The sequence below is a fragment of the Roseateles sp. DB2 genome (genome assembly GCF_051857535.1).
Classification (GTDB): domain Bacteria; phylum Pseudomonadota; class Gammaproteobacteria; order Burkholderiales; family Burkholderiaceae_C; genus Roseateles_B.
In genome coordinates this window covers 516,723-572,562 of record NZ_JBPZGY010000001.1, presented here as the reverse complement: position 1 = coordinate 572,562, position 55,840 = coordinate 516,723, and the positions used below count along the sequence as shown (strand labels likewise).

The window sequence follows — 55,840 nt, the reverse complement described above, 5'->3', positions numbered from 1 at the left end:
CCGCCAAGCGCATGCTGGCGGGTTTTTTTTCATTGGGGTTGCCGAGTAGCAACCGCCAGGCCGGTTCAGCGCGCGGCCTTGCCGAATTCGGCATCGAACCACTTGTCTATCATGGGCTTCTCATAGCGCAGCGGATCGCCATCGGTATAGCGAACCGTGCTGCCATGCAGGTAGTTCATGTCGGAGAGGCTGGCCTTGCCGCTCTTGATCTCCTTGCCCCCCTCCAGCAGCGCGTAGCTGAAGTCCATCTGCGGCCAGGTGACCTCGCGCATCACGCGGATCTGATCCGGGAGGCGCTGGCGGAAATCCATTTCGCCCGCCCTATTGATCTCCAGCAGGTCAATCTTGAGCGTCTGCCCCGCCGGCAGGCGCTCGGCCAGGCGCTGGAAATGCGCGCTGAGTGCCTTCTGGATGTCCTCCCGCTCAGAGACGCTGCGACCCAGATCACGGTACTTGTCCAGGGGCTGGAAATGCATATCGAGTTCGGCAGCCTGCGCGACACCTGCCATGCCCACTCCCGCGATCAGGGCAGCCAGCCCGATCTTCCACTTCTTCATGGTCTTCTCCTTGTTCATGGTTTGCGACTGAGGCCTCTGCGCCCGGCTCCGATTCCCGCGGGCAGCTGCCTCGCCTTCAACGTTCGTCACACAATCCCGATGACGAATAAGGGAAAACCAGTATAAGAGCCGACCATGAAAAAAGCGCCCTTGACGGGGCGCTTTTACAGGACGCTGACACCGGGATACCCCGGAGCAACCTTGGGAAACAATCAGGCGCGCGCGGCGCGCAGATTCATGGAGAAGCTGCGCAGCTCGGCGATGCCGCTTTCCTCGGCCTTCTGGCACCAGGCCTGGAGGTCACGCACCAGTTGCTCGGCCGAGACGTTGGTCCGGGTCCAGAGCTGACGCAGCTCCTCGCGCATGGTCAGCAGCTTGTCCAGGGCCGGCGACGCGGCGCGAGCACCTTCGATATCGCCGTGGACGGCCTGCGGAATGCGATCGACATCACGGTGCAACCAACGCTTGGCCTGCTTGAACTGCTGCCACTTGGCACTGTGCTGCTCGCCTTGCGCCTTCAGGCGGGCCAGCTCGACGGCGCAGGTGGCCTTCAGGTTGCGGCCGTAGCTGGCCATGATCTCGTAACGGTTGGCGATGATGGCTTCCAGCGTGGCCTTGTCGGCCTCCGCCTTGAGCTCGCCCAGCTTCAGCTGCGGCGCCGTCTTGCGGACCTTGGCCCAGCCGATGATCTCCATGGCGCGAATGTAGCCCCAGCCGATGTCGAACTCGAAGGGCTTGACCGAGAACTTGGCCGACGTCGGGTAGGTGTGATGGTTGTTGTGCAGCTCTTCGCCACCGATGAGCAGACCCCAGGGGGAAATATTGGTCGAAGCGTCCTGGGCTTCGAAATTGCGGTAGCCCCAGTAGTGGCCCAGCCCGTTGATCACGCCGGCAGCCCAGATGGGGATCCAAACCATCTGGATCGCCCAGACGGTGGCGCCCAGGGCGCCGAACAGGGCCAGATTGATGATCATCATCACCGCGACGCCCTGCCAGCTGTAGCGGCTGTAGAGATTGCGCTCGATCCAGTCATTGGGCACGCCATGGCTGTACTTCTCCAGGGTTTCCTGGTTCTTGGCCTCAGCGCGATACAACTCGGAGCCGCGCAGCAGCACGGTGTCGATGCCGCGCGTGACCGGGCTGTGGGGGTCGTCCTCGGTCTCGCACTTGGCGTGGTGCTTGCGGTGAATGGCCACCCATTCCTTGGTCACCATGCCCGTGGTCAGCCAGAGCCAGAAGCGGAAGAAGTGCGAGGGGATGGGCCCCAGGTCCAGTGCGCGGTGGGCCTGCGCACGGTGCAGGAAGATGGTCACGGCTGCAATGGTGATGTGGGTCACCACCAGCGTGTAGACCACGATCTGCCACAGGCTTGCACCCGTCAGGCCGTCACTCAGCCAGCTCACGAGCGCATCGCGCACAACAATCAGTTCATTCATTCAGTCCGACCTCTGCCTCTTTGAGAAGCGTCATGGAGATGTCAAAAAGCGTGCCCATTGTAGGTGAGACGCCCTAAATCGCCTCTTGATCTAGATCTAGCGGGCAGGCGTCAACGCGGCATAGTGGCGCTTTGGGCCGGCGCGGCAGGAGTCGGGCCGCAGCCCGATGTCCCTCAGGCCTTGCGTTCCCAGATGGCGGCGAAGAAGCCGTCCACGTGGTGGCGGTGCGGCCACAGACGGATGAAGCCCTGCTCGCACAGGCCGGCGGCCTGCGAGACATGCGCCTTCTCCAGCACGGCAGCGGCATCCAGCGGCACGAAGTCCGGGTGGGACTCGCTGAACGCCTGGGCGATGACCTCGTTCTCAGCCTCCAGCAGGCTGCAGGTGGCATAGACCAGGCGGCCGCCCGGCTTGAGCAGGCGGGCGGCGCTGTCCAGGATGGCCTTCTGCTTGGCCTGCAGTTCCACCACCGCCTGGGGTGACTGACGCCACTTCAGGTCGGGATTGCGGCGCAATGTGCCTAGCCCCGAGCAGGGCGCATCCACCAGCACGCGGTCGATCTTGCCGGCCAGTCGCTTGATGCGGTCGTCACGCTCATGGGCGATCTGGGCCGGATAGACATTGGACAGGCCGCTGCGCGCCAGGCGCGGCTTCAGCGACTCCAGCCGGTGGCCAGAGACGTCGAAGGCATAGAGGCGGCCGGTGTTGCGCATGGCCGCGCCCAGGGCGAGCGTCTTGCCACCGGCGCCGGCGCAGAAGTCCACCACCATCTCTCCACGCTTGGCATCGAGGGCCAGGGCCAGCAGCTGGCTGCCTTCGTCCTGCACCTCCAGCGCGCCGCTGGTGAAGGCCTCCAGCTTGTTCAGCGCCGGCTTGCCTTGCACGCGCAGCCCCCAGGGCGAGTAAGGCATGGGCTCGGCTTCAATGCCGGCCGCCTTCAGCTGGGCCTGCACCTCCTCGCGCTTGGCCTTGAGTGTGTTGACGCGCAGATCCAGCGCGGCGCCCTCGTTCATCGCGGCGGCCAGGGCCCAGAACTCGCTCTCGCCCAGGCGTGCGAGCAAAGGCTCGGCCAGCCACTCGGGCATGTTGTGACGGAGCTTGGGAGCCAGGCTGGAGAGGTCCACCTGGCGGACCTGCTGGAGCCACTCCTGCTCCTGCGGCTTCAATGCGCCCTTGAGCCCCGCCTCGCCGCCCGCCCAGGCCAGGATGGCCAGCCGGCGTTCCAGGGGGCCGGCGCCGGATTGCGCCAGGCTCTGCAACTGGGGCTTCTGGCGCAGCACGGCATAGGTGGTTTCGGCCAGGGCATGGCGTTCGCGCTGGCCCAGGGCCTTGTGCTTGCGGAAGAAAGCGGAGACGACGCCATCAGCGGGCGCGTCGAACTTGAGGACCGAACGCAGCAGTTCGGCGCAGAGATCGAGAAGGGCATTAGGATGCATCGCCGGATTATCCCAGGCCCGAAGACAGCCGCCGCGCCGCTTGAGCACCGCCTCTACAGGATCCCGCCATGAGCACCAAACCCGAGCCCGCTCCCCTGCCCCCCACGCCACCGGGCCGCTACCGGCACTACAAGGGCCAGGACTACGAGGTCCTGGGCGCCGTGCGCCACAGCGAGACCGAAGAAGTCCTGGTGCTGTACCGCCCGCTGTACAACAACACCGGCCTGTGGGTACGCCCCCACGCCATGTTCTTCGAGCACCTGGAAATCGACGGGCAGATGAAGCCCCGCTTCGCGCTGGTCGGCGAATGAGCAGCCATCGCCCGATGGTGCCCTGGCGCCCGCGCGTTCTGATCGCGCTGGCCCTGGGCGCGATGCTGGCCGCGCTGTGGCCCACGCCCCTGCCCCTGGTCACCCGGCTGCTGCTGGGCTGGAATGTGGGCGTCTGGACCTATGTGTTGCTGGTGCTGGGGATGATGAGCCGGGCGGACGCCCGCCAGCTGCAGCGCCGGGCCCTGGGCATGGGCGATGGCATGCCGGTGGTGCTGATGCTGGCTGCGGTCGGAGCCCTGGCCATCCTGGCGGCCCTGGTCACAGAGATGAGCCAGGTTCGCCACGGTGCCAATGTGGTGGCCGGCTGGCCCTACCTGCTGCTTGCCCTGGCCACAGTGGCAGGCACCTGGCTGCTGCTGCCCATCGAGTTCGCCCTGGCCTACTCGCGGCTCTACCACCGCGGCGGCATGGCCCCGCACGGCCTTGAGTTCCCAGGCGAGGACAAGGACCTGGACTACGGCGACTTCCTGTACTTCTCCATCACCCTGGCCGCTACTTCGCAGACCTCGGATGTGGTGATCAGCTCCCGCCCCATGCGCCGCCTGGTGACCATCCAGGCCCTGCTGTCCTTCGTGTTCAACACGGGGGTGCTAGCCCTGTCCATCAACCTGCTGGCCAGCCTGGTGGGCTGAGCCGGAAAGCCGGCTTCAGCTGAAGGACTGGCTCTCGCCGGCCAACTGGCGCACACGCGAGCCCTCCACGGCGATCTGGCCGCAGACAAACCAGCGCACGGCCGCCGGGTACATGCGGTGCTCCAGCTTGAGCACGCGCGCAGCGAGGGCAGCGGCATCGTCACCATCCAGCACGGGCACCACGGCCTGGGCCACCATGGGCCCGTGGTCCAGCTCGGCCGTCACGAAGTGCACGGTGGCCCCCGCGAAACGGCAACCCGCCTCGATGGCGCGCTCATGCGTGTGCAGGCCCGGGAAGGCCGGTAGCAGCGAGGGGTGAATGTTGAGCATGCGCCCCTCGTAGTGGCGAGTGAAGCCCGGCGTGAGGATGCGCATGAAGCCGGCCAGCACGACCAGGTCCGGCTCAAAGCCGTCGATCATCCGGGCCAGTTCGGCATCGAAGGACTCGCGGTCCGGGAAGGCCTTGTGATCCACCACCGCGGTGGCCACGCCGTGCGAAGCGGCGAACTGCAGGCCGCCAGCATCCGGGCGGTTGCTGATCACGGCGGCAATACGCGCCGGCCAGCCCTCGGCCGCGCAGGCCTTGACGATGGCCTCCATGTTCGAGCCGCGGCCACTGATCAGGATCACGATGTTCTTCATGGGGCGCAAGTGTAGCCAGCGCCCGGCGCACCGTCGCCTTGACTCCCGTCATGGCGCGGGCCGACTCCCTACAATCACGGGCTTCCTCCAGGCGCCCGCATCCCGGCGAAGCGCCCACCACCGGCCGACCACTTCCATGAGCGACACCCCCACCCTGCCTCGCCAGCGCGTGCTCTCCGGCATGCGCCCCACCGGTGCCCTGCACCTGGGCCACTACCACGGCGCGCTCAAGAACTGGGTGCGGCTGCAGCAGGCCTACGACTGCTTCTTCTTCGTCGCCGACTGGCATGCCCTGACCACGCACTACCAGGACAAGTCCATCGTCGAACGCAATGTCTACGACATGGTGGTGGACTGGCTGGCCGCCGGCCTGGACCCCGAGCAGTGCACGCTCTTCATCCAGAGCCGCATGCCCGAGCATGCCGAGCTCTTCACCCTGCTGGCCATGAGCACGCCGCACAGCTGGCTGGAGCGCATGCCCAGCTACAAGGATCAGGTCGAGAAAAACCGTGAGCTGGCCACCTACGGCTTCCTCGGTTACCCGCTGCTGCAGGCGGCCGACATCCTCATCTACAAGGCCGCCTTCGTGCCCGTGGGTGAAGACCAGGCAGCCCACGTGGAGGTCACCCGCGAGGTGGCCCGCCGCTTCAACCATCTCTACTGCACCGAGGCGCCCATCCTGCCCGAGCCCCAGGCCCTTCTGACCGAGACCTCACGCCTGACCGGCCTGGACGGCCAGAAGATGAGCAAGAGCTACGGCAACGCCATCGCCATGCGCGAGGCGCCCGAGGTGGTCGAGGACAAGATCCGCAAGATGCCCACCGACCCACAGCGCGTGCGCCGCGGCGACCCGGGCGAGCCCACGCGCTGCCCGGTGTGGGAGTTCCACAAGCTCTACTCCGACAGCGACACGCGGGCCTGGGCCGAGCAGGGCTGCCGCAGCGCCGGCATCGGCTGCCTGGACTGCAAGCAGCCGGTGATCGAGGCCATCCAGCAGGAGCAGGCGCCCTGGCGCGAACGCGCCGACGAGTACCTCGCCAATCCCAAGCAGGTGCACTGGATCGTGGAGGTCGGCACCGAGCGGGCCCGCGCCGTGGCCCGCAAGACGCTCAAGGAAGTGCGGCAGGCCATGGGCCTGGCGTACTGAAGTCCACCTTAAGAAGCAAGGCCCGCTGCAGTCCATGGCTGGCATCCACATCACCGACATCGAGGCCGCCATCAACTGGTGGCGCCAGCGCGAGCCCGGGGACGGGCTCAGCGCCTGTCCGCCCGTCCAGGCCCTGGCCGAGGTCTACGCCTTGCTCGTCTACCACCGCGACAGCGAATGTGACGAGGACACCATGCCCGCCGCCGCCCGCGAGGCCTGGCTGCGCTGGTACGACAGCACGCCTGACGCCCCCTGCATTGCCATCTGCTCCACCAGCCAGGGTGACGAACTCTGCAAGGGCTGCGGGCGCACCTTCGACGAAGTCCAGAACTGGCCGGTGATGACGCCCGCCGAGAAACGCGTCACCTGGCGGCGCATCAGCCTGGAAGGCACGGCCTGGCGATTCAACCGCTACGCCGAGCGCGCCCTGGAACGCAAGGCCGGCACAGGCGAGGCCCCGTGAAGGCGGCCCTGGGCCGGCGCCGCCACGGCAGCCTCAGCCGCATCCTGCCCCTGGCCTGGCCGGTCTTCATCGGCCAACTGGCGGTGCTGGCCTACTCCACCATCGACACTCTGCTCGTGGCCCGCTACGCCGCCCTGGACCTGGCCGCCCTGGCCGTGGGCAATGCCATGTACACCAGCGTGTTCGTGGGACTGATGGGCGTGGTCCTGGCCGTCTCGCCGGTCGCGGCGCAACGCTTCGGCGCGCAGGACCATGAAGGCGTGGGCGACTGCCTGCATCAGGCCGCCTGGCTGGCCCTGGCGCTGACGCTGGGGGGCGAGCTGATCCTGCTCTTCCCCGATCCGCTGCTGGCGCTGGCGCGCCCCGAGCCGGCCGTCGAGGCCATCGTGCGGCGCCATCTGCATTTCCTCGGGCTGGCGCTGCCCGCGGCCCTGCTTTTCACTGCCTATCGCGGCTTCAACACCGCGGTGTCCCGCCCGAAGGCCGTCATGGCCCTGCAGGTGGGGGGCCTGGCGCTGAAGCTGCCGCTGAGCGCCTCGCTCATCCATGGCCTGCCCGCCCTGGGCCTTGCGCCCATGGGGGCTCCGGGCGGCGCGATGGCCACGGCCCTGGTGGTGTGGTCCCAGCTGCTGCTGGGCCTGTGGGTGCTGCGGCACGACCCGCACTACGCGCCTTTCGGCCTACAGCGGGGCGGCCTGCATCCGCCGCGCCCGGCCCTCATCGGCCGGCTGCTGCGCCTGGGACTGCCCATGGGGGCGTCCATCCTGATCGAGGTGACCGGATTCACCTTCATGGCCCTCTTCATCTCGCGCCTGGGCGCCACCTCGGTGGCCGGGCACCAGCTGGCGGCCAATCTGGTGGCCATGATGTTCATGCTGCCCATGGCCCTGGGCAACGCCACCGGCGCCCTGGTGGGCCAGCGCATCGGCGCGCGCGACTTCGCCGACGCGCGCCGACTGGGCTGGCACGGCCTGGAGATCGCCCTCGCCTTCTCGCTGCTGATGGGCGGGCTGGTCTTCCTGCTGCGCCGCCAGGTGCTGTCGCTGTACACGCCCGACCCGCTGATCCTGGCCGCCGCCCTGCCCTTGCTGCTGTGGGTCTGGCTCTTCCATGTCGGCGACGCCTGCCAGGCCATCGCGGCCTCGGTGCTGCGGGCTCACCATGTGGCCTTGGCACCGATGCTGGTCTATGCCGTCGCCATCTGGGGCCTGGGTCTGGGTGGCGGCTACTGGCTGGCCTTTGCGCCACCGCGCTGGTTGCCGGACTTCTGCCGCGGGGCCAGCGGCTTCTGGCTGGCGGCGAGCCTGGGCTTGCTGATGTGCTCCGCCGGCCTGGTCGCGCTGATGGCCTGGGTGCATGGCCGTGAGCGGGAAGAGGCGGGCGCGCCTGTCAGCGCCCTGTCCTGAGCGAGGGGCCGAAAGGGAGCCTCGGTCAGATCCGGCACCGCGGCCGAGAGGTTCCGAGAGGTTCCGAGAGGTCCCGAGAGGCCATCACAGACTTCGGGAAGGGTCAGGTCTTGCGCAGCAGACCCCGGCTCCTGCCAGGGTCAGGTCTTGAGGGGCAGGCTCAGCACGAAGACGCTGCCGCCGCCCTCCCGAGCCTCGCAGCGCACCGAACCGCCATGCCGTTGGGCGATCTGCTTGACCAGGCTCAGGCCCAGCCCCACACCACCGGCCTGCTCGGCATGGCCGGGCAGGCGGTAGAAGGGCTCGAAGATGCGTTCGCGAAGGCCTTCGGGCACGCCCGGACCGCGGTCCGCCACACGCAGCTCCAGCAGGGTGCCGGCGCGCCTCATGCTCAGCTCTGTACTGGCGCCGCCGTAGCGACGCGCGTTTTCCAGCAGATTGCGCAGCGCACGGCGGATCAGGCGTTCCTCACCCAGCAACTGCAGGCGGAAGTCCTGTTCGCCGCTCAGCAGCTCGGCGCCGCTGCGCGAGCACTCCTCGGCAGCCAAGGCCAGCACGTCGACCAGGTCCTGGTGGATCTGCTGGCTGCCGCTGTCCAGGCGGCTGGCCAGCAGCACCTCCTCGACCAGAGCGTCCAGCTCGGCGATATTGGTCTGGATCTCGAGCTTGAGCTTCCTGCGCTGGGCCTCGCCCGCGTCCTCGAACATCGCGAAGGCCATCTTCAGGCGCGCCAGTGGCGAGCGCAGCTCATGGCTGGCATTGGCCAGCAGGCTTTGGTGGGAGCGCAGCAGGGTCTCGACGCGCCCCGCCGCCTCGTTGAAGCTGCGGGCCACGGCGGCCACCTCGTCATTGCCGCCGTCATCGACGCGATGGCTCAGTTGGCCATCGCCAAAGGTCTGCACGCCGGCCTTGAGGGCCTCCAGCCGGCGCGTCAGGCGCCGCACCACAGGGAAGGCGCCGGCCGCAATGCCCACGAAGAGCAGCACCAGCACGATCAGCAAGCCCTGTCCGTGCATGAGACGAGGCCCCAACAGCACCGGGCCCCCCCAGGGCGCGTCCTCACGCCGCATCAAGGCGCCCGAAGGCGCGCGATCCGGACCTTCACCGGCCATGCGGCGTGCGTCTGGCCGGATGTCAGGACCGGGCGCAGGGCGGCCCTCGCGGCGCCCCTCCCCCTCAGCGCGCAGGCCAGGCGGGCGCGCGAGGCGAATGAAGGCAATGTGGCGGCCGTCATCCAGGGTGATCTCGACCTGGCGCTGGCCAGGCACTTCCTCGCGGCGCTCGAAGAGTTCGGAGGCGCCGATGCGCTTGCCCTGAGCATCCTGCAAGGCCAGGGCCATGCGCAGGCGCTGGCCCCACTCCTCAATGGCGCGGGCCTGGAGCTCGCGGGGGGCATCAGCGGGCGGCAGGGCGCGCTGCAGCAGCACGGCCATGGCCTGCCAACGCTCACCGGCAGCCACCTCAGCATTGCCGCGCTCCTGCTCGATCTGGCGCTGGAACAGCCAGCCGGCCCCCAGGGCGAATGCCGCCAGCACCACGATGACCGTGAGGTAGATGCGCCAGTAGAGCGACTTCACGCCTGTCCTTCGGCGTCCTGCTTGCGCGCGAACACGTAGCCGGCGCCACGGACCGTCAGCACGCGGCGCGGCGTCTTGGGATCGTCCTCGATCACGGCACGGATGCGGGAGATATGCACGTCGATGGAGCGGTCGAAGGCCTCCAGGGGATGGCCCTTGAGCGAATCCATGATCTGGTCGCGCGACAGCACGCGGCCCGGGCTTTGGGCCAGCACGACCAGCAGGTCGAACTGGTGGCTGGTGAGGTCGCAGGGCTTGCCGTCCAGTCGGGCCATGCGGGCTGCAAGGTCGATCTCCAGGCGACCGAAGCGCAGCACCTCCACGCCCTGCATGTCGGGCTCGGCCCTGCGCAACAAGGCCTTGACCCGCGCCTGCAGCTCGCGCGGTTCGAAGGGCTTGGGCAGGTAGTCGTCAGCGCCCAGCTCCAGCCCCAGAATGCGGTCCATAGGCTCGCCCCGCGCCGACAGCATCAGCAACGGCAGGCGCTTCAGGCGGGCATCGCGGCGCAGCTCGCGGCAGAAGTCCAGGCCGTCGCCATCGGGCAGCATGATGTCCAGCACAGCGAGGTCGTAGACGCCCTGCTCCAGCTTCTGCCGCGCAGCTCCCAGGTTCGGGGCCACATCGATCTCGAAGCCAGCCGCCTGGAGGTAATCGCCCACCATGTCGGTGAGGCGGGCATCGTCGTCGATCAGCAGCAGTCGGGCATTCATGGAGGGCAGATGACTGGCACAGAGGGCCCGGGCCGCCGCCCGGCTGCCCTGCGCCGCGTTAGGGGTGTAAGCCTGAAGCATAAGCGCAGTCCCGGCAGGCCTTGCTTACTGCCCACTGCGGGATTTCATGCGCTCGGCCATGCGCGCCTGGCGCTGCTTGAGCTTGGCGGCCAGCTTGCTGCGCTGCTCAGGCGTCAGCACCCGGGCGACATCGATCATGGCCTGGCTCATGCGCTTGGACACCTGCTCATGCGCTGCACTGCCCCTCTGGCGCAGGGCTTCGATGGCGGCTGCGTCCACATTCGTGGCGGAGAACAGCGTGAGGCCCTGCTCATGCAGGCTTCGCAGCGTCTCGTGCTGCGTCTTGAGCTCGTTGCGGGCAGCGTCCATGATGGACTTGATCTGGGCCCGTTGGGCTTCGGTGGCGTCCACCATGTCCAGCATGTGCTCGACATGGCCGCCCATCATCGGGCCCATGCCGGGACCACCCATGCCAGGATGGCGCTGGGCTTGCGCAGCACCAGTGGCCAGGACCAGGGCCATGGCGACGGCAGGAATCAGACGGTTCAACTTGAGGCTTCGCATACAGACACTCCGTGCTTGGGTTGGTATCTGCAGTGTCGGCAGGGCCGGTAAGCCCCCCATGCCAAGGGCGTGAAGAAGCGTAAAGAAAGCGGGCGCAGGATGTCTGCAGGCCCGGGCCCGGCAACGAAAAGAGGTCCGCGCTGAACTGCACCCCAGAAGTTGGACATCCGTCCAGCCACTGGGGGTCAGTTCACTCGGGACCTCTTCTCTCTTCGAGGCGGCCAGGCGCGAGCGCCCGGCCCGGTGCTCAGCGGATGGGCTTGAAGCGCACGCGCTTCGGGCGGGCACCCTCTTCACCCAGGCGCTTCTTCTTGTCGGCTTCGTACTCGTGGAAGTTGCCGTCGAAGAAGAACCACTGCGAGTCGCCTTCGCAGGCCAGGATGTGGGTGCAGATGCGGTCCAGGAACCAGCGATCGTGCGAGATCACCATGGCCGAGCCACCGAACTCCAGCAGGGCCTCCTCCAGCGCACGCAGGGTTTCGACGTCCAGATCATTGGAGGGCTCGTCAAGCATCAGCACGTTGCCGCCCTGGGCCAGGGTCTTGGCCAGGTGCAGGCGGCCGCGTTCACCGCCGGAGAGCTGGCCGACCATCTTCTGCTGGTCATTGCCCTTGAAGTTGAAGCGGCCGATGTAGGCGCGGCTGGGCATCACGAACTTGCCGACCACGATGTTGTCCAGGCCGCCGGAGACGTCTTCCCAGACGGTCTTGTTGGCGTCCAGGCTCTGGCGGCTCTGGTCGACGAAGGCCAGCTTGGCCGTCTTGCCGATCTTGACCGTGCCCGAATCCGGCTGCTCCACACCCTGGATCATGCGGAACAGCGTGGACTTGCCGGCGCCGTTGGGGCCGATGATGCCGACGATGGCGCCGGGCGGGACCTTGAAGCTGAGGTTGTCGATCAGCACGCGGTCGCCGAAGGACTTGGTGACGTTCTCGAACTCGATCACCTCATTGCCCAGGCGCTCGGCCACGGGGATGAAGATCTCGTTGGTCTCGTTGCGCTTCTGGTATTCGACGTCGCTCAGCTCCTCGAAGCGGGCCAGACGCGCCTTGCTCTTGGCCTGACGGCCCTTGGCATTGGAGCGCACCCACTTCAGCTCTTCCTTCATGGCCTTGGCGCGTGCGTCTTCCGACTTCTGCTCCTGCTCCAGTCGGCGTTCCTTCTGGTCCAGCCAGTCGGAATAGTTGCCCTTCCAGGGGATGCCGTGGCCGCGGTCCAGTTCCAGGATCCACTCGGCGGCGTTGTCCAGGAAGTAGCGATCGTGGGTGATGGCCACCACGGTGCCGGGGAAGCGCTGCAGGAACTGCTCCAGCCACTCGACGGATTCGGCATCCAGGTGGTTGGTAGGTTCGTCGAGCAGCAGCATGTCGGGCTTGGACAGCAGCAGGCGGCACAGGGCCACGCGGCGCTTCTCACCGCCGGACAGCACGCCGATGTTGGCATCCCAGGGCGGGAGGTTCAGGGCGTCGGCAGCCAGTTCCAGCTGCAGGTCGGTGTTCTCGGAACCGGCAGCGGCGATGATGGCTTCCAGCTCGCCCTGCTCGGCTGCCAGGGCGTCGAAGTCGGCGTCCGGCTCGGCATAGGCGGCATAGACCTCGTCCAGGCGCTTCTTGGCGGCCAGCACGCCGCCGATACCCTCCTCGACCGCCTCACGGACGGTCTGGTCCGGGTTCAGCTTGGGCTCCTGCTCCAGGTAGCCGATCTTGATGCCGGGCATGGGGACGGCGTCGCCCTCGATCTCCTTGTCGACGCCAGCCATGATCTTCAGCAGCGTGGACTTGCCCGAGCCATTCAGGCCCAGCACGCCGATCTTGGCACCGGGAAAGAAGGACAGGGAGATGTCCTTCAGGATGTGGCGCTTGGGGGGAACCGTCTTGTTGACACGGTTCATCGAGAAAACATATTGGGCCATGGCTTACTCAGGGTTGAGTGCAGGTGGAAGATGCGGAATTCGAGCTGCAGCGGCGTCGCCCGGAGGCAAGCGGCCGCGGCAGCAGGGTGGGGGCTGGCGAACCAGTGCAGTGGCCGCTCGCGGCGACCCGGGCCCCGGCGGCCTCGCGGCACGCCTCGCCCGGCCCGCGGCTCACCCGGACCAAACGGCTATTGTCGCAGCTTCCTGAGCCACTGAGGCCTGTGCCGCCGCAGCGGGCGCAGGCGGTGGCTGCACAGGCAGCCGAATCCGTCACGCGCCCATCTCGGCAATATAGGCCCCTGCGAAGCCGGCCGAGACCTATAATGCGAGTCGACGCTACGGCTCACAGTCTTGCCGTGGCGTCATTTTTTTTGAGCTCAAGCACCCGCCCCCGCCCGGCCCGAAGACTGGCGTCGCACACAATGCGGCGCGGCCTGGCACATAGCGGCTGGCGTGCGAATCCCGCAGTCGATGAGTTTTGATTCCCTGGGCCTGGCCGAGCCCCTCCTGAAGGCCATTGCCGACGCCGGCTACTCCACCCCCACCCCCATCCAGAGCCAAGCCATCCCGGCCGTTCTGAAGGGCGGCGACCTGATGGCAGGGGCGCAGACCGGCACCGGCAAGACCGCAGGCTTCACCCTGCCCTTGCTGCACCGTCTTGCTGCCCAGAAGCCCGTCAAGGACGCCAGGGGCCGCATCGTCATCCGAGCCCTGGTCCTGACGCCCACGCGAGAGCTGGCGGCGCAGGTCGAGGAAAGCGTGCGCCTCTACGGCAAGTACCTCCCGCTGACGTCCATGGTGATGTTCGGCGGCGTGGGCATGCAGCCCCAGATCGACCGCCTGAGGAAGGGCGTGGACATCCTGGTGGCCACGCCAGGGCGCCTGCTGGACCACGCACAGCAAGGCACGCTGGACCTGTCCCATGTGCAGATCCTGGTGCTGGACGAAGCCGACCGCATGCTTGACATGGGCTTCATCCACGACATCAAGAAGGTGCTCGCCCTGTTGCCCCAGAAGAAGCAGAGCCTGCTCTTCTCGGCCACCTTCAGCGATGACATCAAGGCCCTGGCCGACCGCCTGCTGAACCAGCCGGCGCTGATCGAGGTGGCGCGCCGCAACCAGACCAACGAGTCCATCGCCCAGAAGATCCATCCGGTCGACCGCGACAAGAAGAAGGAACTGCTCGCCCACCTGATCCGTCAGGGCGACTGGCATCAGGTCCTGGTCTTCACCCGCATGAAGCATGGTGCCAACCGCCTGGCCGAGTACCTGAACAAGGAAGAGATCTCGGCCATGGCCATCCATGGCAACAAGAGCCAGGGCGCGCGCACCAAGGCGCTGTCTGAGTTCAAGGCCGGCACCCTGCAGGTGCTGGTGGCGACGGACATCGCGGCCCGTGGCATCGACATCGACCAGCTCCCTCACGTCGTCAACTACGAGCTGCCCAATGTTCCCGAGGACTATGTGCATCGCATCGGCCGCACCGGCCGAGCCGGCGCCAAGGGCGAGGCCGTGAGCCTGGTCTGCGTGGACGAGAACGGCTTCCTGCGTGACATCGAGAAGCTGATCAAGCGTGAGATCCCGCGCGAGGTCGTCCCCGGCTTCGAGCCCGATCCCAATGCCAAGGCCGAGCCCATCGTGCTAGGCCGCATGGTGCTCAACGGCGGTGCCGGTGGCGGCGCCGGCCGGGGTGGACGAGGCGGCGGCGGCGGCCGCGGTGGCCGTCCCGCCCAGGGGCCGCGGGGCGACGCACCGCGTGCCGAAGGCCGTGGCGGCGATCGCCCGCGCCAGGAAGCCGGCCGTGGCCAGGCGCCGGCACGCCGTGAGGCTGCGCCTTCGCAGGGCCGCAATCCCGGCGGCCGCACCGAAGCGCCCCGCCAGGGCCAGCGCTCCTCGGGAAGCGGTTCCTCGCGCAGTGGTGGCGGCGCTCGCCTGACCAGCCCCAAGCGCTGAGACCTCCGCGCGAGTTCGCACAAGCCCGGCACTGCCGGGCTTTTTTTATGGTTCAGTCGGCAGGGCACCCTGCCCTCGCCTGCCACCAGACGGCCATCGCTTGACCTTCCTCAAGCCACTCGCGCAGGCCTCGCCGACCGGCTCGGTCACAATGAGCCCGCCATACGCTGCCCGCGGAGAGACGAATGAAAGTCAGCTTCCTGGGTGCCGCCGACGCCGTGACCGGCTCGCGCCACCTCATCGACACCGGCGACCGCCGCCTGCTGCTGGACTGTGGACTGTTCCAGGGCTACAAGGCCCTGCGTGAACGAAACTGGGGACCGCTGGGCGTCCCCCCGGCGAGCATAGACGCGGTGCTGCTGTCCCATGCCCACCTGGACCACAGCGGCTACATCCCGGCCCTGGTCCGCCAGGGCTTCAAGGGCCAGATCTTCTCGACCCCGGCCACACGCAAGCTCTGCGAAGTGCTGCTGGCGGACAGTGCCCACCTGATGGAGGAAGATGCCCGACGCGCCAACCGCACCGGCAGCACACGCCACGAAAAGGCCCTGCCGCTCTACACGCTCAGGGACGCGCAGCACGCCCTCTCTCATTTCGTCGGCCTGCCGCGCGACGGGCGGCTGAAGCTGGGCGGCGACGAGATCCGCTTCACGCCGGCCGGGCACCTGCTGGGCGCTTCCTGCATCACGGTACAGAGCGCGGGCCGGCGCCTGGTCTTCTCGGGCGACCTGGGCCGCGCCAAGGACCTCATGCTGCCGCCACCCCAGCCGCTGGCTGAGGCCGACGTGCTGCTGATCGAGTCCACCTACGGCGACCGGCGTCATCCCCCCGAGGACGTGCAGGAGCGCCTGGGCCGCATCATCCGCAGCGCCATAGACCGAGGCGGCAGCGTGCTGCTGCCCAGCTTTGCCGTGGGCCGCGCACAGGCCCTGCTGCTGGTGCTGCAGCGGCTGCGGGCAGCCAGCGAGATCCCCGGGGACCTGCCCATCTTCCTGGACAGCCCCATGGCCCGTGAGGCCACCGAGATCACGCTGGAATACGGGCGCCTGCTGAAGGTCTCGCCGGGCGAACTCTCGCGCCTGTGCGAGGGCGTGCGCATCGTCAGCAAGCCGCAGGAATCGCTCAAGACAGCGCAGACCGTGGCGCGCCGACCGGGTGTGGTCATCTCGGCCAGCGGCATGGCCACCGGCGGCCGGGTGCTCAACTACCTGCAGGTGATGGCGCCGCAATCCCGCCACCACATCTGCTTCGCCGGCTTCCAGGTAGGCGGCACACGCGGCGCCAAGATGATCAACGGTGCGCGGGACATCAAGATTCGCGGCGAATACGTGCCGGTCAATGCCGAGGTGAGCCACCTGGAAGGTTTCTCTGGCCACGCCGACAGCGAGGAGCTGATGGCCTGGCTGCGCCAGTTCCGCAAGCCGCCTGAACAGACCTTTGTGGTCCACGGCGAGCCGCAGGCGGCCGATGCGCTGCGCAGCCGCATCCAGGACGAACTGGGCTGGACCGTGCGCGTGCCCCAGCATGGCGAAACCGTGGAAGTCTGAGCCAAGGCAGGGCCGGCACCAGCGCTGCTGCGGCATACTGCGCCGCCCATGAAGACCCAGCCCATTCGTCCTGCCGAGGTCGACTTCTCCGATGCCGAGGCGCCCAGCGCCCCGGGGTTTGGTGACGTCTACCATGCCCGAGCCGGCGCCTTTGCACAGGCGCGGCATGTCTTTCTCGGGGGCAATGAACTGCCGCAGCGCTGGCGCGGCCGTGCCCGTTTCGTGATCCTGGAAACGGGTTTTGGCCTGGGCAACAACTTCCTGGCCACCTGGGCAGCCTGGCGCGCGGATCCGCAGCGTGCCGAGCGACTGGTGTTCCTCAGCGTGGAGAAGCACCCCCTGCGCCACGCGGACCTGCGGCGCGCCCATGCACGCTCGCCCGAGCCCGCGCTGGCCGCGCAGCTGCTTGCGCAGTGGCCAGCGCTGACGCACAACCTGCACGTGCTGGACTTCGAGCAGAGCCGTGTACGCCTCATGCTGTGCCTGGGCGAGGCACGCGACTGGCTGGCCGAACTCATCGCCGAGGTCGATGCCTTCTACCTGGACGGCTTTTCCCCCGCACTCAATCCCGACATCTGGGACCCCTACCTGCTGCGCAGCCTGGGCCGCCTGGCCGCCCCCGAAGCCACGGCCGCCACCTGGAGCGTGGCCCGCCCGGTGCGGGACGGCCTGGCCAGCGCCGGCTTCGAGGTCCGCAAGGTCCAGGGCTTTGCCAGCAAGGGTGAGATGAGCGTGGCGCGCTACTGCCCGCGCCATGCCCCGCAGAAGCCGGCAGGGCGCGTGCCGCTGTCCAGCGGGGCACGGTCGGCCATCGTGCTGGGCGCCGGCATCGCCGGGGCCGCCTGCGCCCACGCCCTTGCCGCCCAGGGTCTGGACGTGAGCCTGCTGGACTCGCGCGAGGCCTCGGCGCAGGCCGGCTCAGGCAATCCTGGAGGCCTGTTCCATGGCACGCTCAACCCTGACGACGGCCTGCATGCCCGCTTCAACCGCGCCGCCGCACTGCACACTGGGCGAAACGCCCGCGCCTTGCTGGCCAGCGGCCACCTGCCCTGGCTGCAGCCAGGACTGCTGCGCATGGAAATGCAGAGAGACCTCGCCACCCTGCAGGCCCAGATCGAGCGCCTGGGCCTGCCGACGGACTATGTCCAGGCCCTGTCACGCGAGCAGGCCTGCGAGATGGCCGGCTGGCCCCTGTCGCCCGCGGTGACAGCAGCCTGGTACTACCCTGGCGGTGGCGCCCTGCCCCCACCGGGCATGGTGCAGGCCCTGATTGCGGCCGCGGCACGCCCCGTCCACCTCCGGACCGGCTGCCGGGTGAGCCGGCTGCATCGTGCCGACGAACGCTGGCAGTGCCTGGACGCCAAAGGCCAGGTGCTGGCCGAGGCCGAAGCCCTGGTGCTGGCGGCCGGTGCGGACAGCCTGGCCTTGCTCGACACCCTGCAAGCCGGAGTACCCGGTGGCCTGATCCCCCCGCTGAACATCCAGCGCGGCCAGATCAGCTGCCTCAGTGCCGAGCAACTCGCCCAGGGCGGCCTGCACGCCCCCCGGCTGCCGCTGGCCGGAGCGGGCTACGCTCTGGGACTGCCGGACGGCGGCCTCGTGTTCGGCGCCACACATCAGGATGGCGACCGGGACCCCGAAATCCGGGACAGCGATCACCAGGACAACCTGAACCAGCTCGCACAGCTGAGCCCGCAGCCCGTGCCCCGGCCGGCCCAGGCGCAAGGCCGCGTGGGTTGGCGGCTGATCGCGCCGGACCGCCTGCCCCTGGTGGGCGGGCTCGCCGCGGCGCCCCTGGGCGGCCGTATCGACCAGGTGCGCATGATCCCCCGCGTGCCGGGCCTCGCCCTGTGCACGGCCATGGCCTCGCGCGGACTCAGTTGGGCGCTGCTTTGCGGCGAGCTGCTGGCGAGCCGGCTCACCGGTGCCCCCGCCCCTCTGGAGGCCAGCCTGGTCGACGCCTTGGACCCCTTGCGCTTTGCGCAGCGCCAATCCCGACAAGGCTGATCACCCTCGGCCGCGGGGCTGGACGGGACAGGGAGAGACGCTAAGCTGATACCCGCGTACCGCCACAGCCCGCACTGCCAGGAGTATCAGCACGTGCCTTCACCGACAAGCGGCGCAAGGTCCGATCCACAAGATGACGCATCCGCCGGCTGGCCCACCGAGCGCGGCGCGGCCGAGCTCGCCCAGTTGCTGAGGAACCTGCGCCGGAGCCAGATCGAGTGGCCGGCCGAGCGGCTGCGCGCCGAACTGCATCATGCCGGCACCTATCGCCCCAGCCCGGCACAGGCCCTGGAACTGGAGACCTACGGATTGCTGCAGGGCATCGGCCGCGAAGCCTCCTCCGCCCTTCAGCGCCTGCGACGCGCCCGCGAGCTGCAGCAACTCGCGCGAACCCTCAAGGCTCCTCTGGCCGAAGCCGCGGCCTGGCGGGTGATGCACACGCTGGAAAGCCTGCTGCAGATGTTCCCCGCCTCGCTGCACAGCGCAGGCATGGCGGCCAGCCTCTACCTGCAGGGGGGAGAGGAGGAGATGGCCCAGCTGATGACGGTGCAGCGCAACAGCGTGCTGTTCCACGCGGAGATGTACGAGGAGCTGGGCAAGTCCTGCCGCCAGCTGCTGGACGAGGGCATGCCCCTGCCGCCAGCGTTCAAGCATCGCATCCTGGGCGGATCAGGAGCGGCCGGCGCCGCCTTCAGCCTGGCCATACGAGCCAGCGACGACGAGAGTTTTGAGCGCCACCTGGAAGAATCCATACGCCTGCACCGCGAGGCCCTGGCCCTGGCCGAGGCCCATGGACTCGACGCCCTGGCCTCGGTGAGCCTCACCAACCTGGCCATCGTAGAGGCCACGCGCGGGCATGCCGAGCTCAGCCGGACGTTGATGGAGGAGGTTGAACGCCGCCCCGAAGTGGATCCCAATCGCCCGGGTTGGAAGGAATGGCACCGCTACTGCGCCGTGCTGGTCCAGGCCCTGCAGGACGAAGCCGGCTGGCAGGCCCTGATGGACACCGCGCGCGAATACATGGGCCACGGGCTGAACCGCGTCGCGGTGCGCGACGCCTGCCTTTACGCCGTCAAGCGCCTGGGCAGGAAAACCGGCCGCATGGACGACGCGCTGTGGGCCAGCGAGCGCCTGAACGAGCTGCAGCAAGGCTCCTATCGCAAGCTGGCTCACACCCTGAGCGACACGGTGGACGCCGTGCTGGAACGCCCGCATCTGATCCATGAGCGGGAGGCCCTGGCCCAGCGCGGATCGGACCTGGAGAACTCGCTGGCGCAGCGCAATGCCGAGCTCTCCGACACCCTGGCCCGGCTACAGGCTGAGATCGCCATCCGCCAGGCCACCGAAGTCGCGCTGCAGAAGGCGCATGACGAACTGGAGGAACAGGTCCGCCACCGCAGCGCGCAGCTGGAGCAGGCCATGCGCACCCTGATGCAGCATGAGAAGCAGTTGGCCCTGTCCCGCATGGTGGCCGGCATGGCGCATGAGATGAACACCCCCCTGGACAACGCCCGCATGGGCGCGTCGCTGATCGGTGAGCGGGCCCAGCAGCTGCGTGCACGGCTGAGTGAACAGACCCTGCGCCGCAGCGAACTGGACGACCTGCTCCTGCAACTGGACGGCGGCAGCGACCTCATCGATCGCGGCCTGGCACGGGTGGCGCAACTGGTCCAGCGCTTCAAGACCCTGGGCCGCAGCGACGAGGTGCAAGAACGCAGCGAGATGGACCTTTGCGCGTTGATCCGGCTCAGCGCATCCAGCTGGCGCAAGGCCCTGGCCGAGGCTGGCGTGGACCTGCAGCTGAAGCTGCCGGGCAGTTGCCGGTACCGCGGCTATCCGCAGGACATCCAGCATGTGCTGCAACAACTGCTTGAGAACAGCCTCATCCACGGCTTCAAGGACGGGCGGCGGGGCACGATCTGGATCGACCTGTCGGTCGAAGGTCACGAGGAAACAACGGTCCAGGCGCCGCCAGCGCCGTTCGGCGACGAGGATCCCACGCGCCACGCGCTGGCGGCGTCCGACCGGACGGTGCAGATCTGCTGGCGCGACGACGGCGTCGGCATTGCCGTCGAGCACCTGCCCCGTGTGCTGGAGCCTTTCTACACCACGCAGCTGGGCCGCACGGGCGTGGGTCTGGGCCTGACCAGCGTCCACAAACTCGTGGTGGAGCACATGGCGGGTGAGTTGGTCCTGGACAGCCAGCCCGGCCAGGGCACGAGGGTCTTCATCCGTCTACCCATGACTTTTGAAGAAAGCTAACTTCTTTCACAGGAAAGTCACACCTATGACATTCGGCATGGGTGCGCAAGTGGGGAGCAACACCGAGAGGGATTTTGAGGAGCGCACAAACAAACGTTTTGAAGCAAATTTGCGCCGTGCCCCGAGACAGTGACTCGGCCAGCCATTCAAAACCACAAGGATCTGCGGATCCAGCGCAAGACGGAGTTCCCCATGAAGAAGTCAAGGTCCCTGAACAGCATCAGCATCGCCGTGGCCACTCTGGCCGGCCTCACCCTGGCATCCCTGTCCGCCCAGGCGGATCCGCAGGGCCGTGCGCTGGGCCACGTCAAGCAGTTCGCCAGCCGCAGCCTGCATGGCGAAGGCCATGAGTACAGCGTGCGCGACGTGATCACCGATGCCGACGGCACCGAGCACGTGCGCTTGGACCGCACCGTGAGCGGCCTTCGCGTGATCGGTGGCGACCTGGTGGTGCGCTCGGACCGCAATGGCGCCATGCAGGCCCTGCACATGACACTCAAGCGCAATCCCAAGGTCGACATCAAGCCCTCCATCTCCCTCGGGCAGGCCAAGCAGCTGGCCGTCGCCAAGCACGGTGGCGCCGACATGGGCGCCAAGCCCGAGCTGGTGATCTACGCCCGTGGCGACCAGCCTCGCCTGGCCTGGGATGTGCTGGTCGGCGGCGAAGAATCTGATGGCACGCCCTTCGAGAAGCACGCCATCATCGACGCCCAGACCGGCGCCCACCTGGACATGTGGAATGACATCCACACCGCGGCTGCCAACGGCACCGGCAAGAGCCTCTACAGCGGCACCGTCGCCCTGACCACCAACTCCATCACCGGCGGCTACGAGCTGCGCGACCCCGCCCGCGGCAGCACCTACACCACCAACATGAACAAGAAGACGGCTGGCAACGGCACGATCTTCACCGACACCGACAACGTCTGGGGCAGCAGCACCACCGCCGACCTGGCCTCGGCTGCCGTCGACGCCCAGTACGGCACGGCCGTGACCTGGGACTACTACAAGAACGTGCATGGCCGCAGCGGCATCGCCAATGACGGCAAGGGCGCCTTCAACCGCGTGCACTACGGCCGTAACTACGCCAACGCCTTCTGGTCCGACTCCTGCTTCTGCATGACCTACGGCGACGGCGACGGCACCAGCCTGAAGTCCCTGGTCTCCCTGGACGTGGCCGGCCACGAGATGACGCACGGCGTCACCAGCCGCACCGCCAACCTGACCTACTCCGGTGAATCCGGCGGCCTGAATGAGGCCACCTCGGACATCTTCGGCACCATGGTCGAGTTCTATGCCGCCAATGGCAGCGATGCCGGCGACTACCTGATCGGTGAGAAGGTCATGGTGAAGTCGGCCTTCCTGCGCAACATGATGAAGCCCAGCGCCGACGGCGCCTCCGCAGACTGCTGGTACAGCGGCGTGGGCAGCCTGGACGTGCACTACAGCTCGGGCGTGGCCAACCACTTCTACTTCATGCTGGCCGAAGGCACCAACAGCAGCCTGGGCACCAGCCCCACCTGCAAGGCCGGTGACACCCGCGTCGCCACCGGCACCGGCAGCCTGACCGGCATCGGCCGCGACGCCGCCGCCAAGATCTGGTACCGCGCGCTGACCACCAAGATGACCTCCAGCACCAACTACGCCGGCGCCCGTGCCGCCACCATCGCTGCAGCCAACGAGCTGTACGGCGCTGGCAGCACCCAGGCCAATGCCGTGGCCGCTGCCTGGACGGCCGTGAACGTCAACTGAGACTGACCGAGGAGGACGCCTGCGATGCCACCCGGCCCGCAGGACCATCCAGCAGAAGAACGAAGGGGGCGACCGACGGTCGCCCCCTTTCGTCGTTGGAAGGTTCTCACGCCCTGCGCTGTCCTTGCCGACCGATCCACCGCCACGTCCAGACATCCAGCCAGGCGGACAAGTTCAGCGGCGCCAGCGCTCCCGCCCCTGGCGCCGTGCCTGCCCCGACGGCAGCCAGACGGTGCCATGGACCCAGTGGCGCAGCTTGAGCGCCTGCGCGTCCTGCAGGCCGTCCAGGTAGTCCAGGCAGGCAGGTGCACTGAGCCACCAGCGGCCACCGCGCTCCTGGCAGTCTTCGCCATGGGCCTGGCGCAGCGGCCCCATTCGGACTGGACGGTCCAGCACACGTTCCAGGTCTGACACCGCGATCCAGCGTTCGCCAGGCACCCATTCCGCCACACGCATGGGCTTGCCGCGAAAGACGTAATGCTGCCCCTGCACATCGGCCAGCGCCTGCTGGCGGATGCCGGCCAGCAGCGTGTGCGCCAGCGCCATCAGCTCCGGCGTGAACAGCCAGGCAGGCACCCAGCCCAGAAGCACCGCCCGGATCAAGCGCCATTCGCCTTGACCCGCCAGGACAAAGGCCAGCGCGGCGGCACTTGCCAGCAGTCGCAGGATGAGACTGGCCGCAAACTGGTAGCGGCGGTGGTGCCGTTCCTCAAAGGCTCGGCGCCCCAGGAGATAGGCGACGACGTCTCGCATCGCCTCCATGCCTGGTTCAGGCGAAGGTGAGCGTCTTCACACCGCTGGCCGTGCCCAGCAGGCACACGCCCGCCTTGTTGCGGGCAAAGACCCCCACGGTGACCACGCCAGGCCACTGGTTCACGTCGGTCTCGAAGGCGGCAGGATCGATGATGCTGAGGCCGCGCACGTCAAGGATCTGGCAGCCGTTGTCGGTCACGACGCCGGCTCGCAGCTGAGCATCGGCGCCCATCGCGGCGAAGCGGCGAGCGATCTGGGCTGCAGCCATGGGAATCACCTCCACCGGCAGCGGGAACTTGCCCAGTGTCTGCACGAGCTTGGACTCGTCGGCAATGCAGACAAAGGTCTCGGCCAGGTCCGCGACGATCTTCTCGCGGGTCAGCGCGGCACCGCCGCCCTTGACCATATGGCCTTGGTGATCGATCTCGTCGGCACCGTCGATGTAGACCTTCAGGCCCTGCACCTCGCTGGCCTCCAGCACAGGGATGCCCAGCGCCTTCATGCGCTCGGTGGAGCGCACGGAACTGGAGACGGCGCCAGCGATCTTCCTGCCGCTGGCGGCCAGGGCGTCGATGAACTTGTCCACGGTCGAGCCCGTGCCCACGCCCACGATGGAGCCCTCCTCCACATAGGCCAGCGCAGCCTGGCCGACCAGGGCCTTGAGTTCGTCTTGAGTCATTGCAATCTTTCTGGAATTCCGTAGAAGGTCGGAGACGGGGTCAGGTCTTGCCTGGATCGAATTCAGGCCTGGCGGGCACGGCGGGCCTTCACAGCGGCGGCCAGCTCACGCAGCAGGGGCTCGGTCTGCACCCAGCCCAGGCAGGCATCGGTGATGGAGACGCCGGGCTTGAGGTCGGCGCGGGTCTGTCCATCCAGCAGGTCCTGGCGGCCGGCCTGCAGGTGGGACTCGATCATGACGCCGGTGATGCGTGCATCGCCGCCGACGATCTGGCCGGCGACATCGCGGCCGACGTCGATCTGGCGCTCGTACTTCTTGCTGGAGTTGGCATGGGAGAAGTCGATCATCACCTGCTCGCGCAGGCCCGCGGCCTTGAGCGCCTCGCAGGCGGCCTGCACCGAGGCGGCGTCGTAGTTGGGGGCCTTGCCGCCGCGCAGGATCAGGTGGCAGTCGTCATTGCCGCGGGTCTCGAAGATGGCGGCTGCGCCCATCTTGGTCATGCCCATGAAGGCGTGGCTGGCCTGGGCAGCCAGCACGGCATCGGCCGCCACCTTGATGCCGCCGTCCGTGGCGTTCTTGAAGCCCACGGGGCAGGACAGGCCGGAGGCCAGTTGGCGGTGGCTCTGGCTCTCAGTGGTGCGGGCGCCGATGGCACCCCAGGCGATGAGGTCGGAGATGTACTGCGGCGAGAGCAGGTCCAGGAACTCGGTGCCAGCTGGCAGGCCCAGGGCCGTCACGTCCAGCAGCAGCTGGCGCGCCAGGCGCAGGCCCTCGTTCATGTGGAAGCTGCCGTCCAGGTGCGGGTCGTTGATGTAGCCCTTCCAGCCAACGGTGGTGCGCGGCTTCTCGAAGTAGACGCGCATCACCACGAGCAGCTCGCCCTGCATCTCGTCACGGGCCTTCTTGAGCAGGCGGGCGTAATCCATGGCCTGGTCGTGATCGTGGATGGAGCACGGGCCTACCACCACCAGCAGGCGGTCGTCGCGGCCATGCAGAACGTCGCTGATCTCCTGGCGGGCACGCTCGACCAGGTTCAGGGCTTCGTCGGTGATGGGCAGTTGATCCAGCAACAGGGCCGGCGAGATGAGCGGGCGCACGGCGCCGATGCGGGTGTCATCGGTGCGGGTGGTGTCACGGGTGCTGTCGCGCGAGCCGATCTCGCGGTCATTCTGGGGATGGTCGAGGGATTTCATGGGCGCAGGGCAGAGGCGGGATTGCCCTGATTATCAGCGAGGCCGGATGCGACAATCGCCCCCATCCCCACAAGCCCCACAGCCACTGGCCGCCGATGCCGTGGCGCCGCCTTGCCGCCATGTCCCTGATTCCCTACGCCCTGACCCGCCCCTTCCTCTTCGGCATGGATCCCGAGCACGCCCACGAGCTGACGCTGGGCGCGATCGCCCGCTTCCAGAACACGCCGCTGCAGTGTCTGTGGTCACAGAGCCGGGTGAGCGATCCGGTGCAGTTGGCAGGCCTGCGCTTTCCCAATCGCGTGGGCCTGGCTGCCGGTCTGGACAAGAACGGCCGCTGCATCGACGGCCTGGGCGCCATGGGCTTCGGCTTCATCGAGGTGGGCACCGTCACGCCCAAGGGCCAGCCCGGCAATGACAAGCCGCGCATGTTCCGCCTCCCCGATGCGAACGCGCTGATCAATCGCCTGGGCTTCAACAATGAAGGCCTGGACAGCTTCATCGCCAACGTGAAGCAGGCCCACAGCTTCAGGAAGGCCGGCGGTCTGCTGGGCCTGAACATCGGCAAGAACGCCGTCACGCCCATCGAGAACGCGGTGGACGATTATCTGATCGGGCTGGCCGGCGTCTACCCGCACGCCGACTACATCACCGTCAACATCTCCAGCCCCAACACCAAGAACCTTCGCGCCCTGCAGAGCGACGAGGCCCTGGACGCCCTGCTCTCCCGCCTGCAGGAACGCAAGTTGCAGCTTCAGGCCCAGCATGACCGTGTGGTGCCCATGTTCGTGAAGATCGCACCAGACCTGGACGAGGCGCAGGTGGGCGTGATCGCCCGCACGCTGAAGAACAACGGCATCGACGGCGTGATCGCCACCAACACCACCGTTGGCCGGGAGGCGGTGCAGGGCCTGCCGCACGCCGAAGAAGCGGGCGGCCTTTCCGGCCAGCCGGTCTTCGAGCCCAGCAACCGCGTGATCCGTCTGCTGCGCGAGGCCCTGGGCAAGGGCTATCCCATCATCGGCGTGGGTGGCGTGATGAGTGGTGAGCATGCGCGCGCCAAGCTGCAGGCGGGCGCGGATCTGGTGCAGGTCTACACCGGGCTCATCTACAAGGGCTCGGCCCTGGTGCCGGCGTGCGCGCGTGCGCTGCAGGGATTCAAGGGCTGAAGCAGGGGCTGAAGAAGCATGGGTATCGAGATCGAACGCAAGTTCCTGGTGACGGGCGAAGCCTGGCGCCAGGGTGAGGGCCGCTACCTGTGCCAGGCCTATCTCAACCGCGACCCGGCCCGCACGGTGCGGGTGCGCATCGACGGTGAGCAAGGCTTCCTGACCATCAAGGGCCGCAGCGTGGGCGCCACGCGCAGCGAGTTCGAGTACGCCATCCCGCTGGCCGACGCCCAGGCATTGCTGGCCCTGGCGGACGGCCCTGCCGTCGAGAAGCGCCGCCACCGTCTGCCCATGGGCGACCTGGTCTGGGAGATCGACGAGTTTCTGGGCGCCAACGCGCCGCTGGTGGTCGCCGAGATCGAACTGCCGCGGGAAGACCACCCCTTCGAACGCCCCGACTGGCTGGGCGAGGAAGTGACGCAGGATGCGCGCTACTTCAACTCGGCCCTGTCGGCGCAGCCCTTTTCGAGCTGGTGAGGCCTGCGCTCAGCCGCTCGCGCTGACCCGCTCCAGGTACCGGGCGGCCTCGCCAAAGCTCTGCAGCTTGCGCCCCAGCCAGGCCGGCAGGGATGGCAGGGGCGCGAAGCCCAGGCGCTGCCAGAAGGGCGCGGAGTCCTGCACCGCGATCAGGCCCACGCGCGCCAGCCCCAGCCGCAGCGCCCGCTGCTCGATCTGCGCCAGCAGACTTTGCGCAAGCCCCCTTCCCCGGCCCCGCGAGCCTACAGCCACGTCATGCAGGTAGAGCAGCGTGGGCGCCGCCGGGCAGTGATAGTCGCTGGCGTGCAGACTCGGCATGGTGTCGGCGCAGACGGGCAGGCTGATGGCATAGGCCAGCAGCGTGCCCGCGCCATCGAAGACGCCCCAGCAGGTCTGCAGAGACAGGGTCTCACGCAGCTTGGAGGCAAAGGCCTCGGCGGGTTCGACGTACACCGCGCCATAGCAGTCGGACTGCAGACGCAGGACCGCGTCCAGATCGGCCAGCTGCAGCGGCCGCAAATCGAATTCGGAAGACATGGAAGAGGCCGGGAGGATCAGGACAGCAGACGTCCCCAGGGCATGAGCGCCGGCGTGAACAGCGCGATGAAGGCAAGGATGTTGAGGGCGACGGTGCCCCAGAACACCCGCATGAACACGGGCTTGTTGCGCTTGTGGGCCAGCAGTTGCTGGGCCAGCAGGGCGCCGGGCCAGCCGCCGCACAGGGCCAGGCCGTGCAGAGTGGACTCGGCCACGCGCCACTGGCCCTTGCGGGCGGCGCGCTTGTCGCCGGCATAGACGATGAAGGTGGCCAGACTCAGGGCCATGTAGCCCCCCCACACGGCGTGAGGCAGGGACCAGGCCAGGTGCACGGCCAACACGAGGGCGGCGAAGGCGGGGATCAGCACCAGAACCGCGCCGCCGCGGGCCGCATCAGGTGCGCGGCGTGCAGCGGGAGCTCTGCGGGCCGCCGGTTGCGGGCGCCTGGGCTCCAGGGCCTTGACGCGCTGGGCGCGGGCCTTGCCTTGCGCATCGCGTCCCGGCTCGTAGCTGAGGCGCTCGCCCAGATAGGGCCGCCAGGCACGCAGCCCGAAGGCGCGCGCATGGACGAAGAGCCTGCCACCGCCCGCATCAGGCGTGATGAAGCCATAACCCTTGGCATCGTCCCACTGTGTGAGCGTGCCCTGCTGCCGCGTTCCCATCTGTCCAGAGACGAAGACCTAGACCCAAAGAAAAGGCCGGCCGCGTCAGGGACGCGCCGGCCTCAGCTCACTCAGCGACCGAAGCCGCCGCGACGCTGGCCTTGCGGCGCCGGACGCTTGCCGGGGCCGCCGGGACGACGGTCGCCGAAGTCACGGCCACCTTCGCGGTTGCCATGGAAAGGCTTGTCGCCGAAGGCCGGCTTGCCGCTGAAACCACGCTTCTCACCGAAAGAGCCACCGCGGTCCTCACGCGGGGCAAAGCCGCGCTTGTCGCCACCGAAGCCGGGGCGATCGCCACCGCGATCGAAGCCGCGCTCCTGGCCGCCGAAGCCACGGTCCTGGCCGAGGGGCTTGCGGTCGTCGAAGCGGCGAGCATCCGGGCGGAAGCCTTCCTCGCGGCGCGGTGCGAAGCCGTCGCGCGGCGCAAAGTCGCGCTGGCCGAAGTCACGCCCCTGGGCGCCCTGGTCGCGACCGAAACCCTTGCCACCATCACGGGGAGGGAAGCCGTCGCGCTGGGGGAATCCGCCGCGGGGCTGGAAGCCTTCGCGACCTTCGCGCTGGAAGGGCTTGCTGCCGAAACGCTTGTCACCTTTCTGCGCCCAGCCCGGACGGTCACCGCGATCAAAACCGCGCTCACCGGCAGGACGCGGCGGGAAGATGCGCGGCTCTTGGGTCTTGGGCTCCAGGCCTTCGATGTGGGTCACCGGGATCTGCTGCGTGGTGAAGTGCTGGATGCGGCGGATCATGGACACATCGTCACGCAGGGCCAGGGTCACGGCCAGGCCTTGGCGGCCGGCACGACCGGTGCGGCCGATGCGGTGCACATAGTCCTCGGCCTTCATGGGCAGACCGTAGTTGATCACGTGGGTGATGCTGGGCACGTCGATGCCGCGGGCCGCGACGTCGGTGGCCACCAGCACGCGCACTTCACGACGGCGCAGGGCCATCAGCGTGCGGTTGCGTTTGCCCTGGGGCATGGCACCGTGCAGCGGGGCCACGGCATGGCCGATCTCGGCCAGGCGCTCGGCCAGCCAGTCGGCGTCGCGCTGCGTGCTGGTGAAGACCACGGCCTGGTCCAGCTCGGGCTGGGCCAGGATGGACTCCAGAAGCTTGTCCTTGTGGATGGGGTTGTCCGCCCAGTGCAGGCGCTGCTCGATGTTCTCGTGGGTGTCGGTGTGCGAGGCGACGTCGATGCGCTGCGGGTCACGCAGCAACTCCTGCGCAAGGCGGCCGACGTGGCCGGCGAAGGTGGCGCTGTACATCACCGTCTGGCGGGTGGCCGGGGTGGCGGCAGCGACGGTGTTGATGTCGTCGATGAAGCCCATGTCCAGCATGCGGTCGGCTTCGTCCAGCACCAGCATCTCGACGTTCTCCAGCACGCACTTGCCCGAGGCCAGGTGGTCCAGCAGGCGGCCGGGGGTGGCGATCAGGATGTCCAGCGGGCCCGTCAGCTGGCGGATCTGCAGGGGATAGGGCATGCCGCCCAGCACGGTGGCGACCTTCAGGCCTTGCACATGGCGGCCGTAGGTCTGCGCGGCCTTGGAGACCTGCATGGCCAGCTCGCGGGTGGGGGCCAGGACCAGGACCTTGGGGCCGTAGATCTTGCCCTTTTCACGGCGCTTGGTGTTGTCGCCGCGGGCGGCAATGATCTTCTCCAGCGCGGGCAGGATGAAGGAGGCGGTCTTGCCCGAACCCGTGCGCGAGGAGACCATCAGGTCGGCGCCTTCAATGGCGGGGGGGATGGCCAGGGTCTGCACCTCGGTGGCGTTCTCGTAGCCGGAGTCCTTCACGGCACGCAGCAGGACTTCATTCAGGCCCAGATTTTCAAAACTCATGATTTCTTTCTGCAAAGCCATGCCCGGCGACGGCCGAAAGCGGCAGGCGCAAGGCATGCGACCGCAGCAGGCAATGGAAAGCCGCGGTCAGGGTCGAGTCGCTGGAAGACGATTCACGTCGTACACCGGGCGTGCAAGACCATCAGGGTCTGCCAAGCAGAAAAAAGAGGCTTGAGCTCTGGAGCCGGTGCGGCGTCGGGGTCACAGTCAAAGCGACGGCATCGCCGCCGACCGAACCCGAGGGCGTCGGGCACCACTGATGCATCAAGATGATGAAGAGGGGCTGCCGGACAAGGTCAGAGGAGACGTACGGATCACTGCCCGGGCTCAGACAACCCTGCTGCAGTGAGACCGCAATCATACCAGGGTTTTCACGGAAACGCCAAGCGCCCCGACGGCCATTGGGCAGACGAGGTGGCGCCTGGCGTGACTTCCTGCCGTCCAGCGCTGCGAATCCGGCGAGGCGCGGTGTCCCTGACGCCCACGCCAGCTCGCCCGCCCGGTCAGGCGGCCTTCAGAGCGCCCAGGGCGCGACCCACAGCCTCCATGAAGGCGGCAAGGTCTGAGCCAGCCAGGAAGGGGATGGCCCCCGCCTCGCCGTCCTGGAGGCCAGACGGCAGGGACGCCTCCTGGCCGTGAGCCGCCAACTGGACGGGATCGAAGCCTGCCTCGAGCACCAAGGCCCAGTCGGACGGGCCGGCACCTTCGCTGCCTTCGGCGGCCAGACGCGCCAGCCGCTGCTTCATCAGTGCCGGGTTCCAGCACAGATCCGCATGGACGAGGACGCTGCCAGGCTGACGCAGGTCCAGGCCTGTGCAGGCGGCATCGGTGGCAAGCAGCACGCTGGCTTCGCCTTCGGACCATGCCTGGAGTTCCATGGCGCGTACTTCGGCGCTCTGGTGCTGGCGCAGATTGGCAAGAGGCAGGCCCAGCTCCTGCAGTGCCAGCGCCAGCGGGCGCAGTGCAGCGTCCTGCTGGGCGAACACCACCACGCGCTCCGCACGCCCCGGCACCAGCTCCGGCAACAGGCGCACCAGGGCTGCGGCGCGAGCTTCGCCCATCTTCTCGGCCTGCGCTGCGTCGCCCAGGCGCAAGCGCAACAGGGCTTGCTGCAGCTGCAGCTGCTCACCCGCCGAGAGACTGCCCAGGCGGGACCAGCGCTGATGCAGGCGCTGGACGCACTGCACGTCCGTGGTGTCCAGCGCCAGGCCGGCGCTGTCCCCTGCCGGCACGCGCACCCAGTGCGTCAGCAGCTGGACCGGCAGGCCCGGCGCGAGATCGCGGCGGCGGCGCGCCAGCATCACCGTTTCCAGCACTTCGCGCTGCTGGCGCTTGCCGGCTTCGCGGCCCAGCCGCCGCAGAGCGGCATAGGGGCCGCGACGCGCCTCGTCAATCCAGGCGACCAGGGCGCTCAGCAGCTCCGTGCCAAGCAGTTCGCGATGGGACAGCAGGATCAGATGAGCTGCACCCAGTTGGCGCAGAGCCGGCAGCACATCACCCAAGGCATCGACAGCATCGACGATCAACAGCTCGCAGCCAGCGGCCGGCGACAGATCGGTCGGTGCCTGCAGCACCCAGCCGGTCGGCCAGGCGCCCAGCAAGCGGATGACGTCCTCGCGCCAGGCCTCATGCAGGGTGGACGGCGCCACGATGGCCACCGCGCCCACGCCGAAGTGGGACTGCCACAGCTGCGCTGCCGCCACCGCAGAGGGGCGTTGCGGCAAAGGGGATTCGTCGGCCAGCAAGGCCCGGCCAGCGCAGACTGCAAAGAGCGCCGCCTCCCATTGCATGTCGGGCAGCACTGCCTTCACCTGGGCCTGCAGGGCCGGCGAGGCCAGGCCCTGCTCGAAGGCCTGTGCCAGGCGTTCGACACGATCGCCGGCATCGGCAGACAGCGCCAGCTGCTGCCAGACCTCGGCGCCCACGCGCAGCTCATGGCCTTCGGCCGCCGCGGCCTGCAGCAGCATAGGCAAGACCTGACCCTCCAGCGGCGCAATGAATCGCCCCTGTTCGTCAGCGCAATCCTCGGCCAGCGAGCGCAAGGCCGAGCTGGCGCCCTGCCCCAGGCGCCAGACCAGGCGGCGCTGCCAGCCTGCACTGAGGCCCAGCTCGCTCCAGGCGGTGTCCGGCCCGGCCGCCAGCCTGTCGGCCTGACCTTCACGGGCAGCGGCCAGTTGCTCCAGCAGCCACTGGCCATGCGCACAGGAGCCCTCCTCGCTATCCTGGAATTCCGCGCAGTTGCAGCGGTAATGGCCAATGCCGCCTTGCAGCTCCAGCGTGGCCAGTGGCTCGCCATCAGCGTCATGGACGGCATAGCTGCCGAACAGGCCGGCCTGCGCCTTGTGCCAGCGCCAATCAGGTCCATCGATCGCAGGCGGTTCGCCTGGGCCGGGCTCGTCCTTGGCCTGCTCCGCAGCATCCTGCTCGACAGCATCGGCCGCCAGGGGCTTTGCCTTCTTCGGCGGGCGAGTCTTGCGGGCAGGCTTGGCGGGAGCTTCCTCGAGAGCGGATGGTGATGGGGCCAGCGCCGCGGCTGCCTCAGTGACCACCTCCGTGGCTGTCTCGGTGACCGCCCCCTTGCCACGCCCGCCCGCGCGCTTGCGGGCGACGGGCGCAGCAGGCTCCTCCAGCGCAGCCGCCACTTCGGCGACGAGAGCCGCCACCGGCGCTGCAACGGCCGGCGGGCTGCTCTTGCGGGTCTTGCGGGCCGGCTTGGATACCTCAGCCTCGGCCTCGGGCACAGCGGGCGCCTGGCTCTCGGTGATCTTGCGGCTGCGCGCCGGGCGGGTGGCCTTGGCTTCGACAGGCGCGGCCGCGGCCGGCGCTTTCTTGCGGCCGCTCTTGGCTGCCGGTTCGACCGGCTCGCTGCCGCTCACAAGCTCAGCCTTCTTGCCAGACTTCCTGGCAACGGCCGGCGCAGCGACCGCTGCCGCTTTTGCCAGGCTAGCTTTTGCCAGGCTTGCCTTGCCGGCGTTCGCCTTCTCAGCGCTCTTCTTTGCGGCGCTCGTCTTTACGGTCGTCTTTGCGGCGCTCGCCTTGGCTGCGCTCGTCTTGGCCGCCACGGACTTGGTGGCGGCTTTCTTGACCGCGACGGCCTCGGCCGGCGCTGCGGGCTTGGCAGCCGGGCGTTTGGGTTTGGCGGCGGGCTTGGCGGCCTTGTCTGCCTTCTCTGCCTTCACAGCTTTCTCTGCCTTGGCAGGCTTGGCGGCCTTCTCAGCCTTGGCGGACTCGGTCGCCGGCCTTTTCTTCACTGACGCCTGCTTGGCAGGTGCTGCCTCGATTTCGGTGGCGGCCTTGCGCCGCGGGGTCTTGCTAGTTGCCATGGGATTGGAAGGGACAGGCCTTGAGAGCCGCCCCTATGGATTCAGGGTTCGGGAATCAGCACGGCGGGGCACCAACCCCGCAGGCTGTTGAAAAAGGCCAGGCCCTGGGCACGCGCCAGGTCTGACTTGAGCAGCCGTGCTTCCTGCAGCTGCCCTCGGGCCAGCATGGCCTCGCGCAGCACGCCGGGCAGCAGCCCAGCGGCCAGTCGCGGCGTCAGCCAGCGGCCCTCGATCTGGAGCGCGATATTGCCAAAGCTGCACTCCGTCAGTTCCTCGTCTTCGTTCCACAGCAGCACATCGAAGGCTGCCGCTGTCTTGTCTTGTGCGAAGGCCTCGTAATGGGCGCGTCGCGTGGTCTTGTGCTGCAGATACTCTGCCAGCGCCCCCTGGGTCGGCATGGGGCGTCGGGCCAGTTCCAGCGGCACGGGCAGTGGAGTATCGCCCAAGGGATGCACGGAGCAGTGCGGCTGCCCGTCGCGAGGCAGCGTCAGCCGCACACGCCAGCGCCCCTCGGGGTGCCGCGCAGCCTGCTCGGCCAGGGCCTGGCGCACATCGGTCGCTCGGTACCGCAGGCCAAAGTGGTGTGCCGTGCGCTGCAGCCGCGCCAGGTGCAGCTCCAGATGGCACAACTCGCCAGACTCCAGGCGCAGCGTCTCCAGCGCCTCGACGGGCGCCTCAGCGCGCAGCAGGAAGCGGGTCTTGGCCCGCCACTCGGCCAGCTCGGCAGCTGGATCGGAGTCCAGAGTGATGCCACTGCCGATGCCGCACTGCCAGCCTGCGCGCCCCCGCTCGACGGTACGGATAGGAACGTTGAACGTGGCGACGCCGCCTGGCTGCAGCACACCCAGCGCACCGCAGTACCAGCCGCGCGGCTCCGGCTCCAGTTCACGGATGATCTGCATGGCGCGGATCTTGGGGGCCCCGGTCACGGAGCCGCAGGGAAACAAGGCACGGAAGACGTCCAGCAGGCGCACGCTGGCCCGCGTGACGGCGCTGACGCTGGACACCATCTGCCAGACCGTCGGCAGGGCAATCAGCTCGAAGAGCCGTGGGACGCGCACCGTACCAACCTGGGCCACGCGGCTGATGTCGTTGCGCAGCAGGTCCACGATCATCAGGTTCTCGGCACGCTCCTTGGGACTGGTGCGCAGATAGGCCTGGGCTGCCTCGTCCTCGACCACATCACGGCCACGCGGCGCCGTGCCCTTCATGGGCTGGGCAGACAGCAGCCAGCTGCGCGTGCCGCCCTGGGCCTCAGGCACGGGACGCCAGTCGAAGAAGAGTTCGGGCGAGACACTGGCCACGCCGGCCCCGCGCAGGAAGAGCGCAAAACCGCCTGGCTGCGCCGCCTGCAGTGCCAGGAAGAGCTGCGCCAGATCGGGCGCGGCGGCCTGCGGGCGCAGGCGGGTGGTGAGGTTGACCTGGTAGCAGTCGCCGGCGCGTATCCACTCACGGATGCGCTCGACCTGGCGTGCCTCATCGGCTGCCGGCTGGCTGTCAGTCCAGTCCAGGGCGCCGCTGAAGCAAGGCAGGATGGGCCAGGGTTCGGGTGCCTGCTCGTACACGGCGAACTCGGCCAGCGGCCCCTCGGCGGCATGGTGGGCCAGCCTGGACTCCAGGGCCGAAGCGGCCTCGTAGCGCAACCCGCCCAGCACCCAGGCCCCCGCGCGCGAGGCTTGCTCTGCGGCGTCGATCACGCCGGGCAGCTCCGCTGCCGAGCCGGCCCGCAAGCAGCGCGCGGGCGGGGTAGTCCAGACCCCGCGCAAGCGCTCCCCGTCTTCCCGCGCCAGCGGGTGGCGGGGAAAGTCGAAGGCCGCCTGGATCTGCTCGGGACGCAGCGTGGCCGTCATGGGCGGAAGGGCTTGTTGCGAAGCGAAACGCCGGGAATCAGACGCTCAGCAGATGCGTGCGGTAGTAGGCGAGTTCGTCGATGGACTCGTGGATGTCGGCCAGCGCGGTGTGGGCCTGGGCCTTTTTGAAGCCCTCGATGATGCCGGGCTTCCAGCGCCGGGCCAGTTCCTTGAGCGTGGACACGTCCAGGTTGCGGTAGTGGAAAAAGTCTTCCAGTGTGGGCATGTAGTTGGCGAGGAAGCGGCGGTCTTGGCAGATGCTGTTGCCGCACATGGGCGACTTGCCGGCGGGCACGTACTGCCTCAGGAAGGCGATGGTTTGTGCAGCGGCCTCGTCCTCGGTGATGGTGGAGGCCTTCACGCGGTCGATCAGACCGCTCTTGCCATGCGTGCCCTTGTTCCAGGCATCCATCTTGTCCAGGGTCTCGTCGCTCTGGTGGATGGCGAAGACCGGGCCCTCGATGCGCACGGAGAGGTGCGGATCCGTGACCACCACGGCCACCTCGATGATGCGGTCGCGGTCGGGGTAGAGGCCGGTCATCTCCAGGTCGATCCAGATCAGGTTCTGGTCGCTGATGGGCAGCAGGGGGGCGTCGGTGGTGCCGGTGGTGTCGCTCATGATGTGTCGGGAAATGATGCTGCGCCCGGGAAGGGCAAGCTGCCATTGTCGCAGGCCTACACTTGGCACCATGCAAACTGCCTCCCTGATCCCCCCGCTGCAGGCCTGCTTGCCACCGCTGTCGGCACCGTTGATGAGCGCCCTGCTCGCTGCCGCCCTGGGCCTGAGCCTGCTGCTCAAGCTCTGGCTGGCCAGCCGCCAGGTGCGGCATGTGCGCGAACACCGCGGCGCCGTCCCACCCGCCTTTGCCGCCAGCGTGCCCCTGGCCGCCCACCAGAAGGCTGCCGACTACACCGCGGCCAACACGGGCTTCGGCATGCTGAGCCTGGCCGTCTCCAGCGCCTTGCTGATCGGCTGGACACTCATGGGCGGGCTCAACAGCCTCAACGAATGGGTCCTGGACCACGCCCTGCAGCGCTTTGGCCCCATGGCCTACCAACTCGGTCTCATCACGGCCTTCGCCCTCATCGGCGGCCTGCTGGACCTGCCGCTGTCGCTGTACCACACCTTCCGCCTCGAACAGCGCTTCGGCTTCAACCGAACGACCCTGGCGCTGTACTTCGCCGACATGGTCAAGGGCCTGCTGGTCGGCGCGCTGATCGGCCTGCCCATTGCCGCCCTGATCCTGTGGCTCATGGGCACGGCCGGCCCCATGTGGTGGCTGTGGGCCTGGGGCGCCTGGATGGGCTTCAACCTGCTGATCATGGTGCTCTACCCCACCGTCATCGCCCCCCTCTTCAATAAGTTCGAGCCCCTTCAGGACGAGCTTCTCAAGGGCCGTGTCGAAGCCCTGATGAAACGCTGCGGCTTCGCGGCCAAGGGCCTCTTCGTGATGGACGGCAGCCGGCGCTCGGCGCATGGCAATGCCTACTTCACCGGCCTGGGCGCGGCCAAGCGGGTCGTCTTCTTCGACACGCTGCTGCAGCGCCTGCACCCCGGCGAGGTCGAGGCCGTGCTGGCTCACGAACTGGGGCACTTCAAGCATCGCCATGTACTCAAGCGCATGCTCGGCCTCTTCGGACTGAGCCTGCTGGGCTTCGCACTGCTGGGCTGGCTGGGCACCCAGGTGGGCTTCTACCTGGGCCTGGGTGTGCAGCCGAACATGGCGGCGCCCAATGACGCCCTGGCCCTGCTGCTCTTCCTGCTGGTGATGCCGGTGTTCAGCTTCTTCTTCACGCCGCTGGCGGCCCAACTCTCGCGCCGCGACGAGTTCCAGGCCGACGCCTACGCCTGCGCCCAGTCCAGCGGCCAGGATCTGAGCAATGCCCTGCTCAAGCTCCACGAGGACAATGCCGGCACCCTGACCCCCGACCCGGTCTACGCCCGCTTCTACTATTCCCACCCGCCGGCCAGCGAACGCCTGGCCGCCATCGAACGTCTCTCCACCCCCTGCTCCGCATGAACCTGCTGCTTGCTCAATGCGCCCCCCAAACCACAGCCCTGCCTGAGGCCGAGCTCGGCGACTGGCTGGCCCAGGTCCCTGGCTGGCTGCCTGATGCCACCCACAAGGCCATCGCCCGCCGCTTCGTCTTCGACAACTACTACCAGGTGATGGCCTTTGCCAACGCAGTGGCCGAGATCGCCCATGCGCAGGACCACCACCCGGACATGGTGCTGAGCTACAACGTGGCCACGGTCAGCTTCAGCACGCATTCGGTGCAGGGGCTCAGCGTGAACGACTTCATCTGCGCGGCCCAGGTCAGCGCCCTGCCCGAGACCCAGCCGTGAGTGGTGGCCGCTTCAAGGGTGGTACTGCGGCAGAGAAGCGCGGCGCCGGGCTGGACCTGGGGCTGGTGGTGCGCGGGCACGGCCGGCACTACATCGTGGAGGACAGCGAAGGCCGCCGCCGCGTCTGCCATCCCCGCGGCAAGAAGAGTGACTGCGTGGTGGGAGACCAGGTGCGCTGGGCCGAGGCCAGCAGTGACGAAGGCGTGATCGAGGCCGTGGAGCCGCGCCGCAACCTGCTGTTCCGTCAGGACGAATGGAAGACCAAGAGCTTTGCCGCCAACCTCGACCAGTTGCTCGTGCTGGTGGCGGTGGAGCCGGTGTTCTCGGAGTCGCAGCTGGCGCGTGCGCTGATCGCTGCCGAGAGTGCGGGTATCAGCGCACGCGTGGCCCTCAACAAGACCGACCTGCCTGGCGTGGCGGCCCAGCGTGAGCGCCTGCAACCCTACAGGGACATGGGCCTGACGGTGATGGAACTGGCCCTGCGCGAGTCCCCTGAGGCTTCGGCCGAGGCACTCCGCCCCTGGCTGCAGGGCAAGCGCACCTTTGTGCTTGGGCCCAGCGGCACGGGCAAGAGCACCCTGATCAACCTGCTGATCCCCGATGCCCAAGCCCAGGTGGGGGACATCTCCCTGGCCCTCAACTCCGGCCGGCACACCACCACGACCACGCAGTGGTACTGGATGGACGCAGGTCGCGAGACCGCACTGATCGACTCCCCCGGCTTCCAGGAATTCGGCCTGCGCCAAATCGAGCCCGCGCAGTTGCCGCAGCTGATGCCGGACCTGCGCAAGCATGCCGGCAGCTGCCGCTTCTACAACTGCACGCACCTGCACGAGCCCGGCTGCGGCGTGCGGACCGCGCTGGAAGCCCGCCAGATCAGCGCCTCCCGCTACCGGATCTACGGCGAGATCTTCGAAGAGCTCAGCGGCAAGCGCTGGTAAGCCGCGCGGCTCGGGGGCTCAGGCCTCACGCGTCTCAGTGCGCCTGCGGCGGAAGAGTCGGACGGCTGGCCGATTCATGAGCCTCGCCCACCACGCGCGCCTCGATGTCGACCACGTCGGCAGGAGGAGCCCGGCGCGCCGGCCCCCGGGCAAAGCCCCGCCCGGCGCGGAAGGCCCACACACGCGCAAAGCCTGGGACCTCCAGCACCGGCTTGCGCCCTCGGACGAGGCTCCACAGGCCAACGACCAGCAGGATCGCCAGCGCCAGCACCATCAGGCCCAGCACCAGGACGACCGTTGCCGCGCCCAGCACCAGGCGAAGCACCAGGGAAATCAGAGCAGTGAACAAACCACTTCCTTTCAAGGACAAGATCCAGACGGCTCAGCCGCGCCCAATGTAAGGCATGCGGTTGGCCATGAGGGTCATGAAGGGCACGTTGACGGACAGCGGCAACTGGGCCAGGTGCACCAGGGCGTCGGCGACATGCTGCACGTCCATGGTGGCCTCCACCGCGATGCTGCCATTGGCCTGACGCACGCCCTGCTGCATGGGCCTGACCATCTCGGTGGCGGCATTGCCGATGTCGATCTGGCCCACGGCGATGTCGAATTCCCGGCCATCCAGGCTCAGGGCCTTGGTCAAGCCTGAGATCGCGTGCTTGGTGGCCGTGTAGGGCGCGGAATTCGGACGCGGCGCGTGGGCCGAGATGGATCCGTTGTTGACGATACGGCCGCCACGCGGCTGCTGGCGCTTCATCAGGCCGAAGGCAGCCTGGGCACAGAGAAAGCTGCCGGTGAGGTTGACGTCCACCACGGCCTGCCATTGTTCGAAGGAAAGCTCGTCAACCGGCAGGGCGGGCGCGCTCACGCCTGCGTTGTTGAAGAGCAGGTCCAGGCGGCCGAAGTGCCGCTCGATCTCGGCAAAGAGCGCCTTCACCGCCCCGGCATCGGCCACATTGCAGGGCCGGACCAGACACAAGGCAGGATCAGGAGCCGCGGACCGCGTCTCACAGAGGGCCTCCTCGCGCCGCCCCACCAGCACCAGTTGCCAGCCCGCCTGCGCCAGGCCCAAGGCGGCTGCGCGACCAATGCCACTGCCGGCGCCTGTGACCAGGGCGACCCTGGCCGGTGATGCGGAGGAATCGGCAGCACTGCCGTTTGAATCGAGCTGAGGCATGGTCATGAGGGGCTGGATGCTGTCGGTTTGCTTGACCGACGCGGCATCATAGTCAGCCCGGGCTCATTGCGGCAGCGGGGCGGCTTCGGGTTCGGAACGGGCCAGTTGCACATCCGCGGCGTCGGCGCGGCGGCCGCTGACCACCACGGGCGGCAGTTGCTCGATCTGCACGCGCTTGCCATGCACCTCCACACGGGGCAGGACTTGCACCACCGCCTTGGCCGGCAGCGCCGCCTGGCTGGGAAGCGCCATCAGCGCGCCGATCGTCAAGCCCAGCAGCAGGCCGCTGCCCAGGGCCAGGCGGCGGATGGGGGCGTAGCGGTCGTAGCAAGGAATGGTCACGGGCTTCATGGGAACCTCCTGAGGCAAGCGGGCAAGTGCTTCGTGGTCTTCGATGCACGCACTGTGCCCAGCCCGCCATGGCGATCCAAGCCACAGGAGACGGGTTGCCGATCAGCCGCGATGAACTGCGGCGAGGGCCGATGAACGGGTTTACCCTAGGAAGACACCCAGCTCACGCGCCACCTGCAGGCGCTCGTGATCCTGTGGCACGCAGCGGTTCTGGCCCGCGACCTCGCCCAGGCCGACGTCCACGCAGCGATCGCCCTGCAGCGCCACCATGCGGCCGAACTGCCCGCGCATCACCAGCCCGGCCGCTGCCACGCCGAAGCGGGTGGCCAGCACGCGATCAAAGGCCGTGGGCGATCCGCCGCGCTGGAGGTGCCCCAGCAGGGTGCAGCGGATTTCCACCTCGCTGCCCAGCTGGCCCTCCAGGTCGCCCATCAGCCGCTGGCCAATGCCGCCCAGGCGCAGCGGGTCCGGACTGTTGTCCAACTGGCGCTGGATCACCCACTCGCCGCCCAGGGCCTTGGCACCCTCGGCCACGCACAGCAGGGCAAAGCCCTGCTCATGGGCACGCTGGCGGGCAAAGGCGGCCAGGCGCTCGAGCTCGTAGCTCTGCTCCGGGATCAGGATGGCGTCAGCGCCACCGGCCAGGCCACCCTCCAGCGCGATCCAGCCGGCGTAGCGGCCCATGGTTTCGACGATCATCAGGCGTCCATGGCTGCGCGCCGTGGTCTGCAGACGGCCCAGGGCCTCGCTGACGACGGTGACGGCGGAATCGAAGCCGAAGCTGCGCTCATTGAGCATCAGGTCGTTGTCTATGGTCTTGGGCACGCCCACCACCGGCACGCCCAGGCGGGCGAAACGCTCGGCAATGGTCATGGTGCCGTCCCCGCCGATGACCACCAGCGCGTCAATGTTCTGGCGGCCCAGGAAGTCCAGGGCGTGGCCGGAGCAGTCCGTGCCACCGGCGCCGAAGTAATGGAAGGGATCGGCCCGGTTGTGGGTGCCGAGTATGGTGCCGCCCTCGGCGATCAGGCTGCGCACCGAGGCTGCATCCAGCGGGCGGCAGCGGCCGTCCAGCAGGCCCAGGAAGCCGCGCTCGATGCCGGTGACCGTGGCACCGCAACGTTCGATCAGGGCCAGCGTGACCGCACGGATCACCGCGTTGAGCCCGGGGCAGTCGCCGCCACCTGTCAGAATCCCGATATGCATTGCTGAGACCTCCCTGCGCTGATGCTGCCATGGCCTGCACTGTCATCATTGCACGCCCTTGACGGTGTCCCCGATTCCCGGGGGCCAGGTCTTGCCTTGAGTCAGGATACTGCCACGCTGGCGCCACAATGCGGGAAATAACACCATGACCGCCCCGATGATGCCAGCCTCCGGCCCCAGTCCCGAAGCCGCCGCGACCGAGCTGCCGCGCCTGCTCTATGTCGAGGACAACCCCATCAACATGCTGATCGTCGAGGAGTTGGTCAACAAGCGCGGGGGTATCGCCCTTTTCGGCGCTGAAACCGTGGCGCAAGGGCTGGCGCAGGCCGGCAGGCTGCTGCCGCGCCTCATCCTGGTGGACATGCAGCTACCAGACGGCGACGGGCACGGCCTGCTGCAGGCCCTGCGCGCCGACCCCTCCACTGCTGGCATTCCCTGCGTGGCGCTGTCGGCAAATGCCATGCCCGAGGACGTGCGCCGGGCGGGCGAAGCGGGCTTTGCGGACTATTGGACCAAGCCCATCGACTTCCGGGTCTTCCTGGCGGGACTGGACCGCTTCTACGGCCCGCGCTAGGCCCGCGCTCCAAGGAAACGGCCAATAAGAAAGGCGCCGCACCCGCCAGGGTCGGCGCCTTTTGCTTTGCAGAGCTCAACAGTCTGGGAGCCCCGCTCGTCGTGGTTTACTTGCCTGCGGCGGCTTGTTCCTTCTTGATGGCAATCTCGTCAGCCTCGTCGTAGGGCTTGTTGCCACAGTTCTTCTTCCAGCCGTCCACGGCATCGAGGTGGTCCAGGCTGCGGGTCTCGAGGTCCTTGCCGGTCTTGTTGAACTTCTCGATGGCTGCATCGAAGGCCTTGGCCTTGAGCACGTAGTCGTCCTTGCGCTTGTTGTGCACTTCGATCTTGGCGTCATTGGCCTTGGCGCGCACGTTGTATTCCTCGATGGCGGCCTTCTGGTCGGCGCGGGTCATCTCGGGCAGCTTGGTCTTGAGGTCCTCGTTGAACTTGATCAGCTCGCCCTGTTCAGCCTTGATGGCGGTGGCGCTGGCATCGATGTCCGCGCCTTCCTTGGTGAGCAGCTCCTTGTCAGCCATCAGGCGCTCGCGCTCCTTCTTGTAGTCGGCTTCGGCGGCCAGCACGGCCTTGGCTTCAGCTTCATTGCCGGCCTGCTGGTTCAGGCAAGCGCGCAGCTCGTCGCGCGTCATCAGTTTCTGCCTGGGCTTGTCCACCACCGGACGGCTGACCTTGTTGTTCTTGGGGTCGACCTTGGCATTCGGATTGACGGTCTGGGCAGAAGCCAGGGCCGGCAGGAGGGCGGCCAGGCAGACGGAGAGGAGGATTCGTTTCATGGCGGTACGGGCTGATGCTGCGGTACAGCAAAGGACGCGCCGACTGGCGCAAAGCCGGAATGATGCCATGAGCGGCCGCCTCGCCCGGCCGGGGATAATCCGCCCCTTTCGCCCGCTCCCCCCCAGCGGCACCGACAACCCCGCAGGCACGGCCACGCGCCGGGGCCCCTTTCGAGAATTCCCCATGGCACTCAAGGCAACCATCTACAAGGCCCTGCTCAACATCGCGGACATGGACCGCCATGTCTACGGCGAGCACAACCTGACCATCGCCAAGCATCCCAGCGAGACCGACGAGCGCATGATGCTTCGCGTGCTGGCCTATGCCCTGAACGTGCCGGCGGACGACCTGAACGGGCGGCTGGAGTTCACCAAGGGCCTCTCAGAGGTTGATGATCCCGATCTGTGGCAGCTCAACCTGACCGGCGAAGTCGTGCATTGGATCGATCTGGGCCAGCCGGACGAGCGCCGCATCATGAAAGCCCACGGCCGCGCCGAGCGGGTCAGCGTCTACTGCTACGCCGCCAGCACACCCATCTGGTGGGCGGGCATCGAAGGCAAGCTCACCCGGGCGCCCAAGCTGTCGGTCTGGCAGATCCCTGCAGAGGAAATCCAGGCCCTGGCCGCCTTCGCCGAGCGCAGCATGCAGCTGCAGGTCAGCATCCAGGACGGTCTTGTCTACATCTCCACGCCCTCGCGTCAATTGGAGATTCACCCCCATGCCCTTAAGCACGCCTGAGCCTGGCCGCTAGACTCCGGCCCGGCTGCCAGGAGGGCGGCTCGAACAACAATTCCGGAGAAGCGATGAAGACCTTGGATCTGCTGCGCCTGAAGCGACGTCAACTGACCACCCTGGCAGTTGCCGTGAGCCTTGCCGCCGCCCTGCTGCCCGGCGCCCTGCACGCCGCCGAGGCGGCCAGCGCGCCCGAACCTGCCGACCCGCACCAATGGCTGGAAGAGGTGCTGGGTGAGAAGCCCTTGGCCTGGGTCAAGGAACGCAACGAGGCCAGCTTCAAGGTGCTCAAGGCCAGGCCTGAGTTCGAGCCCATCCGCCAGGACCTGCTGGGGGTGCTCAATGCGCGCGACCGCATCCCGGGCGTCAGTCGCATGGGCGGCTTCCTCTACAACCTCTGGCAGGACGAGCAGCACAAGCGCGGTCTGTGGCGCCGCACCACGCTGGCCGAGTACCAGAAGGCCGCGCCAGCCTGGGAAACGGTGCTGGACCTCGACGCCCTGGGCGCGGCGGAAGGCGAAAGCTGGGTCTTCCACGGCGCACAGTGCCTGGGTCCCAGCTACCGGCGCTGCATGGTCAACCTCTCCCGCGGGGGCTCTGACGCCCAGGTGAGCCGCGAGTTCGACACCGTCAGCAAGCAGTTCATCAAGGGCGGCTTCGAGCTGCCCGAGGCCAAGAGCCAGCTGACTTGGCTGGACGAGAACACCCTCTTCGTGGGCACCGACTTCGGCCCCGGCAGCCTGACGGACTCCGGCTACCCCCGCGTCATCAAGCAATGGAAGCGCGGCACGCCGCTGAGCGCCGCCAGGACCGTCTTCGAAGGCGAGGCCAAGGATGTGGCTGCCAGCGTCATGGTGGACCGCACCCCGGGCCACCAGCGCGTGCTCTTCCAGCGTGCCCTTGACTTCTACACCAGCAGCAGCTTCCTGCTGCAGGGCGGCAAGCTGGGGAAGCTGGAGATTCCAGAGGACGTCGAGTCTGGTTTCTGGGGCCCGTGGATGCTGCTCAAGCCGCGCAGCGACTGGAGCGTCGGCGGCAGCACCTTCAAGAGCGGCTCCCTGTTGATCACGGATCTCAAGGCCTACCAGCGCGGTGAGCGCAAGTTCAAGGTCCTGTTCCAGCCCACGGCCACCCGCTCGCTGGCGGGCTACAGCCTGACTCGCAGCCGCGTGCTGCTGTCGGTCATCGACCAGGTTGCCAGCAAGCTGGAGGAGTGGGACTTCAGCAAGGCCCAGGCCCCGCAGCGCCGCGAGGTCAAGGCCCCCTTCCCCGGCGCGCTGCACCTGGGCGCCCTGTACGACAGCGAGCTGCCCAAGGACGAACTGGCCGAGCGCTACTTCCTCTACTACACCGACTTCCTCACCCCCGACACCCTCTTCCTTGCCCGCACCGGCAGTGACGAGCGCCAGGTGCTGAAGTCCCGCCAGGCCCAGTTCGATGCGGCTGGCATGCGCGCCGAGCAGCGCTTCGCCACCAGCAAGGACGGCACCCGCGTGCCCTACTTCGTGATCTGGCCCAAGGGCGCGACGGCCGATGGCAGCAATCCCACCTTGCTCTATGGCTACGGCGGCTTCGAGGTCTCGCTGCAGCCGGGCTATTCCGGCGGCCGTGGCCGTGCCTGGCTCTCGCGCGGCGGCGTTTACGTGCTGGCCAATATCCGCGGCGGCGGCGAGTTCGGCCCGGCCTGGCACCAGGCCGCCATCAAGGCCAACAAGCAGCGCAGCTACGAGGACTTCATCGCCGTGGCCGAGGACCTCGTCAAGGGCAAGATCACCTCGCCTCGCCATCTGGGCATCATGGGCGGCAGCAACGGCGGCCTGCTGATGGGCGCCACCTTCACGCAACGCCCTGACCTCTTCAACGCCGTGGTCTGCCAGGTGCCGCTGCTGGACATGCGCCGCTTCCACAAGCTGCTGGCCGGCGCCTCCTGGATGGCCGAATACGGCAACCCGGACGATGTCAAGGACTGGGAGGTCATCCGCCAGTACAGCCCCTACCACAACGTCAGCAAGGACAAGACCTATCCCAAGGTTTTCTTCACCACCTCGACGCGCGATGACCGGGTCCACCCTGGCCATGCCCGCAAGATGGTTGCCCGCATGACTGAGCTGGGTCACGAGGTCTTCTATTACGAGAACACCGAGGGCGGCCATGGCGGTGCGGCCGACAACGAGCAGCGCGCCACCCTGCAGGCGCTGGAGTACAGCTACCTCTGGCAGCAACTGGGCCGCTGAAGGCCTTCAGGAAAGACCATGGACGTCCGGCACGACAGCACGGCGCAGCAGTTCTGGCTCGAACCCGAGCCGGGCAAGCGCTGCGTGCTGGACTACCAGCGCCAGGGCGATGCCGTGGTCTTCACCCACACTGGCGTGCCGCCCGCCCTGCAGGGCCGGGGCCTGGCCGCCAAACTGGTGGCCGCCGGCCTGCAATGGGCCGGCGAGCAACAGCTGCGGGTGATCCCCGCCTGCAGCTACGTGGCCAGCTACCTGCACCGGCAGGGCCGCAAGGCCTGAGGCTGGCGTACCGGGGTTCGCCGCCCTGCCCCGCCGCGGGGTCAGGTCTGAACAGGCTCAGCGGGACTCGTTCTCGCGGGCCTGCAGCACCCGCCACATCACCTTGCCCGCCCCCGACTTGGGCAGGGCCTCCACGAACTCCACGCTGCGCGGCACCTTGTAGGCCGCCATGTGATCACGCGCCCAGGCGATGAGCGCCGCTTCCGTCAGCGTGCCGCGGGCCTCGGCACGCGGCACCACGACAGCCTTGACGGACTCGCCGCGGTAGGCATCGCGGGTGGCGATCACGCAGGCCTCCTGCACGCCCGGATGCTGGAACAGCAGCAGCTCCACCTCGGAAGGCCAGACCTTGAAGCCGCTGGCATTGATCATGCGTTTCAGGCGGTCGGTGAGGAAGAAGTAGCCCTCTTCATCCATGCGGCCGAGATCCCCCGTGCGGAAGAAGCGCTGGCCATCGATCTCGACAAAGGCCGCCGCCGTGGCCTCGGGCTGGCGCCAGTAGCCCAGGAAGAGCATGGGGCCGGCACTGATGATCTCGCCCACCTCGCCGGGAGGCAGCTCCTTCAGCGTGTCAGGGTCCACCACGCGCGAATCCACGCCGAAGATGGGAATGCCCAGGCACTGCAGCTTGGCGCGCTCGGGCGGGTTGGCATGCGTGGGGGCCGCGGTCTCGGTAAGGCCGTAGCCCTCAGCGAACTGCAGGCCGAACTCATCGAGCAGGCGCTGGGCCACGGCCTGAGGCATGGCCGTGCCACCGCCGCTGAGATAGCGCAGACTGCTGAGGTCGACACTGCGGTAGTGGGGACTGGCGAAGAGGTCGATGATCATGGTGGGCACGCAAGTCCAGTGCGTGACCCCGTAGCGCGAGATCGCCCGGCCGGCGAGTTCACGGTCCCAACGCGGCAGCAGCACCAGGGTCGACCCGTTGTAGACCGGCGTGAGCACGCCGTAGAGCAGGCCGGTGATGTGGAACATGGGCACCACCGCCAGGCTGACCGCCTCGGGCGAAGCCGAGCCCCACAGGCCGCCGCCGCAGCAATTGGCCATGAGGCTGCGATGGGTGTGCATGCAACCCTTGGGCAGGCCTGTGGTGCCGGAGGTGTAGGGCAGCAGGGCCAGGTCGTCCGGGCCGTTCTGTGCGGATTGCGCTGGCGGCGCGGCGCCCAGAGCTTCGGGCCAGCAGGCCACGCCCGGCGGCAGGGGCGGCCGGGCCATGATCCACTCCCGCAGGGCCGGGGAGAAGCCCGCGTCCTCCGCCGGCCCGCATGGCGGCAGGGCATCGGCGTAATGCAGGCCCAGCAGCACTGGCACGGTCGCGAGGCCGGCCACGGCTTGCTGGACGACCGGCAAGAGATCCGCCGCGAACACAAGGCCGCGCGCCCCCGAGTCACTCAGCAGGTGAGCCAACTCCTCGACCTTGTTCATGGGATTGATGGGCACGACCACGGCGTCGGCCCGCATGGCGGCGTAGAAGGCCACCAGGAACTGCGGGCAGTTCTGCATGAACAACCCGATGCGGTCCCCTCTTTGCAGACCCTGCGACTGCCACCAGCCGGCCAGCGCTTGGGCCTTCGTATGCAGTTCGGCAAAGCTCATGGCGGCCCCGCCATACAGCGTGGCAGACTTCCCGGGAAAGCGCCGCGCAGCGACTTCCAGGTTGAACCACAGCGAGGTTTCCGGCAGCACCAATTGCCGAGGCAGGCGCCGCGGCCAGTAGCGTTTCGCCTGCTGCGTCGAGTCCTGGTCCGCCACGCTCATGGCCACTCCCTCGGGCACCGGCCCGCGCGACTCATCTTGCCGGGATGCCCCCGAGACCCCTGTCGCCGCGGCGACAAAGGCTGATACGGCACGAATGCTGCATCTGCCAAGCGTCAAGCAAATGGCCGTCGCAACGCCTGAATTCGTAGGCAATTTCGCAGAGAATAAACGGTCCAGACAAGTCCAGATGCTCCCGCATCGTGCGCCGGGAGCGCAGCATCCGCGCACGCCTCATCCAGAAGCACTCATGTCCACGATTCTTCAGCAGATCCCCGCCGGCCAAAAGGTCGGCATCGCGTTCTCCGGCGGCCTCGATACCAGCGCCGCCCTGCACTGGATGCGCCAGAAGGGTGCGATTCCCTACGCCTATACGGCCAACCTCGGCCAGCCCGACGAGCCTGACTACGACGAGATCCCGCGCAAGGCCATGGCCTACGGCGCCGAGCTGGCCCGGCTGATCGACTGCCGCGCCCAGCTGGTCCATGAGGGCATCGCCGCCCTGCAGAGCGGTGCCTTCCACATCCACACCGGCGGCCTGATCTACTTCAACACCACGCCCATCGGCCGCGCCGTGACCGGCACCATGCTGGTGGCCGCCATGAAGGAAGATGATGTCAACATCTGGGGCGACGGCTCCACCTTCAAGGGCAACGACATCGAGCGCTTCTACCGCTACGGCCTGCTGACCAACCCCTCGCTGAAGATCTACAAGCCCTGGCTGGACCAGACCTTCATCGACGAACTGGGCGGCCGCGCCGAGATGTCCGCCTTCATGCAGAAGTCAGGCTTCGCCTACAAGATGTCGGCCGAGAAGGCCTACTCCACCGACTCCAACCTGCTGGGCGCCACGCATGAGGCCAAGGACCTGGAGCACCTGGATTCCGGCATCAAGATCGTCAACCCCATCATGGGCGTGGCCTTCTGGCGCGAGGACGTGCAGATCAAGCCCGAGACCGTCACCGTACGCTTCGAGGAAGGCATGCCGGTGGCCCTCAATGGCCAGGAGTTCAGCGACCCGGTCGCCCTGATGCTGGAGGCCAACCGCATCGGCGGCCGCCACGGCCTGGGCATGAGTGACCAGATCGAGAACCGCATCATCGAGGCCAAGAGCCGCGGCATCTACGAGGCTCCGGGCATGGCCCTGCTGCACATCGCCTACGAGCGCCTGGTGACCGGCATCCACAACGAGGACAGCATCGAGCAGTACCGCATCAACGGCATGAAGCTGGGCCGCCTGCTCTACCAGGGCCGCTGGTTCGATCCGCAGGCCATCATGCTGCGCGAGGCCGCCCAGCGCTGGGTGGCCCGCGCCGTGACCGGCGAGGTGGCTCTGGAACTGCGCCGCGGCAATGACTACTCGCTGCTGGACACCAAGAGCGCCAACCTGACCTACAAGCCCGAGCGCCTGTCCATGGAGAAGGTCGAGGACGCGCCCTTCTCGCCCGCCGACCGCATTGGCCAGTTGACCATGCGCAACCTGGACATCATCGACACCCGCGACAAGCTCATGACCTACAGCAAGGTCGGCCTGCTGACTCCTGGGTCCGGCATGGCCCTGCCCCAGCTGAAGAACGAGGGCTGACCATGCCGGCGCCGCGCCGCCTGGCTGCGCAGCCTGCCCGCCGCAAGGGGCTGGCAGCGCTGGCAGCTGGCAGCCTGCTGCTGGCAGGCCTGGGGCTGGGGGGGCGGGCCCTGGCTCTGGACAGCCCGAAGGGTCGGGTGGTGCTGACCATCAGCGGCGCCGGCCTCAAGGCCAACCAGGATGGCCGCGTCGCCTTTGACATGGACATGCTGGCCGCCCTGCCCCAGCGCAGCATCACGGTGAACACGCCGTGGTACCCGGCAGCCCGCAAGTTCACCGGCCCTCTGCTGCGCGACGTGCTGGCGCTGGCAGGGGCCCGCGGCAGCAGCATCGAGGCCCATGCGCTGAACGACTACCGCGTGAGCATCCCCATGGATGACGTGCTGCAGCACCCGGTGATCCTGGCCCGGCTGATGGATGACCAGCCCATGTCCGTGCGCGACAAGGGACCGCTGTTCATCATCTACCCCTTCGACGATGACCGCCGCCTGCGGACCAGCCTCTACTACAGCCGCTGTGCCTGGCAGCTGAAGGCCCTGGAAATCCGCTGACAGCATGGAGCCCGGACACCGCAAATTCCGCCGCTGGCTCAACCTGCCGGTGGCCATGGTGCTGGTGCTGTTGCTGGCCCTCGGAGGCATGGGCTGGCTGCAGATCCGGCAGTACCAGCTGCTGGATGCAACCGAACGCTACCAGGACGATTACCTCGTCTGGAGCCTCTTCCAGTTCGAGACCGAGGCCCTGCGCCTGCGCCTGGCACTGGAACAGACGCTGGGCCCCAACCCCAGCGTCGATGCCGAGCAGGTTGTGCAGCGCTACGAGATCTTCGTCAGCCGCCTGAGTCTGATCGAGAGCGAGCACGCCACCCTGATCCTGCGCCAGCGCCCCGACTACAGGCTCACCCTGGAGCGCACGCGCGCCTTCATCCGCTGGGCGGACGGCCTGCCGCTCAACCCCCGCCTGGTGGCTGAGCAGCCCGAACGCCTGCGCGAGGTGCTGGACCGCCTGGAGTCACTGGCCGACCCCATCCGCGAGCTGTCGCTGACGGCCTCGCATTTCGTGGCGGCCCAGGTGTCCGAGCGCAATGCCGTGGTACGCGACCACAACCGCACCGGCCTGCTGCTCAATGCCTTCGAGGTCGGGGTGGTGTTGCTGCTGTCTGTGCTGGTGCTGCGCCAGTTCGGCCGTCTGCGCAGCTATGCGCGGGCCCAGAGCGCGCAAGCACGCCACCTGGCACAGGCCCAGGAGCAGGCTGAGGCGGGCAGCCGGGCCAAGAGCATCTTCCTGGCCAATATGAGCCATGAGCTGCGCACCCCCATGCACGGCCTGCTGGGCATGCTGGCCCTGCTGCAGGACAGCAAGCTGGATGCGAGCCAACGCCAGCAACTGCAGGCCGCAGGCGACTCCGCACGCCACCTGCTCGCGGTGCTCAATGACATCCTGGACGTCTCCCGCATGGAAGCCGGCGGCGTGGACATCCGTCCCGAGCCCACCGAGCTGCCTGCCATGCTGCGCGAGCTGGAAGATGTCTGCTGGCCGCAGGCCCACGCCAAGGACCTGGCCCTGGACCTGCAGATCCTGCCGGATGTCCCCCGCTGGGTGATGGCCGACCCGACGCGGCTGCGCCAGATCCTGCTGAACCTCGTCGGCAACGCCATCAAGTTCACCGAGCAAGGCCGCGTCAGCCTGCTGGCGAGCCGCCAGATCGATGCACTGGGCAATACCCTGCTGCGCTTCGAGGTGCGGGACACCGGCATTGGCATGGATTCCGCGACGCAGGCCCTGCTCTTCCAGCGCTTCAGCCGCGGCGATGCCAGCAGCTCGCGGCGCTTCGGCGGCACGGGCCTGGGCCTGGAGATCTCCCGCACCTTGGCCCGAGCCATGGGCGGCGACATCCAGGTGCAGTCCGCGCTGGGCCAGGGCTCCGTCTTCACGGTAGAGCTCAAGCTCAATGAATGCGGGCCTGGGCTCATGCCCGGGGCCCCGCTGCGTCCCGACGCCGTGCCCTTGGCAGCGCTGCGGCAACTGCGCATCCTGGTCTCCGAAGACAACGCCACCAACCGCCAGTTCCTGGAAGCAGTGCTGCAGCGCCTGGGCCACAAGGCTGTCTTCTGCGACAACGGGCTGCAGGCCGTCGAGCGCCTGCGCCTGGAAGATTTCGACATGGTCCTGATGGACCTGCACACACCGGTCATGGATGGCCTGGAGGCAACCCGCCAGATCCGCGCCATGGGTGCACCCAAGGGGCAGATCCGCATCATCGCCCTGTCTGCCGACGCCTTCGACAGCACGCGGCAGCAGGCCCAGGCAGCGGGGATGGACGAATTCCTGGCCAAGCCCCTGGGCATCCAGGAACTCACCGTGGCCCTCAACCGCCAGCCCTGGGAGCAGGTGGACGCACCTGCTGTCGGCGCGGCGGCGCCCAGGTCGACCTCCCGTTCACGCCCGGACCTGGCGCAGGAGGAGGAGCTGGACGCACAGGTCATCGCCGAGCTGGGCCACCACCTCAGTGGCCGAGCCGTCGCCCAGCTCTACGAGCGCTTCATCGCGGGCCTTCCCGAGATCGAGCGACGCCTGGACGAAGGGCTGCTCGGCCCTCATCACACACAGCTGCGCGAGCTGGCCCATGAACTCAAGGGGGCTGCTGCCAACCTGGGGCTGCGCCTGCTGAGCCAGCCCGCCGCCGAACTCGAGGCCGCGGCCTGCGCCGAGCGTCATGCCGACGTGCTGCAGGCCATCGCGCTGCGCATCCGCCTGGCCATCGCCCGCTGCCGCGAGTTGTGCTCCCAGCCCCTGATCAAGCCTTGATCAGACGATGACAGGCTCTGGCTCCAGCCGGATGCCGAAGCGGCCATAGACGCTCTCCTGGATGGCTCGCGCCAGCGTCACCACCTCGGCCCCGCGGGCCTCACCGCGATTGACCAGCACCAGCGCCTGCCGTTCATAGACCGCCGCACCGCCCACGCTCTTGCCCTTCCAGCCGCAGGCATCAATCAGCCAGCCGGCAGCCAGCTTCACCGTACCGTCGGGCATGGGGTAATGGACGATGCCGGGGTCGCGGCCGATGATGTCCCGGCACTGCTCCTCGCTGACCACGGGGTTCTTGAAGAAGCTGCCGGCATTGCCGATCTGACGCGGATCAGGCAGCTTGGCCCGGCGGATCTGGCAGACCCACTCGAAGACCTGCTGCGCGCTGGGCGCGGTGATGCCGGTCTCGGCCATCTTGCGCTCCAGGTCCAGATAGCTCAGCTGCGGCACCCAGGGTTTGGGGCAGCGCAGCAGCACACGGGTGATGACGCTCTTGCCCGCCAGGCCACCGAAGCCCGTGTGCTTGAACACGCTGTCCCGGTAGCCGAAGGCCAGCACGCTGGCCGGCAGCCGCACCGGCCGGCCGGTGATGAGGTCGATGACCTCCACCGCCTCGATGCGGTCCTTGATCTCCACGCCGTAGGCTCCGATGTTCTGCACCGGCGCCGCACCCGCCGTCCCCGGGATGAGGGCCAGGTTCTCCAGGCCGGGGCAGCCCTGTTCCAGGCTCCAGCGCACCACCTCGTGCCAGGTCTCGCCGGCACCGACTTCGAGGATCCAGGCGTCCTCGCGTTCCTCGACCACGCGCTTGCCCAGGATCTCCATCTTCAGCACCAGGGCCTCGACATCGCGGGTCAGCACGATATTGCTGCCGCCACCGAGCACGAACTTGGGCGCGCGGCCAAGTTCGGGGTGGTCGATCACGCGGCGCAGGTCGGCTTCCTGCTGGATACGGACCAGGCGCTGAGCCGTGGCGGGCAGACCGAAGCTGTTGTAGGGCCGCAGGTTCACGCCCTCCTCGACTTTCACCGTCGAGTTCGTCTGATTCGGGGGCTGACCCTCGTCCCGGGTGTTCGGCATCTCTTGTTGCATGGCAGAATTTTCCCAGATTCCCCCGCCTCTTCCGGCGTGGGCACTTCCCTCAAGGATTCAGAGATGCCTAGCTTCGACACCAAGCTGGAGCCCGACATGGTCAAGATCGGCCATGGCGTGGACAACAGCAAGAAGGAAATTGACACCCGCTTCGACTTCAAGGGCACCAGCGCCTCCGTCGAGCTCAAGACCAAGGAAAAGGAAATCCATTCCGTAGGCGACAGCGATTTCCAGCTGGAGCAGATCGAAGCCGTGCTCTATAGCAAGCTGACCAAGCAGGGCGTGGTGATCAGCTTCCTGGACAAGAACGACAAGATCGAGAAGCTGGGGGGCGACAAGGTCCGCCAGGTCTACAAGATCCGCTCCGGCATCGATGCCGAGAACGCGAAGAAGATCAGCAATGCCATCAAGGCCAGCAAGCTCAAGGTCCAGAGCTCCATCCAGGGCGACGTCGTGCGCATCACCGGCAAGAACCGTGACGACCTCCAGCTGGCCATCGCCCAGCTGAAGAAGGACATGGCGGATCTGCCCCTGAGCTACGACAACTTCCGGGACTGATCCCCCCTCCTGCCTGCCGGGGCCGCTGCGGCGGTCCCTTTGCTTCGCCGGCCACATGCCGGCCCCCCGCACTGGACCACCCATGAACCGCCTGCCCTCCCGCCTCCTCCTCACGCTGTTGCTCGGCGCCTGCCTTCAGGCCCAGGGGGCGGGCGATGCGGCCAGCAAGTTCTATGACGACGCCCAGCAGCGCCTGGAGAAAAAGGACGTCGAGGGCGCGCTGATCCAGCTGCGCAACTCCCTGCAGGCGGACCCGCACATGCTCTCCGCCCACCTCCTGCTGGCCCGCACCCTGCTCAAGAAGGGCGACCTGCCTTCCGCCGAGGCCGCCTTCGAGGAAGCGCTCAAGCAGGGCGTGGCCCGCAGCGAGGTGATGGTGGACCTGGGCCAGCTCTACATCGCCCTGGGCGAGTACAAGAAGCTGCTGGACCGCATCAACACCAATGGCGTGCCAGCAGGCAGCCATGCCGAGATCCTGACCCAGCGCGGCACCGCCTTCGCCACCCTGGGGCAAAAGGAGGCCGCCGCCAAGGCCTTTGCCGAGGCCCGCGCGCTGGCGCCGCGCTCGCCCCTGCCTCTGCTGGCGGAAGCCACCATGCTGGCACGCCAGGGCGAGCTGGAGAAGGCGCGCGCCCAGATCAGCAAGGCCCTGGAGTTCGAGCCGGCCAACAGCGCCGCCTGGTATGCCCTGGGCACCGTCCAGCAGAAACTCAAGGACAGTGCGGGCGCCCAGGCCTCCTTCGGCAAGTCCCTGCAGCAAAACGCGCTCAATGTGGACGCCCGCGTGGCGCGCGCCGGCCTGCTGGTCACGGCCGGGCAGCTCAAGGAAGCCGAGCAGGACCTCGCCGCCCTGGAGACGGCCAGCCTGGCCGACCCCCGGGCCTCCTACCTGCGCGGCGTCATCGAGTCACGCAAGGGCAATGCGGCCAAGGCACGCGATGCCTATGTCCAAACCACCGAGCTGTTGGGCCTGCAACCGGCTGGCGTGATCAACAGCGACGAAAGCCTCAACTTCGCGGCTGCCATGGCCTACAAGGCCCTGGGCGACAACGAAAAAGCCCGCGAGCACCTGAAGAACCTGCTGGCCCTCAATGCCAACCACTACGCCGGCCAACTGATGGCCGCCAGCATCGCGCTGGAGCAGCGCGACACGACGCAGGCCCAGCTGATCGTCAGCAATCTGCAGCGCCTGCGCCCCAACGATCCGCAGGTGTTGTATCTGCAGGGCAGCGTCCACCTGGCCCGCAAACGCTATGACCAAGCGGCCGAAGCCTTCGACAAGGCCGCCGCCCAGCAGCCCACGCCTGACACCATCCGCGAGCTGGCGCTGAGTCAGCTGTCCCTGGGGCAGGGCGAGGCCGGCATCAGCAACCTGGAGAAAGTGCTGGCCGTCAATCCCGGCGACGCCCGCGCTGCCATCCAGCTGATCACCGCCTACGCCAGCATGGGCAAGGGCCAGCGGGCGCTGCAGCTTGCTGAAAACCTGCTCAAGAGCGACCCGCAGAACCCCATGCTCATCAACTACCTGGGCAATATCAAGGGGCGCCTGGGCGACAAGGGCGGTGCCCGAGCCACCTTCCAGCAGGCGCTGGCCAAGAGCCCGGGATTCAAGCCGGCGCTCATCAACCTGGGCTGGCTGGACATCGAGGAAAAGCAGTTCGACAGCGCCCGCCAGCGCCTGGACGGCCTGCTCAAGAAAGACGCCGAGGACCCGCAACTGCTCTACCAGCTGGGCATCCTCGAGTTCCGCGCGCGACGCCTCAATGAGGCCGCCGAGGCCCTGGAGAAAGCCGCCAACCTTTCGCGCAACGACCCTCGGCCCGGCCTGACGCTGATGGAGCTCCACACCAGCCAGCGCAAGCTGGACCAGGCCATCCAGGTCGGAAAGGCGCTCAATGGCAAGTTCCAGGGCAACCTGGAAGTCGCGCTGACCCTGGGGCGCACCTACGCCATGCAGGGCGATCTTGCCAATGCCAAAGTGCTGTTCCAGGAAGGCACCCGCATCGCCGGCTACGACGCCGAAGCGCAGGTCGTGGTGGGCCGCCAGCAACTGGCCATCGGCAATGTGGACGGCGCGAGCTACAACCTGCAGAAGGCCCAGCAAAACGGCGCGGACGCCCTGAACGTGCTGGTGCTGGGCATCGAGGTGGCGAACCGCAAGAAGGACAACGCCCGTGCCGACGCCCTGCTCAAGACCTTGCTGACCAGGTACCCGACCGCCAGCCCCGCCCTGCTGACGGCCGGCCACCTCGCCTATGCCCGCGGGCAGTTCGCCGAGGCAGGCAAGCGCTACCAGCAAGTGCTGGACCAGGAGCCCACAGCAGCCAATGCCCTGCTGCTGGCGCGCGCGCAGACCAGCGGCGGGGACCCGCAAAAAGGCCTGGCCACACTGGAAGCATGGTCACAGAAGGCCCCCCAGGACTTGGGTCTGCTGCGCATCCTGGCCGAGGCGCAGGCCGAGCTGGGCAAGGGCGAAGCCGCCAAGCGCAGCTTCTCCACCCTCATTGCCAGAGACCCCCAGGACGCCTCCGCCATCGCCACCTATGCCCTGCTGCTGCAGCGGCTGGGGGACGCCGGCGCCCTGGCCATGGCCGAAC

48 protein-coding genes (1 of these 48 running past the window's edge) are annotated in these 55,840 nt (G+C 68.0%); 24 read left to right on the top strand and 24 right to left on the bottom strand.

Annotated features, from left to right (window positions below; genetic code table 11):
* Positions 1–65 precede the first annotated feature (65 nt).
* The 3 genes from ACS5PK_RS02435 to ACS5PK_RS02425 all read right to left on the bottom strand — a co-directional run bounded on the left by ACS5PK_RS02435 (position 66) and on the right by ACS5PK_RS02425 (position 3,429).
* Positions 66–557, bottom strand: coding sequence for a DUF3016 domain-containing protein (locus ACS5PK_RS02435; protein WP_439438679.1), 492 nt, complete (start codon positions 555–557; stop codon positions 66–68).
* A gap of 212 nt (positions 558–769) precedes the next feature.
* Positions 770–1,993 (bottom strand): DesA family fatty acid desaturase, encoded by a 1,224-nt coding sequence (locus tag ACS5PK_RS02430; protein ID WP_439438678.1) that lies wholly within the window; start codon positions 1,991–1,993, stop codon positions 770–772.
* 173 nt (positions 1,994–2,166) lie between these two features.
* Entirely contained in the window at positions 2,167–3,429 is a 1,263-nt protein-coding gene (locus ACS5PK_RS02425) for an RsmB/NOP family class I SAM-dependent RNA methyltransferase (protein WP_439438677.1), read from the bottom strand.
* Between the two features lie 68 nt (positions 3,430–3,497).
* Between ACS5PK_RS02425 and ACS5PK_RS02420 the strand changes: the two genes are divergently transcribed.
* Both ACS5PK_RS02420 and ACS5PK_RS02415 read left to right on the top strand, forming a co-directional pair.
* A complete protein-coding gene (locus ACS5PK_RS02420) occupies positions 3,498–3,740 on the top strand; it encodes a DUF1653 domain-containing protein (RefSeq protein ID WP_439438676.1) in 243 nt (80 codons plus the stop codon).
* Complete coding sequence (locus ACS5PK_RS02415) at positions 3,737–4,393, top strand: DUF1345 domain-containing protein (protein ID WP_439438675.1); 657 nt, start codon at positions 3,737–3,739, stop codon at positions 4,391–4,393. Before ACS5PK_RS02420 ends, ACS5PK_RS02415 begins: the two co-directional genes overlap by 4 nt.
* A 15-nt stretch (positions 4,394–4,408) precedes the next feature.
* Here the strand turns inward: ACS5PK_RS02415 and purN are convergent, their stop codons facing one another.
* On the bottom strand, positions 4,409–5,035 hold the full coding sequence (gene purN, locus ACS5PK_RS02410) for a phosphoribosylglycinamide formyltransferase (protein WP_439438674.1): 627 nt from the start codon (positions 5,033–5,035) through the stop codon (positions 4,409–4,411).
* Positions 5,036–5,189: 154 nt separating this feature from the next.
* On the opposite strand from purN, the gene trpS reads away from it, so the two are divergent.
* The 3 genes from trpS to ACS5PK_RS02395 are packed head-to-tail and all read left to right on the top strand — an operon-like array spanning position 5,190 to position 8,051.
* Positions 5,190–6,182 (top strand): tryptophan--tRNA ligase, encoded by a 993-nt coding sequence (trpS, locus tag ACS5PK_RS02405; RefSeq protein ID WP_439438699.1) that lies wholly within the window; start codon positions 5,190–5,192, stop codon positions 6,180–6,182.
* 34 nt (positions 6,183–6,216) lie between these two features.
* Positions 6,217–6,645, top strand: coding sequence for a DUF3717 domain-containing protein (locus ACS5PK_RS02400; protein ID WP_439438673.1), 429 nt, complete (start codon positions 6,217–6,219; stop codon positions 6,643–6,645).
* Positions 6,642–8,051: an MATE family efflux transporter gene (locus ACS5PK_RS02395; RefSeq protein ID WP_439438672.1), complete on the top strand. Its 1,410-nt coding sequence runs from the start codon at positions 6,642–6,644 to the stop codon at positions 8,049–8,051. Before ACS5PK_RS02400 ends, ACS5PK_RS02395 begins: the two co-directional genes overlap by 4 nt.
* Positions 8,052–8,191: 140 nt before the next feature.
* Here ACS5PK_RS02395 and ACS5PK_RS02390 read toward each other — a convergent pair whose 3' ends face one another.
* From ACS5PK_RS02390 to ettA, 4 genes are all read right to left on the bottom strand, one after another.
* The gene (locus ACS5PK_RS02390; RefSeq protein WP_439438671.1) at positions 8,192–9,628 is read right to left on the bottom strand and encodes a HAMP domain-containing sensor histidine kinase; all 1,437 of its coding nucleotides are present in this window, start codon (positions 9,626–9,628) and stop codon (positions 8,192–8,194) included.
* Positions 9,625–10,338 carry a response regulator gene (locus ACS5PK_RS02385; RefSeq protein ID WP_439438670.1) on the bottom strand — a complete coding sequence of 238 codons (714 nt, stop codon included), beginning with the start codon at positions 10,336–10,338 and terminating at the stop codon, positions 9,625–9,627. Before ACS5PK_RS02385 ends, ACS5PK_RS02390 begins: the two co-directional genes overlap by 4 nt.
* Positions 10,339–10,443: 105 nt before the next feature.
* On the bottom strand, positions 10,444–10,923 hold the full coding sequence (locus tag ACS5PK_RS02380; protein ID WP_439438669.1) for a Spy/CpxP family protein refolding chaperone: 480 nt from the start codon (positions 10,921–10,923) through the stop codon (positions 10,444–10,446).
* Between the two features lie 247 nt (positions 10,924–11,170).
* Positions 11,171–12,835, bottom strand: coding sequence for an energy-dependent translational throttle protein EttA (ettA, locus tag ACS5PK_RS02375; RefSeq protein ID WP_439438668.1), 1,665 nt, complete (start codon positions 12,833–12,835; stop codon positions 11,171–11,173).
* A 471-nt stretch (positions 12,836–13,306) separates the two neighbouring features.
* Here ettA and ACS5PK_RS02370 point away from each other — a divergent pair, with 471 nt between their 5' ends.
* The 5 genes from ACS5PK_RS02370 (at position 13,307) to ACS5PK_RS02350 (ending at position 22,356) form a co-directional block, all read left to right on the top strand.
* Positions 13,307–14,788, top strand: a complete 1,482-nt coding sequence (locus tag ACS5PK_RS02370; protein WP_439438667.1) for a DEAD/DEAH box helicase — start codon at positions 13,307–13,309, stop codon at positions 14,786–14,788.
* A gap of 185 nt (positions 14,789–14,973) precedes the next feature.
* Entirely contained in the window at positions 14,974–16,335 is a 1,362-nt protein-coding gene (locus ACS5PK_RS02365; protein WP_439438666.1) for an MBL fold metallo-hydrolase RNA specificity domain-containing protein, read from the top strand.
* A gap of 48 nt (positions 16,336–16,383) precedes the next feature.
* Complete coding sequence (mnmC, locus tag ACS5PK_RS02360) at positions 16,384–18,342, top strand: FAD-dependent 5-carboxymethylaminomethyl-2-thiouridine(34) oxidoreductase MnmC (RefSeq protein WP_439438665.1); 1,959 nt, start codon at positions 16,384–16,386, stop codon at positions 18,340–18,342.
* Between the two features lie 93 nt (positions 18,343–18,435).
* Positions 18,436–20,604: a sensor histidine kinase gene (locus tag ACS5PK_RS02355; protein WP_439438664.1), complete on the top strand. Its 2,169-nt coding sequence runs from the start codon at positions 18,436–18,438 to the stop codon at positions 20,602–20,604.
* Positions 20,605–20,796: 192 nt separating this feature from the next.
* Entirely contained in the window at positions 20,797–22,356 is a 1,560-nt protein-coding gene (locus tag ACS5PK_RS02350; protein ID WP_439438663.1) for a M4 family metallopeptidase, read from the top strand.
* A gap of 174 nt (positions 22,357–22,530) precedes the next feature.
* Here ACS5PK_RS02350 and ACS5PK_RS02345 read toward each other — a convergent pair whose 3' ends face one another.
* From ACS5PK_RS02345 to ACS5PK_RS02335, 3 genes are all read right to left on the bottom strand, one after another.
* The gene (locus ACS5PK_RS02345) at positions 22,531–23,109 is read right to left on the bottom strand and encodes a hypothetical protein (protein WP_439438662.1); all 579 of its coding nucleotides are present in this window, start codon (positions 23,107–23,109) and stop codon (positions 22,531–22,533) included.
* Positions 23,110–23,125: 16 nt separating this feature from the next.
* Positions 23,126–23,788, bottom strand: coding sequence for a ribose-5-phosphate isomerase RpiA (gene rpiA / locus ACS5PK_RS02340; RefSeq protein WP_439438661.1), 663 nt, complete (start codon positions 23,786–23,788; stop codon positions 23,126–23,128).
* 62 nt (positions 23,789–23,850) lie between these two features.
* Positions 23,851–24,981, bottom strand: coding sequence for a 3-deoxy-7-phosphoheptulonate synthase (locus ACS5PK_RS02335; RefSeq protein ID WP_439438660.1), 1,131 nt, complete (start codon positions 24,979–24,981; stop codon positions 23,851–23,853).
* 119 nt (positions 24,982–25,100) lie between these two features.
* On the opposite strand from ACS5PK_RS02335, the gene ACS5PK_RS02330 reads away from it, so the two are divergent.
* Positions 25,101–26,147, top strand: coding sequence for a quinone-dependent dihydroorotate dehydrogenase (locus ACS5PK_RS02330; protein WP_439438659.1), 1,047 nt, complete (start codon positions 25,101–25,103; stop codon positions 26,145–26,147).
* An 18-nt stretch (positions 26,148–26,165) separates the two neighbouring features.
* Positions 26,166–26,624: a CYTH domain-containing protein gene (locus ACS5PK_RS02325; protein WP_439438658.1), complete on the top strand. Its 459-nt coding sequence runs from the start codon at positions 26,166–26,168 to the stop codon at positions 26,622–26,624.
* A gap of 9 nt (positions 26,625–26,633) precedes the next feature.
* Here the strand turns inward: ACS5PK_RS02325 and ACS5PK_RS02320 are convergent, their stop codons facing one another.
* The 6 genes from ACS5PK_RS02320 to orn form a co-directional block, all read right to left on the bottom strand.
* Entirely contained in the window at positions 26,634–27,161 is a 528-nt protein-coding gene (locus ACS5PK_RS02320) for a GNAT family N-acetyltransferase (protein WP_439438657.1), read from the bottom strand.
* 17 nt (positions 27,162–27,178) lie between these two features.
* Positions 27,179–27,823, bottom strand: a complete 645-nt coding sequence (locus tag ACS5PK_RS02315; protein ID WP_439438656.1) for a DUF1294 domain-containing protein — start codon at positions 27,821–27,823, stop codon at positions 27,179–27,181.
* A 71-nt stretch (positions 27,824–27,894) separates the two neighbouring features.
* Positions 27,895–29,658, bottom strand: a complete 1,764-nt coding sequence (locus ACS5PK_RS02310; protein WP_439438655.1) for a DEAD/DEAH box helicase — start codon at positions 29,656–29,658, stop codon at positions 27,895–27,897.
* A 503-nt stretch (positions 29,659–30,161) separates the two neighbouring features.
* Positions 30,162–32,981, bottom strand: a complete 2,820-nt coding sequence (locus ACS5PK_RS02305) for a helicase-related protein (protein ID WP_439438654.1) — start codon at positions 32,979–32,981, stop codon at positions 30,162–30,164.
* 41 nt (positions 32,982–33,022) lie between these two features.
* The gene (locus tag ACS5PK_RS02300; RefSeq protein ID WP_439438653.1) at positions 33,023–34,831 is read right to left on the bottom strand and encodes a chorismate-binding protein; all 1,809 of its coding nucleotides are present in this window, start codon (positions 34,829–34,831) and stop codon (positions 33,023–33,025) included.
* A 37-nt stretch (positions 34,832–34,868) separates the two neighbouring features.
* On the bottom strand, positions 34,869–35,450 hold the full coding sequence (orn, locus tag ACS5PK_RS02295; RefSeq protein WP_439438652.1) for an oligoribonuclease: 582 nt from the start codon (positions 35,448–35,450) through the stop codon (positions 34,869–34,871).
* 70 nt (positions 35,451–35,520) lie between these two features.
* Here orn and ACS5PK_RS02290 point away from each other — a divergent pair, with 70 nt between their 5' ends.
* From ACS5PK_RS02290 to rsgA, 3 genes are read left to right on the top strand one after another with little or no spacing between them, the layout of a single operon-like run.
* A complete protein-coding gene (locus ACS5PK_RS02290) occupies positions 35,521–36,852 on the top strand; it encodes a M48 family metallopeptidase (protein ID WP_439438651.1) in 1,332 nt (443 codons plus the stop codon).
* Positions 36,849–37,178, top strand: a complete 330-nt coding sequence (locus tag ACS5PK_RS02285; protein ID WP_439438650.1) for a 4a-hydroxytetrahydrobiopterin dehydratase — start codon at positions 36,849–36,851, stop codon at positions 37,176–37,178. The genes ACS5PK_RS02290 and ACS5PK_RS02285 overlap by 4 nt, the downstream gene beginning before the upstream one ends.
* A complete protein-coding gene (rsgA, locus tag ACS5PK_RS02280) occupies positions 37,136–38,119 on the top strand; it encodes a ribosome small subunit-dependent GTPase A (RefSeq protein ID WP_439438698.1) in 984 nt (327 codons plus the stop codon). The genes ACS5PK_RS02285 and rsgA overlap by 43 nt, the downstream gene beginning before the upstream one ends.
* A 34-nt stretch (positions 38,120–38,153) precedes the next feature.
* On the opposite strand, the gene ACS5PK_RS02275 is transcribed toward rsgA, so the two are convergent.
* The 4 genes from ACS5PK_RS02275 to ACS5PK_RS02260 all read right to left on the bottom strand — a co-directional run bounded on the left by ACS5PK_RS02275 (position 38,154) and on the right by ACS5PK_RS02260 (position 40,853).
* Positions 38,154–38,468, bottom strand: a complete 315-nt coding sequence (locus ACS5PK_RS02275) for a hypothetical protein (RefSeq protein ID WP_439438649.1) — start codon at positions 38,466–38,468, stop codon at positions 38,154–38,156.
* A 33-nt stretch (positions 38,469–38,501) separates the two neighbouring features.
* Positions 38,502–39,296, bottom strand: a complete 795-nt coding sequence (locus tag ACS5PK_RS02270) for an SDR family oxidoreductase (protein WP_439438697.1) — start codon at positions 39,294–39,296, stop codon at positions 38,502–38,504.
* A 63-nt stretch (positions 39,297–39,359) separates the two neighbouring features.
* Positions 39,360–39,647, bottom strand: coding sequence for a hypothetical protein (locus tag ACS5PK_RS02265; RefSeq protein ID WP_439438648.1), 288 nt, complete (start codon positions 39,645–39,647; stop codon positions 39,360–39,362).
* A gap of 141 nt (positions 39,648–39,788) precedes the next feature.
* A complete protein-coding gene (locus ACS5PK_RS02260; protein ID WP_439438647.1) occupies positions 39,789–40,853 on the bottom strand; it encodes a 6-phosphofructokinase in 1,065 nt (354 codons plus the stop codon).
* A gap of 145 nt (positions 40,854–40,998) precedes the next feature.
* Between ACS5PK_RS02260 and ACS5PK_RS02255 the strand changes: the two genes are divergently transcribed.
* Positions 40,999–41,427 (top strand): response regulator, encoded by a 429-nt coding sequence (locus ACS5PK_RS02255; protein ID WP_439438646.1) that lies wholly within the window; start codon positions 40,999–41,001, stop codon positions 41,425–41,427.
* 106 nt (positions 41,428–41,533) lie between these two features.
* Here the strand turns inward: ACS5PK_RS02255 and ACS5PK_RS02250 are convergent, their stop codons facing one another.
* A complete protein-coding gene (locus ACS5PK_RS02250; RefSeq protein WP_439438645.1) occupies positions 41,534–42,199 on the bottom strand; it encodes a hypothetical protein in 666 nt (221 codons plus the stop codon).
* Positions 42,200–42,383: 184 nt separating this feature from the next.
* On the opposite strand from ACS5PK_RS02250, the gene ACS5PK_RS02245 reads away from it, so the two are divergent.
* From ACS5PK_RS02245 to ACS5PK_RS02235, 3 genes are all read left to right on the top strand, one after another.
* Positions 42,384–42,938 (top strand): YaeQ family protein, encoded by a 555-nt coding sequence (locus ACS5PK_RS02245; protein WP_439438644.1) that lies wholly within the window; start codon positions 42,384–42,386, stop codon positions 42,936–42,938.
* Positions 42,939–43,003: 65 nt separating this feature from the next.
* Positions 43,004–45,166, top strand: a complete 2,163-nt coding sequence (locus ACS5PK_RS02240) for a prolyl oligopeptidase family serine peptidase (RefSeq protein ID WP_439438643.1) — start codon at positions 43,004–43,006, stop codon at positions 45,164–45,166.
* 18 nt (positions 45,167–45,184) lie between these two features.
* Positions 45,185–45,445 carry a GNAT family N-acetyltransferase gene (locus ACS5PK_RS02235; protein WP_439438642.1) on the top strand — a complete coding sequence of 87 codons (261 nt, stop codon included), beginning with the start codon at positions 45,185–45,187 and terminating at the stop codon, positions 45,443–45,445.
* Between the two features lie 57 nt (positions 45,446–45,502).
* On the opposite strand, the gene ACS5PK_RS02230 is transcribed toward ACS5PK_RS02235, so the two are convergent.
* Positions 45,503–47,203, bottom strand: a complete 1,701-nt coding sequence (locus tag ACS5PK_RS02230) for a long-chain fatty acid--CoA ligase (RefSeq protein WP_439438641.1) — start codon at positions 47,201–47,203, stop codon at positions 45,503–45,505.
* 247 nt (positions 47,204–47,450) lie between these two features.
* Between ACS5PK_RS02230 and argG the strand changes: the two genes are divergently transcribed.
* The 3 genes from argG to ACS5PK_RS02215 are packed head-to-tail and all read left to right on the top strand — an operon-like array spanning position 47,451 to position 51,593.
* Positions 47,451–48,785 (top strand): argininosuccinate synthase, encoded by a 1,335-nt coding sequence (gene argG, locus ACS5PK_RS02225; RefSeq protein WP_439438640.1) that lies wholly within the window; start codon positions 47,451–47,453, stop codon positions 48,783–48,785.
* A 2-nt stretch (positions 48,786–48,787) separates the two neighbouring features.
* On the top strand, positions 48,788–49,336 hold the full coding sequence (locus ACS5PK_RS02220) for a molybdopterin-dependent oxidoreductase (protein WP_439438639.1): 549 nt from the start codon (positions 48,788–48,790) through the stop codon (positions 49,334–49,336).
* Between the two features lie 4 nt (positions 49,337–49,340).
* Positions 49,341–51,593 (top strand): ATP-binding protein, encoded by a 2,253-nt coding sequence (locus ACS5PK_RS02215; protein WP_439438638.1) that lies wholly within the window; start codon positions 49,341–49,343, stop codon positions 51,591–51,593.
* Here ACS5PK_RS02215 and murB read toward each other — a convergent pair whose 3' ends face one another.
* Entirely contained in the window at positions 51,594–52,673 is a 1,080-nt protein-coding gene (gene murB / locus ACS5PK_RS02210; protein ID WP_439438696.1) for a UDP-N-acetylmuramate dehydrogenase, read from the bottom strand.
* Positions 52,674–52,748: 75 nt separating this feature from the next.
* Between murB and ACS5PK_RS02205 the strand changes: the two genes are divergently transcribed.
* A complete protein-coding gene (locus ACS5PK_RS02205) occupies positions 52,749–53,243 on the top strand; it encodes a YajQ family cyclic di-GMP-binding protein (RefSeq protein WP_439438637.1) in 495 nt (164 codons plus the stop codon).
* 82 nt (positions 53,244–53,325) lie between these two features.
* Positions 53,326–55,840, top strand: the 5' portion of a protein-coding gene (gene prsT, locus ACS5PK_RS02200) for an XrtA/PEP-CTERM system TPR-repeat protein PrsT (protein WP_439438636.1). 278 nt of this gene lie beyond the right edge of the window; 2,515 of the gene's 2,793 nt are visible here — the first part of the coding sequence; the start codon lies at positions 53,326–53,328; its stop codon lies beyond the right edge, outside the window.

Coding starts and splice junctions, on each gene's coding strand:
- ACS5PK_RS02435 (WP_439438679.1), bottom strand. CDS start 557: ATGAAGAAGTGGAAGATCGGGCTGGCTGCCCTGATCGCGGGAGTGGGC.
- ACS5PK_RS02430 (WP_439438678.1), bottom strand. CDS start 1,993: ATGAATGAACTGATTGTTGTGCGCGATGCGCTCGTGAGCTGGCTGAGT.
- ACS5PK_RS02425 (WP_439438677.1), bottom strand. CDS start 3,429: ATGCATCCTAATGCCCTTCTCGATCTCTGCGCCGAACTGCTGCGTTCG.
- ACS5PK_RS02420 (WP_439438676.1), top strand. CDS start 3,498: ATGAGCACCAAACCCGAGCCCGCTCCCCTGCCCCCCACGCCACCGGGC.
- ACS5PK_RS02415 (WP_439438675.1), top strand. CDS start 3,737: ATGAGCAGCCATCGCCCGATGGTGCCCTGGCGCCCGCGCGTTCTGATC.
- purN (WP_439438674.1), bottom strand. CDS start 5,035: ATGAAGAACATCGTGATCCTGATCAGTGGCCGCGGCTCGAACATGGAG.
- ACS5PK_RS02400 (WP_439438673.1), top strand. CDS start 6,217: ATGGCTGGCATCCACATCACCGACATCGAGGCCGCCATCAACTGGTGG.
- ACS5PK_RS02385 (WP_439438670.1), bottom strand. CDS start 10,338: ATGAATGCCCGACTGCTGCTGATCGACGACGATGCCCGCCTCACCGAC.
- ACS5PK_RS02380 (WP_439438669.1), bottom strand. CDS start 10,923: ATGCGAAGCCTCAAGTTGAACCGTCTGATTCCTGCCGTCGCCATGGCC.
- ettA (WP_439438668.1), bottom strand. CDS start 12,835: ATGGCCCAATATGTTTTCTCGATGAACCGTGTCAACAAGACGGTTCCC.
- ACS5PK_RS02370 (WP_439438667.1), top strand. CDS start 13,307: ATGAGTTTTGATTCCCTGGGCCTGGCCGAGCCCCTCCTGAAGGCCATT.
- ACS5PK_RS02365 (WP_439438666.1), top strand. CDS start 14,974: ATGAAAGTCAGCTTCCTGGGTGCCGCCGACGCCGTGACCGGCTCGCGC.
- mnmC (WP_439438665.1), top strand. CDS start 16,384: ATGAAGACCCAGCCCATTCGTCCTGCCGAGGTCGACTTCTCCGATGCC.
- ACS5PK_RS02350 (WP_439438663.1), top strand. CDS start 20,797: ATGAAGAAGTCAAGGTCCCTGAACAGCATCAGCATCGCCGTGGCCACT.
- ACS5PK_RS02345 (WP_439438662.1), bottom strand. CDS start 23,109: ATGCGAGACGTCGTCGCCTATCTCCTGGGGCGCCGAGCCTTTGAGGAA.
- rpiA (WP_439438661.1), bottom strand. CDS start 23,788: ATGACTCAAGACGAACTCAAGGCCCTGGTCGGCCAGGCTGCGCTGGCC.
- ACS5PK_RS02335 (WP_439438660.1), bottom strand. CDS start 24,981: ATGAAATCCCTCGACCATCCCCAGAATGACCGCGAGATCGGCTCGCGC.
- ACS5PK_RS02330 (WP_439438659.1), top strand. CDS start 25,101: ATGTCCCTGATTCCCTACGCCCTGACCCGCCCCTTCCTCTTCGGCATG.
- ACS5PK_RS02325 (WP_439438658.1), top strand. CDS start 26,166: ATGGGTATCGAGATCGAACGCAAGTTCCTGGTGACGGGCGAAGCCTGG.
- ACS5PK_RS02320 (WP_439438657.1), bottom strand. CDS start 27,161: ATGTCTTCCGAATTCGATTTGCGGCCGCTGCAGCTGGCCGATCTGGAC.
- ACS5PK_RS02315 (WP_439438656.1), bottom strand. CDS start 27,823: ATGGGAACGCGGCAGCAGGGCACGCTCACACAGTGGGACGATGCCAAG.
- ACS5PK_RS02310 (WP_439438655.1), bottom strand. CDS start 29,658: ATGAGTTTTGAAAATCTGGGCCTGAATGAAGTCCTGCTGCGTGCCGTG.
- ACS5PK_RS02305 (WP_439438654.1), bottom strand. CDS start 32,981: ATGGCAACTAGCAAGACCCCGCGGCGCAAGGCCGCCACCGAAATCGAG.
- ACS5PK_RS02300 (WP_439438653.1), bottom strand. CDS start 34,831: ATGACGGCCACGCTGCGTCCCGAGCAGATCCAGGCGGCCTTCGACTTT.
- orn (WP_439438652.1), bottom strand. CDS start 35,450: ATGAGCGACACCACCGGCACCACCGACGCCCCCCTGCTGCCCATCAGC.
- ACS5PK_RS02290 (WP_439438651.1), top strand. CDS start 35,521: ATGCAAACTGCCTCCCTGATCCCCCCGCTGCAGGCCTGCTTGCCACCG.
- ACS5PK_RS02285 (WP_439438650.1), top strand. CDS start 36,849: ATGAACCTGCTGCTTGCTCAATGCGCCCCCCAAACCACAGCCCTGCCT.
- ACS5PK_RS02270 (WP_439438697.1), bottom strand. CDS start 39,296: ATGCCTCAGCTCGATTCAAACGGCAGTGCTGCCGATTCCTCCGCATCA.
- ACS5PK_RS02265 (WP_439438648.1), bottom strand. CDS start 39,647: ATGAAGCCCGTGACCATTCCTTGCTACGACCGCTACGCCCCCATCCGC.
- ACS5PK_RS02260 (WP_439438647.1), bottom strand. CDS start 40,853: ATGCATATCGGGATTCTGACAGGTGGCGGCGACTGCCCCGGGCTCAAC.
- ACS5PK_RS02255 (WP_439438646.1), top strand. CDS start 40,999: ATGACCGCCCCGATGATGCCAGCCTCCGGCCCCAGTCCCGAAGCCGCC.
- ACS5PK_RS02250 (WP_439438645.1), bottom strand. CDS start 42,199: ATGAAACGAATCCTCCTCTCCGTCTGCCTGGCCGCCCTCCTGCCGGCC.
- ACS5PK_RS02245 (WP_439438644.1), top strand. CDS start 42,384: ATGGCACTCAAGGCAACCATCTACAAGGCCCTGCTCAACATCGCGGAC.
- ACS5PK_RS02240 (WP_439438643.1), top strand. CDS start 43,004: ATGAAGACCTTGGATCTGCTGCGCCTGAAGCGACGTCAACTGACCACC.
- ACS5PK_RS02235 (WP_439438642.1), top strand. CDS start 45,185: ATGGACGTCCGGCACGACAGCACGGCGCAGCAGTTCTGGCTCGAACCC.
- ACS5PK_RS02230 (WP_439438641.1), bottom strand. CDS start 47,203: ATGAGCGTGGCGGACCAGGACTCGACGCAGCAGGCGAAACGCTACTGG.
- argG (WP_439438640.1), top strand. CDS start 47,451: ATGTCCACGATTCTTCAGCAGATCCCCGCCGGCCAAAAGGTCGGCATC.
- ACS5PK_RS02220 (WP_439438639.1), top strand. CDS start 48,788: ATGCCGGCGCCGCGCCGCCTGGCTGCGCAGCCTGCCCGCCGCAAGGGG.
- ACS5PK_RS02215 (WP_439438638.1), top strand. CDS start 49,341: ATGGAGCCCGGACACCGCAAATTCCGCCGCTGGCTCAACCTGCCGGTG.
- murB (WP_439438696.1), bottom strand. CDS start 52,673: ATGCCGAACACCCGGGACGAGGGTCAGCCCCCGAATCAGACGAACTCG.
- ACS5PK_RS02205 (WP_439438637.1), top strand. CDS start 52,749: ATGCCTAGCTTCGACACCAAGCTGGAGCCCGACATGGTCAAGATCGGC.